At 38.9% G+C, this 57,671-nt stretch carries 61 protein-coding genes (1 of these 61 only partly in view); 55 read left to right on the top strand and 6 right to left on the bottom strand.

Features of this window, described 5'->3' with window-relative positions:
- From PGP85_RS13780 to PGP85_RS13730, 11 genes are all read left to right on the top strand, one after another.
- On the top strand, nt 1-53 hold the final stretch of the coding sequence (locus tag PGP85_RS13780; RefSeq protein ID WP_010740388.1) for an amino acid ABC transporter permease. Its footprint begins 637 nt before the window's first position; only the last 53 of its 690 coding nucleotides appear in the window; its start codon lies off the left edge, out of view; it ends in the stop codon at nt 51-53.
- Nucleotides 54-71: 18 nt separating this feature from the next.
- Nucleotides 72-806 (top strand): amino acid ABC transporter ATP-binding protein, encoded by a 735-nt coding sequence (locus tag PGP85_RS13775; protein WP_010740387.1) that lies wholly within the window; start codon nt 72-74, stop codon nt 804-806.
- A gap of 127 nt (nt 807-933) precedes the next feature.
- A complete protein-coding gene (locus PGP85_RS13770) occupies nt 934-1,458 on the top strand; it encodes a YqeG family HAD IIIA-type phosphatase (protein WP_010740386.1) in 525 nt (174 codons plus the stop codon).
- Nucleotides 1,459-2,568, top strand: a complete 1,110-nt coding sequence (gene yqeH, locus PGP85_RS13765) for a ribosome biogenesis GTPase YqeH (RefSeq protein WP_090402149.1) — start codon at nt 1,459-1,461, stop codon at nt 2,566-2,568. It abuts the gene before it with no gap.
- Nucleotides 2,569-2,603: 35 nt separating this feature from the next.
- Nucleotides 2,604-2,915 carry a ribosome assembly RNA-binding protein YhbY gene (gene yhbY, locus PGP85_RS13760; protein ID WP_010740384.1) on the top strand — a complete coding sequence of 104 codons (312 nt, stop codon included), beginning with the start codon at nt 2,604-2,606 and terminating at the stop codon, nt 2,913-2,915.
- A 74-nt stretch (nt 2,916-2,989) separates the two neighbouring features.
- Nucleotides 2,990-3,586, top strand: coding sequence for a nicotinate-nucleotide adenylyltransferase (locus PGP85_RS13755; RefSeq protein WP_270328187.1), 597 nt, complete (start codon nt 2,990-2,992; stop codon nt 3,584-3,586).
- The gene (yqeK, locus tag PGP85_RS13750; protein ID WP_010740382.1) at nt 3,576-4,172 is read left to right on the top strand and encodes a bis(5'-nucleosyl)-tetraphosphatase (symmetrical) YqeK; all 597 of its coding nucleotides are present in this window, start codon (nt 3,576-3,578) and stop codon (nt 4,170-4,172) included. Before PGP85_RS13755 ends, yqeK begins: the two co-directional genes overlap by 11 nt.
- 119 nt (nt 4,173-4,291) lie before the next feature.
- Nucleotides 4,292-4,648: a ribosome silencing factor gene (rsfS, locus tag PGP85_RS13745; RefSeq protein ID WP_279626087.1), complete on the top strand. Its 357-nt coding sequence runs from the start codon at nt 4,292-4,294 to the stop codon at nt 4,646-4,648.
- Nucleotides 4,648-5,376 (top strand): class I SAM-dependent DNA methyltransferase, encoded by a 729-nt coding sequence (locus tag PGP85_RS13740; RefSeq protein WP_270328048.1) that lies wholly within the window; start codon nt 4,648-4,650, stop codon nt 5,374-5,376. The genes rsfS and PGP85_RS13740 overlap by 1 nt, the downstream gene beginning before the upstream one ends.
- A gap of 48 nt (nt 5,377-5,424) precedes the next feature.
- Entirely contained in the window at nt 5,425-6,564 is a 1,140-nt protein-coding gene (locus PGP85_RS13735) for a nucleotidyltransferase (protein WP_270328046.1), read from the top strand.
- Between the two features lie 72 nt (nt 6,565-6,636).
- Nucleotides 6,637-7,356: a YebC/PmpR family DNA-binding transcriptional regulator gene (locus PGP85_RS13730; RefSeq protein ID WP_090402158.1), complete on the top strand. Its 720-nt coding sequence runs from the start codon at nt 6,637-6,639 to the stop codon at nt 7,354-7,356.
- A 140-nt stretch (nt 7,357-7,496) separates the two neighbouring features.
- Here the strand turns inward: PGP85_RS13730 and helD are convergent, their stop codons facing one another.
- The 3 genes from helD to PGP85_RS13715 form a co-directional block, all read right to left on the bottom strand.
- Nucleotides 7,497-9,779, bottom strand: coding sequence for an RNA polymerase recycling motor HelD (gene helD / locus PGP85_RS13725; RefSeq protein ID WP_010740377.1), 2,283 nt, complete (start codon nt 9,777-9,779; stop codon nt 7,497-7,499).
- 189 nt (nt 9,780-9,968) lie between these two features.
- Nucleotides 9,969-10,835: a VOC family protein gene (locus PGP85_RS13720; protein WP_010740376.1), complete on the bottom strand. Its 867-nt coding sequence runs from the start codon at nt 10,833-10,835 to the stop codon at nt 9,969-9,971.
- An 18-nt stretch (nt 10,836-10,853) separates the two neighbouring features.
- Nucleotides 10,854-11,264 (bottom strand): VOC family protein, encoded by a 411-nt coding sequence (locus PGP85_RS13715; RefSeq protein ID WP_010740375.1) that lies wholly within the window; start codon nt 11,262-11,264, stop codon nt 10,854-10,856.
- A gap of 144 nt (nt 11,265-11,408) precedes the next feature.
- On the opposite strand from PGP85_RS13715, the gene PGP85_RS13710 reads away from it, so the two are divergent.
- The 8 genes from PGP85_RS13710 (at nt 11,409) to PGP85_RS13675 (ending at nt 18,834) form a co-directional block, all read left to right on the top strand.
- Entirely contained in the window at nt 11,409-11,582 is a 174-nt protein-coding gene (locus PGP85_RS13710) for a KOW motif-containing protein (RefSeq protein WP_010740374.1), read from the top strand.
- 81 nt (nt 11,583-11,663) lie between these two features.
- Entirely contained in the window at nt 11,664-11,840 is a 177-nt protein-coding gene (locus PGP85_RS13705) for a 2-hydroxymuconate tautomerase (RefSeq protein WP_010740373.1), read from the top strand.
- Nucleotides 11,841-12,157: 317 nt separating this feature from the next.
- Nucleotides 12,158-14,095, top strand: coding sequence for a threonine--tRNA ligase (gene thrS / locus PGP85_RS13700; RefSeq protein WP_010740372.1), 1,938 nt, complete (start codon nt 12,158-12,160; stop codon nt 14,093-14,095).
- 368 nt (nt 14,096-14,463) lie between these two features.
- The gene (locus tag PGP85_RS13695; protein ID WP_010740371.1) at nt 14,464-16,587 is read left to right on the top strand and encodes a penicillin-binding transpeptidase domain-containing protein; all 2,124 of its coding nucleotides are present in this window, start codon (nt 14,464-14,466) and stop codon (nt 16,585-16,587) included.
- A gap of 171 nt (nt 16,588-16,758) precedes the next feature.
- Nucleotides 16,759-17,232, top strand: coding sequence for a glutathione peroxidase (locus tag PGP85_RS13690; RefSeq protein ID WP_010740370.1), 474 nt, complete (start codon nt 16,759-16,761; stop codon nt 17,230-17,232).
- A 124-nt stretch (nt 17,233-17,356) separates the two neighbouring features.
- A complete protein-coding gene (rpmG, locus tag PGP85_RS13685; RefSeq protein WP_010740369.1) occupies nt 17,357-17,506 on the top strand; it encodes a 50S ribosomal protein L33 in 150 nt (49 codons plus the stop codon).
- A gap of 189 nt (nt 17,507-17,695) precedes the next feature.
- Nucleotides 17,696-18,106, top strand: coding sequence for a hypothetical protein (locus PGP85_RS13680; RefSeq protein WP_270328042.1), 411 nt, complete (start codon nt 17,696-17,698; stop codon nt 18,104-18,106).
- Entirely contained in the window at nt 18,103-18,834 is a 732-nt protein-coding gene (locus tag PGP85_RS13675) for a DUF6681 family protein (RefSeq protein WP_090402170.1), read from the top strand. The genes PGP85_RS13680 and PGP85_RS13675 overlap by 4 nt, the downstream gene beginning before the upstream one ends.
- Nucleotides 18,835-18,892: 58 nt before the next feature.
- Here PGP85_RS13675 and PGP85_RS13670 read toward each other — a convergent pair whose 3' ends face one another.
- Nucleotides 18,893-19,819, bottom strand: coding sequence for an ABC transporter substrate-binding protein (locus tag PGP85_RS13670; RefSeq protein ID WP_270328040.1), 927 nt, complete (start codon nt 19,817-19,819; stop codon nt 18,893-18,895).
- 159 nt (nt 19,820-19,978) lie between these two features.
- Between PGP85_RS13670 and PGP85_RS13665 the strand changes: the two genes are divergently transcribed.
- The 12 genes from PGP85_RS13665 (at nt 19,979) to PGP85_RS13610 (ending at nt 30,227) form a co-directional block, all read left to right on the top strand.
- Nucleotides 19,979-20,767, top strand: coding sequence for an ABC transporter ATP-binding protein (locus PGP85_RS13665; protein WP_270328038.1), 789 nt, complete (start codon nt 19,979-19,981; stop codon nt 20,765-20,767).
- A 3-nt stretch (nt 20,768-20,770) separates the two neighbouring features.
- Nucleotides 20,771-21,754, top strand: coding sequence for a FecCD family ABC transporter permease (locus PGP85_RS13660; RefSeq protein ID WP_010740364.1), 984 nt, complete (start codon nt 20,771-20,773; stop codon nt 21,752-21,754).
- Nucleotides 21,751-22,731, top strand: coding sequence for a FecCD family ABC transporter permease (locus PGP85_RS13655; RefSeq protein ID WP_270328035.1), 981 nt, complete (start codon nt 21,751-21,753; stop codon nt 22,729-22,731). Before PGP85_RS13660 ends, PGP85_RS13655 begins: the two co-directional genes overlap by 4 nt.
- 30 nt (nt 22,732-22,761) lie before the next feature.
- Nucleotides 22,762-23,757: a GDSL-type esterase/lipase family protein gene (locus PGP85_RS13650; RefSeq protein ID WP_270328033.1), complete on the top strand. Its 996-nt coding sequence runs from the start codon at nt 22,762-22,764 to the stop codon at nt 23,755-23,757.
- 56 nt (nt 23,758-23,813) lie between these two features.
- A complete protein-coding gene (locus PGP85_RS13645; protein ID WP_010740361.1) occupies nt 23,814-24,350 on the top strand; it encodes a 5-formyltetrahydrofolate cyclo-ligase in 537 nt (178 codons plus the stop codon).
- A gap of 35 nt (nt 24,351-24,385) precedes the next feature.
- A complete protein-coding gene (locus tag PGP85_RS13640) occupies nt 24,386-25,054 on the top strand; it encodes a rhomboid family intramembrane serine protease (protein WP_090402183.1) in 669 nt (222 codons plus the stop codon).
- A 47-nt stretch (nt 25,055-25,101) separates the two neighbouring features.
- Nucleotides 25,102-25,635, top strand: a complete 534-nt coding sequence (locus PGP85_RS13635; RefSeq protein ID WP_010740359.1) for a DUF1697 domain-containing protein — start codon at nt 25,102-25,104, stop codon at nt 25,633-25,635.
- Between the two features lie 143 nt (nt 25,636-25,778).
- Nucleotides 25,779-25,985, top strand: a complete 207-nt coding sequence (locus tag PGP85_RS13630) for a YqgQ family protein (RefSeq protein ID WP_010740358.1) — start codon at nt 25,779-25,781, stop codon at nt 25,983-25,985.
- A gap of 1 nt (nt 25,986) precedes the next feature.
- Nucleotides 25,987-26,943 carry an ROK family glucokinase gene (locus PGP85_RS13625; protein WP_178982048.1) on the top strand — a complete coding sequence of 319 codons (957 nt, stop codon included), beginning with the start codon at nt 25,987-25,989 and terminating at the stop codon, nt 26,941-26,943.
- Between the two features lie 26 nt (nt 26,944-26,969).
- A complete protein-coding gene (locus PGP85_RS13620) occupies nt 26,970-27,371 on the top strand; it encodes a rhodanese-like domain-containing protein (RefSeq protein ID WP_270328029.1) in 402 nt (133 codons plus the stop codon).
- Between the two features lie 163 nt (nt 27,372-27,534).
- Nucleotides 27,535-28,347: a sugar-phosphatase gene (gene yidA / locus PGP85_RS13615; protein ID WP_270328028.1), complete on the top strand. Its 813-nt coding sequence runs from the start codon at nt 27,535-27,537 to the stop codon at nt 28,345-28,347.
- Between the two features lie 110 nt (nt 28,348-28,457).
- Nucleotides 28,458-30,227 (top strand): FAD/NAD(P)-binding protein, encoded by a 1,770-nt coding sequence (locus PGP85_RS13610; protein WP_270328026.1) that lies wholly within the window; start codon nt 28,458-28,460, stop codon nt 30,225-30,227.
- Between the two features lie 28 nt (nt 30,228-30,255).
- Here the strand turns inward: PGP85_RS13610 and PGP85_RS13605 are convergent, their stop codons facing one another.
- Nucleotides 30,256-30,423, bottom strand: coding sequence for a DUF3042 family protein (locus PGP85_RS13605; protein WP_010740353.1), 168 nt, complete (start codon nt 30,421-30,423; stop codon nt 30,256-30,258).
- Nucleotides 30,424-30,643: 220 nt separating this feature from the next.
- On the opposite strand from PGP85_RS13605, the gene galE reads away from it, so the two are divergent.
- From galE to argS, 11 genes are all read left to right on the top strand, one after another.
- Entirely contained in the window at nt 30,644-31,633 is a 990-nt protein-coding gene (gene galE / locus PGP85_RS13600; protein ID WP_010740352.1) for a UDP-glucose 4-epimerase GalE, read from the top strand.
- An 11-nt stretch (nt 31,634-31,644) separates the two neighbouring features.
- The gene (gene galT, locus PGP85_RS13595) at nt 31,645-33,126 is read left to right on the top strand and encodes a UDP-glucose--hexose-1-phosphate uridylyltransferase (protein WP_270328024.1); all 1,482 of its coding nucleotides are present in this window, start codon (nt 31,645-31,647) and stop codon (nt 33,124-33,126) included.
- A 12-nt stretch (nt 33,127-33,138) separates the two neighbouring features.
- Entirely contained in the window at nt 33,139-34,122 is a 984-nt protein-coding gene (locus PGP85_RS13590; RefSeq protein WP_270328021.1) for a LacI family DNA-binding transcriptional regulator, read from the top strand.
- A 134-nt stretch (nt 34,123-34,256) separates the two neighbouring features.
- Nucleotides 34,257-34,964, top strand: a complete 708-nt coding sequence (gene tsaB, locus PGP85_RS13585) for a tRNA (adenosine(37)-N6)-threonylcarbamoyltransferase complex dimerization subunit type 1 TsaB (protein ID WP_251866549.1) — start codon at nt 34,257-34,259, stop codon at nt 34,962-34,964.
- Nucleotides 34,948-35,496, top strand: coding sequence for a ribosomal protein S18-alanine N-acetyltransferase (gene rimI / locus PGP85_RS13580; protein ID WP_270328017.1), 549 nt, complete (start codon nt 34,948-34,950; stop codon nt 35,494-35,496). Before tsaB ends, rimI (PGP85_RS13580) begins: the two co-directional genes overlap by 17 nt.
- A gap of 1 nt (nt 35,497) precedes the next feature.
- Complete coding sequence (rimI, locus tag PGP85_RS13575; protein ID WP_034709427.1) at nt 35,498-35,923, top strand: ribosomal protein S18-alanine N-acetyltransferase; 426 nt, start codon at nt 35,498-35,500, stop codon at nt 35,921-35,923.
- Complete coding sequence (gene tsaD, locus PGP85_RS13570; RefSeq protein WP_270328014.1) at nt 35,916-36,938, top strand: tRNA (adenosine(37)-N6)-threonylcarbamoyltransferase complex transferase subunit TsaD; 1,023 nt, start codon at nt 35,916-35,918, stop codon at nt 36,936-36,938. Before rimI (PGP85_RS13575) ends, tsaD begins: the two co-directional genes overlap by 8 nt.
- A 34-nt stretch (nt 36,939-36,972) precedes the next feature.
- Complete coding sequence (locus tag PGP85_RS13565; RefSeq protein ID WP_270328012.1) at nt 36,973-37,416, top strand: DUF3788 family protein; 444 nt, start codon at nt 36,973-36,975, stop codon at nt 37,414-37,416.
- Between the two features lie 522 nt (nt 37,417-37,938).
- Nucleotides 37,939-39,285, top strand: a complete 1,347-nt coding sequence (locus PGP85_RS13560; protein WP_270328011.1) for a cation:dicarboxylate symporter family transporter — start codon at nt 37,939-37,941, stop codon at nt 39,283-39,285.
- A gap of 150 nt (nt 39,286-39,435) precedes the next feature.
- Nucleotides 39,436-40,449, top strand: coding sequence for an ornithine carbamoyltransferase (gene argF / locus PGP85_RS13555; protein ID WP_178982068.1), 1,014 nt, complete (start codon nt 39,436-39,438; stop codon nt 40,447-40,449).
- Nucleotides 40,450-40,844: 395 nt separating this feature from the next.
- Entirely contained in the window at nt 40,845-42,536 is a 1,692-nt protein-coding gene (argS, locus tag PGP85_RS13550; protein ID WP_270328007.1) for an arginine--tRNA ligase, read from the top strand.
- 35 nt (nt 42,537-42,571) lie between these two features.
- On the opposite strand, the gene PGP85_RS13545 is transcribed toward argS, so the two are convergent.
- Nucleotides 42,572-43,051, bottom strand: coding sequence for an arginine repressor (locus PGP85_RS13545; protein ID WP_178982072.1), 480 nt, complete (start codon nt 43,049-43,051; stop codon nt 42,572-42,574).
- Nucleotides 43,052-43,461: 410 nt separating this feature from the next.
- On the opposite strand from PGP85_RS13545, the gene rpsB reads away from it, so the two are divergent.
- From rpsB to PGP85_RS13480, 13 genes are all read left to right on the top strand, one after another.
- Nucleotides 43,462-44,259: a 30S ribosomal protein S2 gene (gene rpsB, locus PGP85_RS13540; protein ID WP_010740340.1), complete on the top strand. Its 798-nt coding sequence runs from the start codon at nt 43,462-43,464 to the stop codon at nt 44,257-44,259.
- Nucleotides 44,260-44,337: 78 nt separating this feature from the next.
- On the top strand, nt 44,338-45,222 hold the full coding sequence (gene tsf, locus PGP85_RS13535; RefSeq protein WP_010740339.1) for a translation elongation factor Ts: 885 nt from the start codon (nt 44,338-44,340) through the stop codon (nt 45,220-45,222).
- A gap of 127 nt (nt 45,223-45,349) precedes the next feature.
- Nucleotides 45,350-46,072: a UMP kinase gene (pyrH, locus tag PGP85_RS13530; RefSeq protein WP_010740338.1), complete on the top strand. Its 723-nt coding sequence runs from the start codon at nt 45,350-45,352 to the stop codon at nt 46,070-46,072.
- Between the two features lies 1 nt (nt 46,073).
- Complete coding sequence (frr, locus tag PGP85_RS13525) at nt 46,074-46,631, top strand: ribosome recycling factor (RefSeq protein WP_010740337.1); 558 nt, start codon at nt 46,074-46,076, stop codon at nt 46,629-46,631.
- Between the two features lie 334 nt (nt 46,632-46,965).
- A complete protein-coding gene (locus PGP85_RS13520) occupies nt 46,966-47,766 on the top strand; it encodes an isoprenyl transferase (RefSeq protein ID WP_010740336.1) in 801 nt (266 codons plus the stop codon).
- The gene (locus tag PGP85_RS13515) at nt 47,763-48,557 is read left to right on the top strand and encodes a phosphatidate cytidylyltransferase (protein ID WP_270328000.1); all 795 of its coding nucleotides are present in this window, start codon (nt 47,763-47,765) and stop codon (nt 48,555-48,557) included. Before PGP85_RS13520 ends, PGP85_RS13515 begins: the two co-directional genes overlap by 4 nt.
- A 223-nt stretch (nt 48,558-48,780) precedes the next feature.
- Nucleotides 48,781-50,049 carry an RIP metalloprotease RseP gene (gene rseP, locus PGP85_RS13510; protein ID WP_090402220.1) on the top strand — a complete coding sequence of 423 codons (1,269 nt, stop codon included), beginning with the start codon at nt 48,781-48,783 and terminating at the stop codon, nt 50,047-50,049.
- A gap of 98 nt (nt 50,050-50,147) precedes the next feature.
- The gene (locus PGP85_RS13505; protein WP_010740333.1) at nt 50,148-54,491 is read left to right on the top strand and encodes a PolC-type DNA polymerase III; all 4,344 of its coding nucleotides are present in this window, start codon (nt 50,148-50,150) and stop codon (nt 54,489-54,491) included.
- 166 nt (nt 54,492-54,657) lie between these two features.
- Complete coding sequence (gene rimP, locus PGP85_RS13500; protein ID WP_270327996.1) at nt 54,658-55,131, top strand: ribosome maturation factor RimP; 474 nt, start codon at nt 54,658-54,660, stop codon at nt 55,129-55,131.
- Between the two features lie 60 nt (nt 55,132-55,191).
- Entirely contained in the window at nt 55,192-56,358 is a 1,167-nt protein-coding gene (nusA, locus tag PGP85_RS13495; RefSeq protein WP_270327993.1) for a transcription termination factor NusA, read from the top strand.
- A 19-nt stretch (nt 56,359-56,377) separates the two neighbouring features.
- The gene (gene rnpM / locus PGP85_RS13490; protein ID WP_010740330.1) at nt 56,378-56,674 is read left to right on the top strand and encodes an RNase P modulator RnpM; all 297 of its coding nucleotides are present in this window, start codon (nt 56,378-56,380) and stop codon (nt 56,672-56,674) included.
- Nucleotides 56,667-56,969: a L7Ae/L30e/S12e/Gadd45 family ribosomal protein gene (locus tag PGP85_RS13485; protein WP_034709432.1), complete on the top strand. Its 303-nt coding sequence runs from the start codon at nt 56,667-56,669 to the stop codon at nt 56,967-56,969. The genes rnpM and PGP85_RS13485 overlap by 8 nt, the downstream gene beginning before the upstream one ends.
- A 12-nt stretch (nt 56,970-56,981) precedes the next feature.
- Nucleotides 56,982-57,671: translation initiation factor IF-2 N-terminal domain-containing protein (locus tag PGP85_RS13480; RefSeq protein WP_270327990.1), on the top strand; the 690-nt coding region annotated here is incomplete at its 3' end.

Genomic DNA, 57,671 nt, shown 5'->3' with positions numbered 1-57,671 from the left:
CGCGTCTGCTTAACTTATGGGAGAAAAAACTCGGAAAAGGCTATCAAAGATAAGAATAGAGGTGGGAAATAATGACAGAAGCATTGATTCAAATTGAACACTTAAATAAAAAATTTGGTGATAACGAAGTCCTGAAGGATATATCTGCTGAAATTACTCCTGGGGAAGTAGTTGTAATTATTGGACCTTCGGGCTCAGGAAAAAGTACCTTTTTACGCTGTGTGAATCTTTTAGAGGTGCCGACCTCCGGCATAATCAAGTTTGAAGGTACAGATATTACAGATAAAAAGAACGACATTTTTAAAACAAGAGAAAAAATGGGAATGGTTTTTCAACAATTTAATTTATTCCCTAATATGACTGTTTTGGATAACATCACTTTATCGCCAATTAAGGTAAAAGGGATGTCAAAACCTGAAGCGGAAAAAATTGCAAAAGAGCTATTAGAAAAAGTGGGTTTATCTGAAAAAGCCGATGCATATCCACATTCTTTATCAGGAGGACAACAGCAACGTATCGCGATAGCTCGTGCATTAGCGATGCAGCCTGATGTTATGCTGTTTGATGAACCAACATCAGCACTTGATCCTGAAATGGTCGGAGACGTGCTGCAAGTTATGCAGCAACTAGCTAAAGAGGGTATGACCATGATGATTGTGACGCACGAGATGGGATTTGCAAAAGAGGTTGGAGATCGTGTAATCTTCATGGATGGTGGAGTAATCGTTGAAGAAGGAACACCTGAAGAGGTATTCGACCATACACAAAATTCTCGAACCATTGATTTTTTATCAAAAGTATTATAAAAGTAATGAGACTAGGCAGAGAAAGCCTAGTCTTTTTTTAAACCTTTGTAGTCAAATGTAGAGTTTTCAGAAAAATTGCGTTATAATCAGGTTTTGTAGAAGTATAAAAAAAGTTATAGGAGTTGCCATGCTAGATAAATTCAAACCAACGTGGATGGTCGAAGCCATTTATCAAATAACCCCGGAACAATTGAAGGCTCATGGATTCAAAGCGGTCCTTACGGATTTAGATAATACGTTAATCGCTTGGAACAATCCAAATGGCACGAAAGAGCTGATAGATTGGTTAAAAATGATGGATAAGGCAGGAATCCCTGTAGTCGTCGTTTCAAATAATAAGGCCAGTCGAGTAGCTAAAGCGCTAGAGAGTTTTCAATTAGACTTTGTCTCGCGGGCGATGAAACCTTTCTCAGTAGGAATCAAAAACGCGCAGCAGCAATTAGGTGTTTCAAAAGATGAAATCGTCATGATTGGCGACCAAGTAATGACCGATATTCGCGGCGCAAGTGCGGCTGGTATTAGAAGTATTCTTGTGCGTCCAATCCTTGATACCGATGGTTGGAATACGCGGATCAATCGTTTCTTTGAACGTCGTGTCATGCATATTTTGTTGCAAAAAGATCCTGAGATGAAATGGAAGAGTGAATTATAAATGGAAGAAGAATTATTTTGTATTGGTTGTGGCGCAAAGATTCAAACCGAACATCCAAATGAATTGGGTTATACTCCGCAATCAGCTTTAGAAAAGGGCTTAGCAAATGGCGAAGTTTATTGTCAACGCTGCTTCCGCCTACGTCATTATAATGAGATTCAAGATGTTTCATTAACAGACGATGATTTCTTACGCTTATTGAATGAGTTAGGAAAAGCTGATGCTCTAATTGTGAATGTGGTCGATATTTTCGACTTTAATGGTTCTTTGATCCCTGGGCTGCATCGTTTTGTTGGCGACAATCCAGTTCTATTAGTGGGTAACAAAGTTGATCTATTGCCAAAATCACTAAAAAGAGGCAAACTAACCCAATGGATGCGAGAACGCGCCCATGAAGAAGGCTTACGTCCAGTCGATATTTTATTGACTAGTGCAAGAAAGTCGAACGAAATGGCTGAATTATTAGAAAAAATCGAAGAGTATCGCAATGGCCGCGATGTTTATGTCGTGGGTGTAACTAATGTTGGTAAGTCAACACTGATTAATCAAATTATCAAACAAACTGCTGGTGTGCAGGATTTAATTACAACTTCACAGTTTCCAGGTACGACTTTAGATAAAATCGAAATTCCATTGGATGATGGACAGTTTCTTTTTGATACACCAGGGATTATTCATCGCCATCAAATGGCTCATTACCTTGGAAAGAAAGATTTAAAAATCATTGCACCGCATAAAGAGATCAAACCCAAGACTTATCAGCTGAATGCTGGACAAACCTTGTTCTTGGGCGGACTGGCTCGTTTTGATTTTATTCAAGGGGATCGGGCGCCATTTGTGACTTATGTTTCGAATGATATTGATCCTCATCGTACAAAGCTTGAGAAGGCCGATGAGTTTTATCAAAAACATGTAGGTGGTTTGCTACAACCGCCGCGACCAGATGAAGTGGCAGATTTCCCAGACTTGGCACGCTTTGAGTTTTCAATCAAAGAAAAAACGGATATTGTTTTCGCTGGGTTGGGCTGGGTTACTGTGACAAAACCGGCTGTTGTTGCCGGTTGGGCACCAAAAGGGGTCGATGTTTTGACTCGTAAAGCACTAATCTAAAAAGAGAGATCCATATAAGGATAAGGGGAGCATTAATGGAATTAAGAGGAAAGCAAAAACGTTTCTTGCGCAGTCAGGCGCATCATTTACAACCGATTTTCCAAATCGGGAAGAATGGGATCAATGACGCGGTAATCATTCAGATTGCTGAAGCATTGGAAAAAAGAGAATTAATCAAAGTAAATTTATTGCAAAATACTGATGAGATTGCTGAAGATGTCGCTCATGTGTTAGAGGCGAAGGTCAATTGTGAGATCGTTCAAATCATTGGCCGGGTTTTGGTTTTATACAAGGCTTCCAGCAAAGAAAAGTATCAAAAAATATCGAAAGAAGTTCAAAGCATATAAGCTTCTTTCAATCAAAAAATGAGGAGGAATAACTTTTGTACCAAGATGTCTTAACAATTCCAAAAGTCAAACCGATGACAGATACTACGATGCCTAAAAAGCAGGTTGGACTGTTAGGTGGGAATTTTAATCCGATTCACCACGCACACTTAATGATTGCGGAACAGGTCGGCCAAAAAATGGGATTTGATGAAGTGCATCTGTTGCCGAGTTATTTACCACCTCATGTAGATGAGAAAAAAACCATTGACAGTAAGCACCGATTGGCGATGGTTCAGCGGGCGATTGAGGACAATTCTTTTTTGTCAGTCGATACAAGAGAGCTCACTCGTAAAGGAAAAAGTTTTACAGTCGATACAATGTTGGAAATGACTGCAGAAAATCCTGATACGGAATATTACTTTATTATTGGCGGCGATGAAGTAGCCTATCTACCCAAATGGCATAGAATTGATGAGCTAGTTTGTCTCGTTAACTTTGTTGGAGTAAAACGCGCAGGTTATGCTACAGAAAGCTCTTATCCGATTATTTGGGTAGACGTCCCTGAAATTCAGTTATCGTCTTCTTACATTCGGCAACAAGTCAAACAAGGTTGTTCAATTCGCTATCTTGTACCAGATCGGGTGCGAGAGTATATCACGGAAGAAGGATTGTATCTTAATGAATTATAGTGACAATTATTCAGCGATGAATCGCGAAGCGTTGATGCAAGCTGTTCAAATGCGAATGAGTGAGCGGCGTTTCACGCATGTGCTCGGTGTTGAAGAAACAGCGGTTGCCTTGGCTGAGCGTTTTGGTGAGTCACCTGAAAAAGCAAGTATTGCTGCCTTGACCCATGATTATGCAAAGGAACGTTCTGATGAAGAATTTCAATTGGCGATTGAGCAAGGTGACTACGAAGATAAAAAAGAGCTGATAAAATTTGGCAATGCCATTTGGCACGGATTAGTCGGAGCTGATTTTGTTGCTCGCGAGTTGGGTATCACCGATGAAGCAATTTTAAATGCTATTCGATTGCATACCACAGGTGCGGCTGAGATGTCGTTGTTGGATAAAATCATTTACGTAGCAGATTATATTGAACCGGGCAGAGATTTCCCTGGTGTTGAAGATGCGCGTGTAATTGCTTTTAGCGATTTAAATCAGGCTGTTGCTTTTGAAACGAAGCATACGCTGACCCATTTGATCGAGGCTGAAAAACCAGTTTATCCAAAAACGATTGAGACGTATAATCGTTGGGTTGCTGGCATGAAGTAAAAAAAGCACTGTCTCTATTTGTTGAAGTTTTTGATTGAATCAATCTTTTTAAGATATAATCTAGACATCAAAAGATTTTTAGAAAATGTTATACGTTCATATGAATAAGGAGGAGAATTATCATAGATAGTAAAAAAATGTTAGAAATAGCCGTCAAGGCAGCCGATTCGAAAAGAGCGGTTGATATCGTGGCATTGAATGTCTCGCAAGTCTCATTATTGGCGGATTATTTCATGATTTGTTCAGCAAATTCTGATCGTCAAATCAATGCGATTGTTGACGAGATCATGGATAAGGAAGAAGAAGCGCAAGTCAAAGTTAAACGTGTGGAAGGTAAAGACGGCGGAAAATGGGTCTTGATCGACTTAGGCGATTTGATCGTCCATGTTTTTAGTACTTCTGAACGCGAATTTTATAATTTAGAAAAATTATGGTCGGATGCACCACTTGAGAACATTGAGGCTTGGATAGACTAATGGCTTATGAAACATTTGCCTTTGTCTACGACGAAGTAATGGATGATACTTTATATCAGCAGTGGATGGATTTTACATTAAATCATCTGCCAAAGAAGACAAATCAAATTTTGGAACTAGCTTGTGGGACTGGAGCATTGGCTGTAGAGTTTGCTAAAGCAGGTTTTGAGGTGACAGGGTTAGATTTATCGGAAGAAATGCTGACGCTAGCTAATGATCGTGCGCTTGAAGAAGAGGTCTCGATTAATTGGCTTGCCGGAGATATGCTGGATCTTACAGATATCGGCACGTATCAAGCCGTAACTTGTTTTTCTGACTCACTATGTTATATGCAGAATGCTGCACAGGTTCAGCAAGTTTTTGAAGGTGTTTACCAGTTATTAGAAGAGTCAGGGACATTCATTTTTGATGTTCATTCGACCTATCAAATAGACAAAGTTTTTCCAGACTATAGTTTTCACGATCAAACGGAAGATTTCGCTTTTCTTTGGGATAGTTATCCCGGTGAATCAGTACATAGTATTGAACACTTTTTAACTTTTTTTGTCAAAAAAGAGGGCGAAATTTTTGAGCGGTTTGATGAACTTCATAAAGAACGAACGTATTCGTTGGAAACCTATAAAAAATTGCTGATGCAGTCTGGTTTCAAAGTTGAGGTTTTTGCAGACTTCGTTGATGAAGTGCCTCATGAAACAAGTAAACGTTGGTTTTTTGTTTGTAAGAAATAACCGAGAGCGATCTCGGTTTTTTTAATGCTGATAGAAAGGAGCGATTGGATGCGAAGTTGCGGCATTGTCGTGGAATATAATCCATTTCATAACGGTCACCGTTATCATGCGCAAAAGGCACGTGAGTTGAGCAATGCAGATGTAGTTGTGGCAGTTATGAGCGGTAATTTTCTACAACGAGGAGAACCAGCAATTATTGATAAGTGGGCACGAGCTAAGGCGGCTTTGGAAAATGGTGTGGACCTTGTCGTAGAATTGCCATTTGCTTGGGCAGTGCAATCTGCGGATTATTTTGCCAAAGGAAGCATCGCACTATTACAAGCATTGAAATGTGATGCGCTGTGCTTTGGCACTGAGAGCGAGAACTCATTTGATTATGCTGATTATGGCAGTTTTTTTGTTAAGGAAAAGGAATCGATTGATAAACTTTTTCATGAATTGCCAATTGGTTGGAGTTACCCAGAAAAAATGGCTGAAGTTGTTTCACAATTGTACCCAAATGCACAAAATTTTCCTCCCAATCATATTTTAGGGTTAAGTTATGCGAAAGAAAATGCCCTATACGAAGATCCAATGGAAATTTTTCCGTTACTCAGAAAAGATCAGGGTTATCATGATGAATCGCTGATTGTTGATCGATTTGCCAGTGCGACTGGAATTCGTCAAGCGGTTTTTGCTGATGAGGATGTTTCCGCTTTTGTTCCCCAAACGACATTAAAAGAATTAAAAGATACGCAGATTTCATGGGCCGCATTTTGGCCGTATTTGAATTATCAATTACGGGCTAATTCTTTGACCAGTCTTCGGGGGATTTATCAAATGAAAGAAGGCCTGGAGCACCGCTTGGTGGAAAAAGAGGCCGACAATTTTACAGAGTTCATGCAGCTTATCAGTACTAAACGCTATACGCAACCGCGATTGCAACGTCTGTTGACGTATGTTCTACTACAGGTAAAGGAAGCAGAAATAAAGGCTGAACAAGCAAATTCGATGCTTCATATTCTGGGGTTCACAGAAAAGGGGCAAGCCTACTTGAATAAAAAGAAAAAGCTGTTTACTTTACCTGTCGCCGCAAAAATCGGGCAAAAGGAGAAAGAAAAGCATTTCTTAACCTATCGTGCGGATCAGGTCTATCAATTGGCTCATCCTCGAGAGCAGACAATTGGACGTTTTCCAATTCGCATATAAAAAATACTTTGCAAAGTACAAGCGAGTCGTTATAATGAGAAAGTATGAAATTAACGAAAGAGAAGTGAAAACATGGGACGTAAATGGGCGAATATCGTAGCTAAGAAGACTGCGAAAGATGCAAATAATAGTAAAATATACGCTAAATTTGGAATTGAGATTTATGCGGCAGCAAAATCAGGTGATCCTGATCCGCATGCCAACCAAAAGCTGCGTTTCGTTATTGAACGTGCAAAAACGTATAATGTTCCAAAGCATATTATTGATCGAGCAATTGAAAAGGCTAAAGGCTCTGGCGATGAAACTTTCCAAGAGCTGCGTTATGAAGGATTTGGTCCAAATGGTTCAATGGTGATCGTGGATGCTTTGACGAATAACGTAAACCGGACAGCTTCAGATGTTCGGGCTGCTTTTGGTAAAAACGGCGGAAACATGGGTGTTTCTGGCGCGGTTGCTTATATGTTCGATAATACGGCACTATTTGGTTTTGCTGGTGAAGATGTTGATGACGTTTTAGAATACTTGATGGACAAAGATATTGACGTACGAGATGTAGTTGATGAAGACGGTCAAATCATCGTTTATGGCGAACCCGAAGACTTCAATGCGATTCAAGAAGCGTTGAAAGAAAAAGGCATTACAGAATTTTCTGTTGCTGAAATGCAGATGATTCCGCAAAATGAAGTGGAATTAACCGGAGAAGACTTAGAAAAGTTCGAAAAAATGATTGATGTTTTGGATGAACTGGAAGATGTTCAACAAGTTTATCACAATGTTGAAATAGACGAATAATTTAGTAAGGTCAGAAAGAATCATTTTTGAAGTATCTTTAATGGATAATTATCGCTATGAAGACCGATTTCTTTCTAAATAAGTATTATATCTAATAGTTAATCAAAAAGTCGAAATCCCACTAAGGATTTCGACTTTTTTTAATCTAACGTTGTCTGAACATAGAGACTTTCAGGAATAGTTTCCAATAAAGGACTTCGATTACCAATAACTAATAGGTTTAGTTCATGCATCGCGCGGGTGCACACGGTATAAAGAATTAATTTGTCTTGTTCACTGTGATAATTTTCAGGTGAAATGTTCCAAGCGAAAACACGGTCAAATTCTAATCCTTTGGCCAAATAGGTTGGAATGATGATCAGACTCTTTTTCATGAAGTCTTCCTCATCTGTCAATAATTGCACTTGGTCCCTTTGACTAGGTGTCAATTGATCATAAAGTGCCTGACATTCTTCGACGGTTTTAGCGATAATAGCTGTCCGCCAGTATTTAGCCATCTCGGCAGTTTCTTCGATCTGGTGAATGAGCCCTTCAATCATTTGGCTCGATTCATTTGTATAATAAACTTTTGGCAGGTCACCAACTCGGGCAGTCAGCTCAACACGATTTTCTTGAGTCAGGAATTGGTTGGCAAAGTTAGTGATCTCTTCTGTTGAACGATAGCTGGTCGTCAACTCGAAATGAGTTAATGCCTGATCAGGAAAAATTTGTTCCAAAGAATGAACCATACTCTCATTGCCGAAGACCTTCTGGTTTAAGTCGCCGCAAAGCGTATAGGTTGCTTTGGGATATAAATGACGCAACAATGCTACTTGTGCTGGTGAGAAGTCTTGCATCTCATCGATAAAAATGAAACGAGCTTTTTGTTTAACATCTAGCGGATGAATAGATTTCATTAAAAGAAACATCAAAGTACCATCTTCTAGGCTGATATCCTTCCGCTTAAAATCATTCAATAATTCTTCAAGCATCAGTTTCCAATTTTGATCGGTTAGCTGGTAGTGTGACAACAATTGATTCGGTACATTTTGTAAAAAATGCAGGTATTGTTTAGCGTAATTAACGAAACCAAATCGATTGATTTGTCTGCGAATAGGGCGTAATTTTTTACGAACGACCTTTTGTGCCATTTGACGACGCAAACGACGTTCGGCTTTTTCTGAATCTTCCATATCAGGATTGTTGATAAACAGAGCATCGACTAACTCATCGGCTGCCTTTTTAACCCAATCTTTTTTCATTTCGTCCTTTTCTAATCCGCCTAATTTCTTTAAAAGTTTTGTTTGCAATAACTGCATTCGTTGATACATTGGCAGTTCAGGGTTGGCCTCTTGATACCAATTCCGAATTTGTTTCTTCGAAATTAATACATCCTGTTTCAATTTGAGATCACGGAACAACGGACCTAAATCGGCGATTCGGTCGACATATTTATACAATTCTTGTACGATTGCATAACTGCTTTTTGCTCGCAATACCCGGTCGTCTTGTCCAGAAAGAAAGACTTCTTCGTGGCTGTCTTCGGTGTGAATCTGATAAGAAGGCAATAGGGCACTTAAAAAAGTTTTGAACGTTTCCGTGGGTATCCCGCTTTCACCTAGCGAAGGTAAAACAGTTGAGATGTAATCTGAAAAAATGTGGTTAGGAGAAAATAGCAGAACTTGCTCGTTGTCTAACCATTTCCGATTGTGATACAGCAGGTAGGCAACACGCTGCAGCAACGCGGAAGTTTTTCCGCTGCCGGCAATTCCTTCCACTACTAAAACTTTACTTTTTGTATCACGGATGATCTCATTTTGTGAACGTTGGATTGTTGCTACGATGTTCTTCATATGATTTGAAGAAGCTTCGTCTAAAATTTCCAATAGAAAATCATCATTGATAGCCTCGGATGTATCTACCATTGACAGCATTTGTCCTTCTCGAATCTTAAATTGACGTTTTAGTAATAATTCGATAGGAATAATGGCGTCATGGGCTTCATATTGTGTTTGTCCTAAGGTGCCTTCGTAATAGAGATTGGCAATTGGTGCCCGCCAGTCAATTACGACCGTTTCTTCATGCGTGTCTCGTAATGATGCGATTCCTAGATAAAGCGTTTCTGCTTCTTGATCTTCTTTAAAATCAATCCTCGCAAAATAAGGATTTTCTTTCATAAGCCGCAAAGCTTTTTGGCGCTTTTCCTGCGAGGCAAATGTTTGATAGCGTAAAAGCAAATCAGCCTCATGTTGTCGTGTATCTGCCATCGTCTCCGCTAAAGCTTCGAAAGAACCACCTTGAACTCTTTGTCCGGCGTTTTCTCGCATATCGGTATCAAATTTTGATTTGGTTTCTTTTTTTTGACTGTCCAAAAAAGCAATTTCCTGTTGGATCAATGCGCTTGTCTGTTGGACGTGCTCTTGTTCGTATTCTCTCGCGTTCATTGAGCATCCCCCTTTGTTTTCCATCAACTGTTTATAACAGCATAATAGTATAGCATACAAAGAAGGGGAGAAGCAAAAAGCTGAATTTAAGGGGAATTTACTTACCAGGCTGCTCGAATTGACGCTAGTATAAAGTAGTACATACACGCGTCAAAAAAGGAACAGAGTCAACTCTGTTCCATAAATAGTTTATATCAGGCCATCATGGGCTCGTTGAATCTGAGCAAGATCAATTTTTTTCATTTTATACATTTCCTGAGTTGCACGTTGAGCCTTTTTTGTATCAGGATCGGTGGTCATCTGGAGCAGTTCCTTATTAACCGTTTGCCAGTAAACACCATAACGATCCTCCATCCAGCCGCAAGGCCACTCTTTTCCGTCAGCGGTGATAGCCTCCCAAACCTGATCAATATCTGCTTGATCCTTGAGGTAGAAGTAGAAGGAATTTCCCATTGTAAAATCAAAATCGTGTTTTTCTGGACTATCCATTATGATCAGATCGTGACCGCGAAGTTGGAAACCTGCCGCACGTAAGCGATCGTCTTTCCCCTTAATTACAAAATTCTGCTTTCCTCCGAAAGCGTTGATCCATTCGTCCATTGCAGCTTGAGCCATGCCGTAGTTTTCATTTGCAAACATGATGCAGGGAACAATCGTTTGTAAGCTTTCACCTAAGCGAACTTGCCAAGAAAAACCAAAACGATCGTTTGTCCAACCAAATTTTCCTAATTCCGGATAGTCTGTTAACGGCATCAATGTTTCACCACCTGCATTCAATTGCTCCCAAACACGGTTAAGTTGCTCTTCATTCTCACAATTTACGACATAAGAAATCGCAGGTGTAGGTGTGAAAGTGTCCCCTCCATTTAGTAAAAGAAATTCACAACCAGCCAATTCCAAAGTGATTGTTAGCAAATCCCCAATTTTTCCATGCTCATCCGTAATAAAGTAGGTTTCATTTTCTTTTTTACTATCTTCGAAAATTTCTAAATAAAAGTCAGCCGCTTCGGCCAAGTGACCATTAAACCAGAGACAACAGCCAAATTGCTGTTCCATGATTCGTTCATCCTCTCATTAATAAAGATTGATGTGCCAGTTTACGCCATATTGATCTTTGACCATACCGTATAAGTCTGCCCAAAAAGTCTTTTCAAGTGGAAGCAGTATAGTTCCGTTCGTCGCTAATTGCTGAAAAATATTTGAAGCTTCATCTGCAGTTTTCGCATTAAAAACCAGCGCGACATTATTCCCAACAACTATTGGCGGTGCCATGCCTTCCGGACTATCAGAAATCATAACATTCGTGTCATTAATTTTCAGGTTAGAGTTCATCACTAAATTTTTAATATTTTCGTCAACAGGATGTTCTTCGTCGTGAGGCATCTGTCCAAAGGTCATAATTTGGGCAGGCTCAGTCTTGAATACAGTTTCGTAAAAGGCAATTGCTTCTGTCGCTTGATCGCTAAAATGTAAATAAATATCCATTAGTTTTCCTCCGTTCTGATGCTCTTACTTTACCATGAAGAAAGGGCTATCAATAACATTTTGACTCGCAGAAGTGATTATCTTTGACGTATTTAGAGGAACTAATTATGCTTAGGGTAAGTTTTGGGAACGGAGGGACAATGAATGGAGAAATTTAAACTGGGCGAGAGCGTAACCGTACATACGGGACCTTTCAAAGGGATTTATGGGATAATTGTTTCTTTTGATAAGAAACGAGAAAAATATTTAGTCCGCTTCAATGGTCAGCAGCAACTCTATTTTTCGCCAGATGAAATTATTTTATGGTCAGAAAAATAGTAGATTAGTTTTACCTTCATTTTATTGTGAATTATGATAAAATGAAGCGACAAAAATATAGAATTAAAGGAGCGATTGACAATGCCGTTCGTACACATTGAGTTAGTCGAAGGAAGAACAGAAGAGCAATTAACAAAAATGGTAGAAGAGGTAACTAAGGCAGTTTCAAGTACTGTTGGAGCACCAAAAGAGAATATTCATGTTATCATCAATGAGATGCAAAAAGGGAAATATGCACAAGGCGGCAAGTGGAAATAATAAATTATATTATACTTGCATTTCAAATCAATAAGTGTTTATAATAGCCTTGTAATTGATTGATGAAGAAAGACACCTGAACTTGAAGGCTGTTTACCAGAGAGGAAAAGCAAGGCTGAGACTTTTCCAAACAAGCGCAAGTGATGACCACTTTCAGAGACTTCTGCGTAAATGCGGAGGCGGACAGCGCCGTTATCGCTTGTGAGGGGCAGAAATTCTGCTCAAAGATTAGGTGGAACCACGTTTATTCGTCCTAGTACCGTATGCGGTACTAGGACTTTTTTTATCAATCAAAACTAATAAGGGGGAACTACAGGATGGTAAAAATTTCATTTCCAGATGGATCAACAAAAGAGTTTGATAATGGTGTTACAGGCTTAGAAATCGCAAAAAGTATCTCTAGTTCATTAGCCAAAAAAGCACTGGCTGTCGTGGTAAACGGCGAGCTAGAAGATTTAGATCGTGCAATCGAAGAAGATGCGGAATTAAGAATTGTAACTGAACAAGATGAAGAAGCTTTGCCGCTTGTTCGTCATTCAAGTGCACACTTGATGGCACAAGCCATCCGCCGCTTATTTCCAAATATGCATTTTGGTGTAGGACCAGCGATCGAGTCAGGATTCTACTATGATACAGATAATGGTGAAAACCAAATCAGTGAAGAAGATTTTCCAGCAATCGAAAAAGAAATGAAAAAAATCATCAAAGAAAACTTGCCGATTGAACGCAAAGTCATGAGTCGTCAAGAAGCATTGGATTTCTTCAGCTACGATCCTTATAAAGTCGAATTGATTTCTGACCTTCCAGAAGATGAAGTGATCACTGCTTATACTCAAGGTGAGTTCACTGATCTATGTCGTGGGCCTCACGTTCCATCAACTGGCAAAATCAAAATTGTTAAATTATTATCAGTAGCTGGAGCCTATTGGCGTGGAAACTCTGATAACAAAATGATGCAGCGAGTTTACGGAACAGCTTTCTTCAATCAAGCAGATTTAGATCATTTCTTGAAAATGCGTGAAGAAGCGAAAGAACGTGACCATCGTAAATTAGGTAAAGAATTAGATTTATTCATGGTATCGCCAGAAGTTGGTTCAGGACTTCCTTTCTGGTTGCCAAAAGGTGCAACAATCCGTCGTGTAATCGAACGTTATATTGTTGATAAAGAAATTTCAATGGGCTATGAACATGTATATACTCCAGTATTAGCTGACACTAGCTTATATAAAACTTCTGGACACTGGGATCATTATAAAGAAGACATGTTCCCAATCATGGACATGGGTGATGGCGAAGAATCATTAGTTTTACGTCCGATGAACTGCCCACACCACATGATGATTTATAAAAATCATATTCATTCATACCGTGAACTGCCAATTCGCTTAGCTGAACTTGGAATGGATCATCGTTATGAAAAATCTGGTGCTTTATCAGGATTGCAACGGGTTCGTGAAATGACAATGAATGACGCGCATATCTTTGTTCGTCCAGATCAAATCAAAGAAGAATTCCGTCGTACTTTAGACTTGATTTTGGAAGTTTATAAGGACTTTGGTTTCGAAGATTATCGTTTCCGTTTAAGTTACCGTGATCCAGAAAATACTGAGAAATACTTCGATGACGACGAAATGTGGGAAACTTCTCAAGGTCTCCTAAAAGAAGTTATGGATGAATCAGGTTTTGATTACTTTGAGGCTGATGGTGAAGCTGCTTTCTATGGTCCAAAATTAGACGTTCAAGTATTGACTGCCATTGGAACAGAAGAAACGTTATCTACTATTCAATTTGATTTCTTATTACCAGAACGTTTTGATCTGACTTATGTCGGCGAAGATGGTAAAGATCATCGCCCAGTCGTTGTTCACCGCAGTGTTGTTTCAACAATGGAACGATTTACTGCTTACTTGATTGAACAATATAAAGGTGCATTTCCAACTTGGTTAGCGCCAGAGCAAGTAGCGATCTTACCAGTATCACCAGAACATCATGGCGATTATGCGTATGAAGTGAAAGATCGTTTGGTTCGTGAAGGGGTCCGTGTTGAGGTAGATGATCGTAATGAAAAACTTGGTTACAAAATCCGCCAAGCACAAACTCAAAAAATTCCTTACCTATTAGTAATTGGAGATAAGGAAGTCGAAAGTGCTTCAGTCAATGTTCGCCGTTATGGTAGCGAAGAACAAGAAGCTCAAGATTTGAATATGTTTGTCGATGCTATCAAGGATGATATCGAAAACTTAAGTCGTAACTAAGAAAAATCCGGTGAGGTTCGCTCACCGGATTTTTTTGTCAATCAGACGCCCAATTCATTTGTGGAAAACTTTTTAAAGAAAATGCGTAATACCTTGTTTTCAAATTTCTAAAGTTTTCCACAATGAAATGTAAAATAGAATGTTTCACGGAATAGAATCTTTTCGTTAGATACGAATCCATATTTTACGCAAAAAAATCAAATGGTCCAAAAAAATATTGTTTAACTGTGAAACACTTTGGCTTTTGATCTATAAAAAGACTTTAAAGTTTTTAAACTATGTTAAAGGAACTACGATTAATCCTTTTGAAAAAACACTTTTTCGGCTACAATAAGACAAGTAACTGTCAAAGTGGAAGGAACAGATGAATGAAATTAACGAATCCATTAAAGAAATTCTTTGAAAAACTGAAACTCGCGGATGAATCCGGCCGCAATCAAAATAGAAGCCACATTCCATTTCGGCTAAACTTTTTGTTTTTTGTCATCTTTGCTCTTTTCGTCATCCTAGTCACTCGATTGGGGTATTTGCAAATTGTTGAAGGCGACAAGATGAAAGCGGAAATGAAGGCTTCGACGACGATCACTGTAAAGGAAAATGCACCTCGTGGTGTGATTTATGATGCAAAAGGCACTGCTTTAGTCAAAAATGTTTCTAATGCCGCAATCACCTTTACCCGCGGTAATAGTATGGAAGCTTCAGACATTCTTAAATTAGCCAATGAGCTCAACAAATTGATTGATGTACCAGCGGATGAGAATTTGAGTGATCGCGATAAAAAGGATTATTGGTTAGCTGATAAGGATCATCTGAAAGAAGCCGAAGATCGGTTATCCTTTAAAGAAAAAAATCTCGACAATACGAATGAATATCAAAAATTGGTCGATAAAGTCAAAGACAGCGAAATTCAGCTTAACGAAGATCAGTTAAAGGTTGCCACAATCTTTAAACGGATGAATGCCGCTTCAGCGCTAAGCACGGTCTTTGTTAAAAACGAGGGCGTGTCTGATGAAGAATTAGCTGTTGTTGCTGAACGGGCCTCAGAATTACCAGGTGTATCTACAGGAATTGATTGGGATCGCTCATATAATGATGCACTCGATGGTTCATTAAAGAGTATTTTGGGGACAATCACCACTGAAAAAGAAGGATTACCTGCCGAAGAAGCAGATGCCTTGTTGAAAAAAGGATACGCACGTAATGACCGTGTCGGTAAGAGTTATTTAGAGAAACAGTATGAAGATCAGCTTCAAGGTAAAAAAGGAGAATATAAAGTTACCTTAAATCAAAATGGAAACATCGAGAAACAAAAAGAAGTTAAAAAAGGCGAGAAGGGATCAAATATCGTCCTGACTATTAACTCGGATTTCCAGAAAAAGGTTGAAGATATTTTACGGAAACACTATCAGGGATTAGTTGACAGCGGTGTTGCCAAGTATTCACCAGGTGCTTATGCCGTTGCGATGAACCCGAATACGGGTGAAGTATATGCCATGACCGGTTTTACGCATGATCCGAATAGTAAAACGCTAGAAGAAAATTCGTTAGGAACGATTACCAGTGCATTTGTTCCGGGCTCTGTTGTCAAAGGCGGAACGGTGACTGCGGGATATCAGACAGGAGCCATCAGCGGAAATGATACGTTGATCGATCAACCGATAAAACTATCTGGAACAGCACTTAAAGGCTCTATCTATAATAAAGTATTAGGGAATCAGATTCCATTGAATACTGTTAAAGCACTGGAATGGTCTTCAAATGCCTACATGATGCAGATCGTCTTACGTATGTTAGGGGTTCAATACCAGCAGAATATGTCATTGCCGGATAGTGCATCTTCAAAAGAAATGTATGATAAATTACGAAATGCTTTTGCGGCGTATGGGATGGGTGTGAAAACCGGGATTGATCTGCCAAATGAATTTTCAGGATATATCAATGATCAATTTGGAACGGATAACGCACCAGGCGGAGGGAATTTACTGGATCTCTCCTTTGGTCAATACGATACTTATACACCTATGCAGCTTGCTCAATATGCAGCAACAGTAGCGAATGGGGGAACAAGAATTTCTCCTCATGTAGTCAAAGGAATCTACAACAATAATGATAGCGGCGGCTTAGGAACGATCCAACAGGAAATTACTGGTAAAAAACTGGGTCAAGTCAATATTACCGCAGATCAAATGGGTATTATCAAAGAAGGGTTCTATCAAGCAGTTCACGGGAGCGATGCGTACACAACGGCACGTGATTTGGCTTCAGCCAAACTAAATCCGGCTGCTAAAACTGGTACGGCTGAAACAGTACCAGAAAGCAATCCGAATGTTAACACGATCAACAGCAATATTGTAGCCTATGCACCCTATGATAAACCGCAAGTGGCGATCAGTGTTATGCTTCCGAACTTAGATGAAGAACACGATGATACTAATAAGGCCATAGCAAAAGACATAATAGATGCATTTGCTGACACGTATGGCGTACAATAAAGGCTGAGGAGCATTGCTCCTTGGCTTTTTTTGAGGAGTTCTGTTTCCCACTTAGCAGCTTATACTCTAAGTAAGAAGCAGCTAGGATAAAAAAGGATTGTACAGAATATACTATGCGGTATGAAAGCCGCGCTCATTTTTTAGCATTACTATGATTAAGGAGTGGAAGATATGACAGTATACAATTTTGAAGTAAAAGAAACCGATGGAACTGAAAAGTCTTTAGCGGATTATCAGGGGAAAGTTCTTCTGATCGTCAACACAGCGACTGGTTGCGGTTTTACACCACAATATGAGGGGTTACAGCACTTGTATGATCAGTATAAAGACCAAGGATTTGAAATTCTTGATTTTCCATGTAATCAGTTTGGAAATCAAGCACCAGGCTCGAATGCAGAGGTTGCTGAATTTTGCCAGTTAAAATATCACACAACGTTTCAAACCTTTGGTAAGATCGATGTTAACGGTGAAAATGAAGATCCGCTATACAGCTATTTGAAGAGTGCGCAAGGTGGTTTACTTAACAAAGCGATCAAGTGGAATTTCACGAAATTTTTAGTCGATCGCGAAGGAAACGTGATAAAACGCTATGCATCCCAAACAAAACCTGAAGACATTGCAGCGGATATTGAAGCACAGCTTTAAAAACGTCAAGTAGATTTACTTAACAAAATTCGCAAAAAGACTAGTCAAGGAAATAAAAACATGATATGATATCAAAGTCTGAGAATTATCTTGGAAAACTGATTTTAATTAGGGAGGGAAAATCATGCGCGTAAATATCACTTTAGAGTGTACTTCTTGTAAAGAACGTAACTACCTAACAAACAAAAATAAACGTAACAACCCTGATCGCTTGGAAAAAATGAAATATTGTCCACGCGAACGTAAAGTTACTTTGCACAAAGAAGTAAAATAATGGCACTTATAAGTCAGCAATCTAAAATGATTGCTGACTTTTTTTGTTCTTCTCTATATTAATAATCAAAAAAATGTGCGATGTTTTTTTGGAAATCTACATAAAATCTTCATAGATTCCTAAACAAAAGCTAACCTTCCAGTGATAAAACTAAGTATTAAAGAAAACTTTTTAGAAAGGAAGGATCACATGCGTAAAGTTCCACCGATTTTGAAACCAATTGCTCTTTTGACATTGTCAATTTTGATCGCAACGACTTCAGGGATCTTAAATAATTCCAGTTATCGTCAAGTTAAGGCAACAACACCTACGACAGAATCTACGAGCGCACAAACGACCGATTCTTCTCGTCATTCAAATAGCGTTATCAGCGAAACAAGTACGACAGAGGAATCAACACCCAATCAAGATGCCAATGCAGGAAATACAATAGAAGAAGATTCTACGGCGGCTAATAATAATGCAGTTCAAAGCACACAGGCACCGTCTAGCAGTACCTCCGTGAGTCCGCAGACATCATCGGAAGAGTATCAGACCACGCCGACACAACAACAACCAGCTAATGAACAAGTTAATCCAGAAACGAGTGATGATCAATGACCCTATTGTTAGATATTATTAATGGAATAAATAAGTTTCTAGGTTTTTTGGACATTAGTCCTAAGTATTCGAATCGCGGATACACTTTGCTGAGTGCCATACCGACAATCTATATTTTGCGGATTATTTATGGACTGTGGCTTAATCAAAATTATCTTCAATTAGTGCTTTATAGTTTGGTCTTCATCGGATTGGTCTATTTCTTTGTGCTGAACTTTTTCTATTACTTTTTGGATAAAAATCTAAAGGGAGATGTTACGCAGCTTTTTGTTAAGTATCTTCCGGATGATGCTTTCAACATTCAAAATGAAAAATCTATAAAAGCAAAAAAGGTTTTTGAGCAGGCTAAAGAAGTCCCAGTTGATTTCAACGAAGACTATCAACTAAAATTAGTAGAAAATATTCAAGCGTTAATTGATGGGCAAGAAATTACAACTCGCGATTTAACGCGAGAAGAAGGTTTCTTGATTGAGGAAAATACGTTGTACCCTTATTATTATGTCAAAGAAACTGCACCAGAGACATATCTGCTGCAGATTGGTAGAAATTATCGTGACTTGGAAACAATTGGAACGATTCATCAAGTGGAACCATTAAGACCAGTCGGTTTGTTCATTGTCGGAGGAGACTTCGTTAAGGATGGGGTTCGTTATCATGAACCTTATCGTTTAAAATTTTTGGCTAAGACGGAAGAAGCTGCAACGCGAACTCGTCGCAGTAAAAAATAAATGCCGTCTGATCGAGAGCTTCTTTGAATGGAAGCTGTCTCGATCAGAACGGCATTTTTTATTTTAAGACGGTCTGAATGCTTTCTACCATTTTGGTATAGGCAATTGGGCCGTTATATAACCAGCTAGATTCACCATCGAACTCAAATAATTGATTGTTTTTAACTGCTGGAATATTGCTCCATAATGGATCTTTAAACATTGCGGCTCCGGAATCACTATTAACTAGGAAGATATAGTCCGCATCCAATTGAGACAAACTTTCTAGTGAGACTTGTGAAAAGTCTGCCGTTGCTTTTTTACTAATATCTTTAGTTAATTTAGGTACTTCAAAACCTAGTTCTTGGTAAAGCAATTGACCACTAGAACGATTATCTGCCACCATGAATGCTGAATTATTTGTTACCCATAAAACGACCGCGGATTTTCCTTCAATTTTATCTTTCAGGTCTGTTTTCGTTTTTTTGACTAATTGATCATAGTCTTTTTCAACTTCTTTTGCCTTATCTTCTTTAGCTAGAACTTTTCCGATATCCTCTAGTTGATCACGCCAAGTAACATTGTCACCATTTTTTACAACATAAGTTGGTGCAATTTTGGCATACTCTTTATATTTTCCACCTTCAAGTGAACCATTCGAACCGATTAATAATAGGTCGGGCTCAAATTTCAAGACATCTTCGTAAGGCAGATCGTAATTGATAGTTGGAATGCCCTTCAGTTTGTCTTGTAAGTAATTCTGAATTTTTCCTTCACCAACCGTCCATTGGGCGACCGGTTTTTCATCTAAAGCGACTAGATAGTCTTCAAGATATGAAGCAATGATCCTTTTGGGCTTATTGGGAATTTCGACTTTATGATCTTGTGCATCAGTCAACGTTCGTACATCATTTTTTGTATCTTTACTTTCACTGCCTTGCCCACAAGCAGCTAAGCTAAATAGCGCCAACAGAGAAACGGTTCCTAAAACTATTTTTTTGAACATAAAAAAACTCCTTCAAGGTTAATTGAGAAATGTTCTCAATTGATATTATTACCGAAAGCACAAGGGGTGTCAACAGTGAGTTTTCTTTAATAGATAGTTGACGATGATGAAAAAGAAGGTCATAATTGAGAACGATTATCAGAGAAGTGAGGAAGGTCTATGACAAAATTAAAAACAACTGATCTTTCGATTGGCTATAATAAAAAAATTGTTGTAAATGACATTACAGTAGAAATTCCCAATGGACAAATTACTAGTTTGATCGGTCCGAACGGCAGTGGAAAATCGACTTTTTTAAAAGCTTTGGCGCGGATTCTGGATCCTGCTAAAGGTGAGGTTTTTATCGATGGTGAAAACGTTCAACGCTTAGATACTAAAACAGTCGCGCGAAAAATTGCTTCGTTGTCACAGACAAGCAGTCAAATCAATGGACTGACTGTCGAAGAAATTGTTTCCTATGGCCGATTTCCTTATCAAAAGGGTTTTTCTGGATTAAAAGAGCAAGATCATCAATTAATCAATTGGGCCTTGGAAGCTACGAATCTGCAAAAGTTAAAAGAACGGACATTGACCACTTTGTCAGGCGGCCAGCAGCAGCGTGTTTGGATCGCCATGGCGTTAGCGCAAGATACGGATATTTTGATTTTGGATGAACCAATAACTTTTTTAGATCCTGCTCATCAATTAGAGATCTTAGAATTGTTGCAAGAAATCAATCAGCAAGGAAAAACGATTTTAATGACGATTCATGATCTGAATCATGCTTCGCGTTTTTCCGATTATTTACTCGGGATGAAAAAGGGTGAATTAATTTTTCAGGGCACGCCCAAAGAAATTTTTACTGCGGATAAATTGTTAAATCTTTTTGATATCCAAGCGACATTTGCCACTCTGCCTAATAGTGATAAACCATTAGTTATTGCTTATGATTTAGTAAAGGAGCACTAGAAGATGACTAAACGAAAATATTTCTTTCCAGTCGTTTTCATATTGCTCATCGCGGCAATGTTCTTATCTTTGCGTTATGGAGCGGTTACCAGTAAATGGACCGATGTTTCGCAGGCGCTGCTAAATTTTGATCCGAATAACCAGGGCGAACAATTGGTTCGTTATTTACGTCTGCCGCGAATGATAGGTGCGGTTTTAGTTGGTGCAGGCTTTGCGATATCCGGGGCTTTAATACAAGGGATCACTTCTAATCCGATTGCTGATTCCGGTTTGCTGGGAATAAATTCAGGAGCAGGCCTTGGCTTGGCTTTGGTTTTTGCTATCAGTTCAAATCCTTCGCCGACTGCCGGTGTCATAGGTTCATTTCTTGGAGCTTCGGTTTCGATTCTTTTGATTTATTTGGTTTCAAGTAGAGTTTCATTCGGGCTGTCACCAGTGCGAATTGTTCTGCTTGGCGCGGCATTGAGCTCTTTTTTTGCAGCAATTAGTCAGAGCATCAGCCTGTTATTTGATTTAAACCAAGACATGACTTTTTGGTTTGTCGGAGGCACGGCGAATCTTTCGTGGAATCAATTGCAAACGATTTTTCCGTTGATTCTAATTGGAGTTCTAGGAGCCTGCTTGATTAGTCCACAGGTTACGTTACTGAGCATGGGAGATGAAACGGCGATCTCGTTGGGGAAAAAACCGAATCGAATTCGTCAGTTAAGTATGCTTTTTGTTCTACTATTAGCCGGAAGTTCGGTAGCTTTAGTTGGAACCATTAGTTTTATCGGATTGATTGTTCCTCATGTAGTTCGTTTTTTTATTGGTCACGATTATCGTTACGTGATTCCGGCCTCAGGTCTGTTTGGTGCTCTGTTTTTTGTTTTGGCGGATATTGCGTCACGTTTGATAGCTCCTCCTTTGGAAACACCGACCGGGGTAATTGTGACGATCATTGGGGTACCATTTTTACTTTTACAAATTAGAAAGGGAAGCTTATGAGAAAAAGAATAGGTTGGCTTACTTTGCTTCTTCTACTGATTTTTGGTATTTTCCTTAGTCTGACAGTTGGAACGATTCCTTTAGGGTTAAATGATCTACTGCATGTTTTTCAACGAACTGCTAGTACTAGTCAACAATTGATCGTTTTTGACTTTCGTTTCCCACGGCTGCTTGTTTCAATATTAGCGGGTATGGGGTTGGCGGTATCGGGCTATTTGTTTCAAACGATTACTCACAATGATTTGGCTGATCCTGGGATTTTGGGAATCAATGCCGGCGCAGGATTAACTGTTTTGATTTATTTGGGTTTTTTTGCCACCGGGGAAAGCAGCTGGTTTTTGCCACTAATCGCTTGTGCAGGCAGTTTTATTGCCACTGGATTGGTCTATTATTTTGGCCGCCAATCGAAACGAATTACACCTAATCGTTTATTATTAGCCGGAGTTGCAGTGAACGCTGGGATTTCGGCGTTAACCCTCATTGGGACGATGCGTGTCTCTAAAGACAATTATCAGTTCGTGACTTCATGGCTTGCAGGCACGATTTGGGGAACCACTCGTCAGCATGTCCTGTTGCTGCTTCCTTGGATTATTTGCTTATTGCCATTGGTTTTATTGAGAGGGCGTTCATTGGAAGTGTTGGAGCTAGGCGATGAGGTAGCCGTTGGATTAGGTGTTAAGCTAAAACGAACGCAGCTGTTCTTTTTAGTTTGTGCCGTTTGCCTTGCAGCGGCAAGTGTCGCAATTGCTGGGAGCATCAGTTTTATCGGGCTAATTGCTCCGCATATCGCCCGCCAATTAACAGGCAGAAAAAATAATCAAACATTAGTAATGACCGCTTTGATCGGCGGGCTTCTATTATTATTTAGTGACATTTTGGCCAGAGTCATTTTGCCTAGTGGTGAAATGGCAGCCGGAATCATTGTTTCATTGATTGGAGCCCCTTATTTTATTTTACGATTGCTGAAAAGAAGCTAAAAATTAATTGTTTATGTGAGGAGAAATCTAATGAGCTGGACAACTATCTGGAGTCATGCGCAACGTGGAATCGCTCGCTATAGTTCAAGTAAAGGAACAGTTCAATTGACGATGCGGCGAATTGATTCCGTTGAAAAAATCCGTTTGGTTTTTGCTAATGAATATGGCAATCAAACGCAGCAAATTCAAAATTTGACCATTAAAACAAATGAAAATCAGCAAACTATTTCTGATTTTTCAATTGTTTCTAGCGAGATTTTTAAAACACCGTCTATTTCGATTGATCCTACGGCAAAAAAATGGCACATTTCTTTTCAAGTATCATCGATCGAAAGTGGTTTTTCATACAATGATGCCGATTTTTTTCCTGAAGCTAGAACGCTTGATTTTTGCTCTGGATTAATTGCGATCGAAGCAGAAGTCGCTGGAGAGTGTGTGATCGCTTTAGGAGATTCCTTAACTGAAGGGGCAACTTGGACTGCGCCATTACAAAGAACATTACGTAAACAAAAGATCTACTTGGTCAATCAAGGAATCAATGGCAGCTGTTTGTTAAAGGCTAGTAGCGATGTCTCAACAAATGAATCACGGAACTTTTTTTATGGCTTTGATAGTTTGAAGCGATTAGAATTTTGTTTGACTAGTCACAGCAATGTCAGCAAAGTCATTTTGTTTCTTGGTGTCAACGATTTGATTAATGGCGGACTAACTTTAGAGAGCTTTCAAAAGATGATCCAAAAGTTGATTGAACTTTGCAAGAGACACGATATTACTTATCAACTATGCACTTTGACTCCTTGCTTAGGGTATCCAGGGATGAATCAAGCAAAAGAAGCTTTGCGAAAAGAAATAAATCATTGGTTAACTGAGAACTATGATGAATTATGGGACTTTTCCGCGATCGTTGAAGAAGAAGCGGGACGATTGAATCCATCATTCGATAGTGAGGACCATTTACATTTTAATGCGGCAGGCGGAATGGCGATTGCTCGTCGAATTTCTAGTGATTTTGTTAAAGGGGAGTAATCCCCTTTTTATTTTGTTTCGATTTTGTTAGTATTTCTAGATAAGAAGGTGAATGAATGGAGAAAGAAAAACTTCGGCAGTTGGCGATTACCCGGTTGCAAAAAATTGCGGATAACGAGAATAGACAGGACCAAGTTGATTGTATCCTTGAAAAATTTTTTGAAAGTGAAATTTGGAAAGAAGCGACCAGCATTGGCGTAACAATGGCGACTCAATTTGAGTTTCCAACTTCTTCGTTGATTCAGCGGGCTTTTAAAACGGGGAAAAAAATAGCCGTTCCTAAATCATTGCCTAAAGGTAAGATGGTTTTTCACTGGGTTGACTCAGATACGGCATATTATACGACAAAATTTGGCGTTGAAGAGCCTGAGATTGAGAAAGTCGCAAGCCCTGATGAACTAGATTTATTGATTGTTCCTGGGTTAGTATTTAATCGATCAGGTTATCGTATTGGTTTTGGTGGAGGATATTATGACCGCTATTTAGCTAATTATAAAGGGAAAACCTGCAGTTTTGTTTTCGCTGAGCAGCTAATGGAAGATTGGCAGATAGAAGAATTTGATCAACCGATACAGCAATTATTTTTTTATTAGTAAAAGAGTAACCGAAGAATGAGAGAGGTAGATATATGAGAAAAGATAAACCTTATGTAATGTATGTTCTTTTTGCAATTAATACGATTGTTTTTTTGATGCAATATTTACTGCCAGGATTATCAATTGAGAATCAACTAGGCATGTTCTCGCCATCAGTTATTTGGCAACACCAGTATTGGCGGTTCATAACACCTATGTTTATCCATTTTGGATTGATGCATTTTGCCTTAAATGGTGTCGTTCTTTATTATATGGGGCAACAATGTGAAGCAATTTTTGGGCATTGGCGTTTTGCAGTAATCTATTTGTTAAGCGGCGTGATGGGAAATTTTGCGAGTTTCGCCTTCAACTCACCGACAACACTGTCTGGCGGGGCGAGTACAGCGATCTTCGGGTTATTCGGAGCCTTTTTAGTAGTTGGATTGCATTATCGTGACAATGGAGCGATCCAAGCGTTGACACGTCAATTTGCTTTGTTCATTTTAATGAATCTAGTCTTTGGATTATTCGATTCAACGATTGATATCTGGGGACATCTAGGAGGCATTATTGGTGGGGCATTATCCGGTTGGGCAGTAGCAGTACCTCATTCACAAGATCGGTTTTCTACTCGAGCAAGGGTTACTACTGTTCTGTTTTTCATTTTTGCCATTGTTCTCTTTGTCTTCTTCGGGTTAAGAAAATTTAGTATGTATCAATAATCGCGGACAGAGCTGTCCGCTTTTTTTACGAGTATAGGAGTGAAGATATGCGATATTTAGCGTTATTTCGTGGGATTAATGTCGGCGGAAGAAATATTGTTAAAATGAAAGAGCTAAAAGAACTTTTTTTAGAATTAGGATTTTCCGATGTTCGCAGCTACATTCAAAGCGGGAACCTCCTCTTTTCTAGTGATCAAGCGATAAGTGAATTTTCAGAGACTGTTACAGCTGCTTTTACAGAACGTTTTGGTTTTTCTGTGCCGATTATCTATCGAACGAAAGATGAACTATTTTCTTTGATTGAAAATTTGCCGTTTACAGCCGAGGAGATTCTTGAAGCAGAGATGGAAGAGACTAATGTCGAACATTTATATGTTTATTTTTCGTCAAGCGAAATGGTACCTCAGGAGCTTTCAGAAATTGGTGAGCGAGCAATTGTGAAGTCGAAGGATATTTATTATCTTACAGACAGAAGCATTAGATTTTCCAAGCTAACGCCTAAACTGAATAAACTAACTGATGAATTGACTGCGCGCAACTGGAAAACGGTAATAAAGCTAGCGGCATTATTAAAAGAATAGTCTTATTCAATTTGCGAGTGTCGAGTGAATGCTATAAAATGTAGAGTGGATTAAATGACTAGTTTTTAAAAAATAAACTAGGAAATAAAAATTGGGCTATAAAAAAGGTTTTTTTTTCTGTATAATACTGAGGATGTGGTTTGATGGAAAGTTTATATGATGTACAACAGCTGCTGAAACGATTTGGTATTTATGTTTACGTTGGAAAACGGATTTATGATATCGAATTGATGCAGATCGAATTGAAAAATTTATATGAGAGTCGTGTAATTGACCGCGATACTTATTTGCAGGGTTGGGGCATTTTAAAACGAGAACATCACATTGAAGAAAGTCGAGAAGGTGACTAGAGTGGATAAAAAATTATTAGGAATTGACTTAGGTGGTACGACTGTCAAATTTGCCATTTTAACAGAGGCTGGTGAAGTTCAGCAAAAGTGGAGTATCGAAACAAATATTTTAGATGATGGTTCGCATATTGTTCCGGATATTATTGAATCAATTAATCATCATTTGTCATTATATGGGATGAAACCTGAACAATTTATTGGAATTGGCATGGGGACTCCAGGGAGTGTCGATATTGAAGCGGGAACGGTTATCGGTGCATACAATCTGAACTGGACAACTTTGCAACAAGTCAAGAGCGAGATCGAAAAAGGCACGAATATTAAATTTACGATCGACAACGATGCGAATGTAGCAGCCTTAGGCGAACGTTGGAAGGGTGCTGGAGAAAATGAACCAGACGTGATTTTTATGACTCTAGGTACTGGTGTTGGCGGTGGTATTGTGATGAATGGCCAATTGCTTCACGGCATCGCTGGTTGTGCCGGTGAAGTCGGACATGTGACGGTTGATCCAAATGGGTTTGAATGTACTTGCGGAAAACGCGGCTGTCTAGAAACAGTGGCTAGTGCGACGGGTGTAGTAAGAGTTGCCCGCCAACTGGCAGAGGAATATGCTGGCGGATCAAAACTAAAAGCTCGTTTGGATAATGGTGAAGATATTACTAGTAAAGATGTTTTTGAATTGGCGGAAGATGAAGGCGATGATTTGGCTCTAATGGTCGTTGATAAAGTAACCTTCTATTTAGGATTGGCTTGCGGAAACCTTGGAAATACCTTGAATCCATCAACGATTGTCATCGGCGGCGGTGTCTCAGCAGCGGGGGAATTTTTACGTAGCCGGATAGAAAAATATTTCAAAGAATTTACTTTCCCACAAGTGCGTGAAAGCACAAAAATCAAATTAGCGGAGTTAGGTAATGAAGCAGGCGTGATCGGCGCAGCTTCATTGGCAAAATAGATTAAAGGTAAGCGAGGAATCAAGTTATGTCAATTTGGTGGAAAATTAATATTGTATTAATCTCAGTAATCGTTTTATTTGGTTTGTATGAATTAGTAGTTCGAATCATGATGAGGCGAGCTGCAAAAATTATTACCCAAGAAGAATTTCAGGCAGGAATGCGGAAGGCACAAATTATTGATGTTCGTGAACGGGATGAGTTCAATGCAAAACATATTTTAGGAGCACGTAGTTTTCCATTTAGTATGTTAAAAGAATCTTACAGCTCTATACGCAAGGATCAACCAGTTTATATTTATGATCATAATAAAGCAGTCAGTGCTCGTGCAGCAAATCTGCTGCGCAAAAAGGGTTATAAAGACTTGTTTATCCTTAAAGGCGGAATGCAGGAATGGACCGGTAAAGTGAAGCAGAAAAAAATCGATTAGTTTTAAACAGCTAGATAGTTGTCTAGCTGTTTTTCTATGGTCATGACCATTTTAAATTAAAGGATAAATGGCTTGTTTACTGAAATCGATAGTTGTTGCTTGGATTGACGAAGAAATGGATTACGCTTATCATGAAATTTGAAAACTTTTACAGGAGGAATCTATGAGTATAAAATTAGTTGCCATCGATTTGGATGGAACATTGTTGAATGATCATCACGAAATCAATCAACCAGTGGTCGATTGTATTAAAGCGGCTCGCAAGGCGGGGATTTATGTAGTTCTTTCCACTGGACGCCCGTTGTCAGGAACAAAAGCACAATTGGACGTATTAGGGTTAAACAATAATGATGATTATATTATCACGTACAATGGAGCTTTAGTATTGAACACTAAGACTTGGGATATTGTGGCAGAACACAGCTTAACGCGAGAAAATTATCTGGAGATCGATCATATGGCACGATTGCTAGATGTTCATTTGCATATTGCGGATAAAAAGGCGATGTATACAGCAAATCGCGATATCAGCCCATATACAATTTTAGAATCCTATTTAGTTAATATGCCGCTATTTTATCGGACACCTGAGGAAATCGCGGAGAATGTATTAGCTGTTAAGATGATGATGATCGATGATCCCGAAATTCTCAGTGAGGCGTTTAAAAAAATTCCAGCAGAGTATTTTGAAAAATATACAATTGTCCGCAGTACACCATTTTTCCTTGAAGTACTAAATTCGAACTCCAGTAAAGGACTGGCTTTAAAAGAATTGAGTGAACATTTAGGAATTCAACAATCTGAGGTTATGGCGATTGGCGATGCGGAAAATGATTTATCTATGATTGATTTTGCCGGTACTGGTATCGCAATGGGAAACGCTAGTGAAGCAGTTAAGGCTGCTGCTGACTATACTGTCGCAACCAACTTGGAAGACGGTGTGAAGGAAGCTTTTGATCGTTGGGTCATAAAATAAGGGTAGGCAAGCTTCTGATGAATAAATTCATCAGAAGCTTTTTTTTATTGCTTATTCTCGAAATATTCTCTACTCTAAAAGAGATGAATCTATAAAAATGAGGAATGTGTATGAAAAAAATTGCGATTATCGGGGCTGGTCCATATGGTTTGATTGCATTGGATCGCCTAATCAAACAGGCATCTAAGAATGAAAAAATTGAATTATTGCTCTTTGATCCTGATGGGCCAGGCGGAAATATTTGGCGTGAAAATCAAAATGATCAGGTTATCATGAATACAGTAATGCAGCATGTGACCTTATTTTCTGAGGATGAAGGCCCGAATTTAGCCGAGTGGAATCAGACAGAGGCAAAAAAATACTTAACCTCTTTCAAACATGGAAAAGAATTTTTATCAGAGCTGAAGCTGGATAAAAATGATTACTGTCAGCGGCGCTATTATGGAGTTTATCAACGCTGGTTTTATGAGGAAATAACCAGAAGGCTACCAAAAAATATCACGGTCAATTTAATCAAAGAGAGAGTAAGTGATTTAACTCTGGTAGAAGAGACTATTCTAGTTCAATCATCACAATCTTTTTTAGTGACCGATGTGATTTTAGCGACAGGTCATTCCACGAACCTTTTAAGCAAAGAGGAAACCAAAAATCAGCTGTTTGCTGAGAAACATGATCTCTTTTATCAAGGACCAGGAAATCCATCGGATACACGTCTAGATCATTTGAAGGAAGGAGAAACAGTGATTCTTCGTGGACTAGGGCTGAGTTTTTTTGACTATATCGCACTATTTGTTGCCAAATGGGGTGGTAGGTTCAGTGAAGAAAAAAATTGTCTGGTTTATGAGCCTTCTGGAAAAGAGCAGCGTTTAGTTGTAGGCTCAGGCAGAGGACTGCCTTACCACGCACGTCCAAACAATCAAAAAGAACCTGGAGAAGAAGCTCAACCGCAAATATTGACAGAAGGGTTCATGGGAGAGTTTCAGGGAAATGCAGAAGAGCTGTTTGACTTATTAAGAAAAGAAGCTGAGTTGGTGTATTACCAAAAGAAACTAGCAGAGTCAGAGATTGATTTAGATGAATTTTTACGGCTCTATCGTGAACGTGATCGGGAGGAAGTCTTAAATACGTTTCGAGTTCCTAGCGAGGATCGTTTGGACTGGACAAAACTTTTTGATCCCGCAAAAGAAGTCAGCTCACAAGATTTTCCTGATTTTATTCAAACGTACTTGAAGAAGGATATTGCTGAGGCAGAGCTGGGCAATCAAATAGGAGCAATAGCTGCGGCGATTGACACATATAAAGAACTGCAAGCACCTTTTAATTATATGTTGGATCAGGGCAACTTTACACCGAAAGAGTATTATGAAGATTTCTTCGGTACGTTTAATCGGAGTTATAGTTTTTTGACGATCGGAGCACCTGTGATTCGACAAAAACAATTGTTAGCTTTAACGAAAGCGGGAATCGTTGAATTTTTGGCGCTAGAGATGGTAGTAGAAAGATCAGAAGACAGTTTTTTGACGTACAGCAAAAAGAATACTTCTCGTATATTCAAAGGAGAAAATCTGATAGAAGCACGCTTGCCAGCAACTAGTCTGAAACGTACGAAAAATAAGGTACTGATCAATATGCGAGAAAAAGGCTATCTAACCTCTCACAGTGTGACTTTTGAAGGTAAGGAACATCCAACGGGAGCTATCAAAGTTGTTCGAAAGACTCATCAATTAATAGATAAAAACGGGGATGTGCTGTCAAATATTTATTGTTATGGCATTCCCTTAGAAGGGCTAGATTGGTTAAATGCTGCTTCGCCACGTCCCAAAAGTAATGACCGGTTATTTTATTTAGCGAATCAAATCGTTCAAAATATTTATAGATAGAAAAAAGAAAGCCAGTTGGCTTTCTTTTTTATCTAGAGATTCTTTTTCTGCGAGCTTTTTTACGATTTTCATCGATTTTTGATTCTTTTTCTTCAATTGGGTCAATAACTTTCTTTTTCACGCCCATTACTACGCCTGCAACTACCGCTGCGGCAGCTAAAGTACCAGTAAAGAATCCGGAAGCAAATTTACGCATTGTTCCATCACTCCTTTCTCAGATGTAAGGAATGTATTTTTTCACTGAAAAATACATTTGCTTTATAACTAGAGTGGCTTTAATTATTAATATATCTCTATTATGAAGCAAAAACTAAAAAATGAAAAGTTAAACGAATGGAAAATGACCTTGCAATTATTTAGTAAACAAACTATAATTTGTTTACTAAATAAAAATGAAAATGACAGGAGTAGATCAAATGGCAATTTTAGTTCTAGGTGGAGCAGGATACATTGGTTCTCATACGGTCGATAAGCTGGTTTCACAAAATTATGATGTAATCGTAGTGGATAATTTATTAACGGGTCACCGCGAGGCCGTTCATTCTAAAGCAAAGTTTTATGAAGGTGATTGTCGCGATAAAGCATTTATGACAGAGGTCTTTACAAAAGAATCAATTGACGGTGTCGTTCATTTTGCAGCGAGTTCATTAGTCGGCGAATCCGTAGAAAAACCGTTAAAGTATTTCAACAATAATGTCGTTGGTATGGAATGCCTGCTAGAAGTCATGGAACAGTTCGACGTGAAAAATATTGTCTTCTCTTCGACAGCGGCGACTTATGGTGAACCAGGTGTTTCCCCAATTACGGAAGAAGTGGCGACTAATCCAACTAACCCTTATGGCGAAAGCAAATTAATGATGGAAAAAATGATGAAATGGTGCGACAACGCCTACGGTATGCGTTACGTGGCTTTACGCTATTTTAATGTTGCTGGCGCAAAATCTGATGCAAGTATCGGTGAGGATCATGATCCTGAAACACATTTAGTGCCAATCATTTTGCAAGTAGCTTTGGGACAAAGAGATCATTTGACTATTTTCGGTGATGATTATGATACGCCAGACGGTACATGTATACGAGATTATGTTCAGGTTGAGGATTTAGCCGCAGCGCATATTCTTGCCTTGGAATACTTGAAAGCTGGCAATCCAAGCAATTTCTTTAATCTAGGTTCTAATAATGGGTACTCGGTGAAAGAAATGTTAGATGCAGCACGTGAAGTAACGGGTAAAGAGATTGCGGCTGAAATCGGACCGCGTCGTGCGGGTGATCCAAGTCGTTTAGTCGCTTCAAGTGATAAAGTGAAAGAAACGTTAGGCTGGAATCCTGAATACACGGATATCAAAGCAATCATTGAAACAGCGTGGAACTGGCATGTCAGCCACCCGCATGGATATGAAGATTAGGAGGAAAAAACGTGTCAGTCAGTCAAACAGTCAGAGACTTTATTACGTTAGCCATCCAATCGGGCGGTTGGATGGAAATGGATCGCTTATATTTAGAAAATCGGGTCATTGCTATGATCGGAGAGGATTCCTTATCAAAGGCTGAAATTCGCATTGTTTCGCAGAACGCTGTGGAACTGGTGGATCGGCTTTTGGTTCAAGCAGAAAAGAATGGAATAATTACTGATTTACAGGCAGAAAAAGACATGTTAGAAGCTCAATTGATGGATTTGATGACAGCTCCACCATCAGTGGTAAATGCTTATTTTGCTCAGTACTACTCTAAAGATCCCGTTCAAGCAACGGATTATTTCTTTAAATTAAGCAAAGACAATGATTATATCAAGACACGCGAGATCGCACGGAATATTATTTTTCCTGCTGAAACTGAGTACGGTGAACTGGAGATCACGATCAATCTATCGAAGCCAGAGAAAGATCCAAAGCAAATCGCGGCAGAACGTCAGGCAGTGAAATTAGATTATCCCGAATGTATGCTGTGTATGGAAAATGAAGGGTATAAAGGTCGATTGAACTATCCTGCACGAACCAATCATCGAATTATTCGAATGAATCTTGATGGAGAAAGCTGGGGCTTTCAGTATTCTCCCTATGCTTATTATAATGAACATTGTATTATTCTGTCGGAAGAACATCGTCCTATGAAGATTACAAAAGCTACTTTTCAACGTTTATTAAAAATTACAGAAGTTCTGCCGCATTATTTTGTCGGATCAAATGCAGATTTACCGATTGTGGGCGGTTCAATTCTTTCTCATGATCACTACCAAGGCGGCCGCCATACATTTCCAATGGCTGTAGCCGAAATGGAACGAACTTTTGAGTTAAAGGATTATCCAAGTATTAAAGCTGGTATCGTAAAATGGCCAATGTCAGTGATTCGATTGCAAGGGAAGAATCAAAAAGAATTAATCGAGGCCTCCAATAGGATCTTTGAAAAGTGGCAAGCTTATTCAGATGAATCCTTGCAAATCGTTGCTCAGACAGAAGATGGTGCATTGCATCATACAATCACTCCAATTGCTCGTCGAAAAGGAGATCTTTTTGAAATGGACCTTGTTTTACGTGATAATAATGTCTCGAAAGAGTTCCCTGATGGCATTTTCCATCCGCATCCGGATGTGCAACATATCAAAAAGGAAAATATCGGCTTGATTGAGGTAATGGGATTAGCGGTCTTGCCTCCACGTCTGGAAGCAGAATTAAAAGAGGTTGAAAATTATTTGTTGGATCAAGAAAATCAGGTTGCTGACTATCATATAGAGTGGGCAGATCATTTAAAATCGAATAATCAGCTTACTCGTGAGAATGTCACTCAAGTTGTGCAAAAAGCAGTAGGAGCTGTTTTTGCTCGTGTGTTGGAAGACGCAGGGGTTTTTAAGCGGGATGTTGAAGGACAAGAAGGCTTTACGCGTTTTATCAAAACTTTGTAGGAAGGGGCAGCGATGGCAACTATTCGGGATATTGCAAAATTAGCAGGGGTTTCTCCTGCCACGGTTTCTCGCGTGTTAAATTATGATCAAGAATTATCCGTCGCCCAAGAAACAAAGCAGCGCATTTTTGAAGTGGCGGAGGACTTGAATTATACCAAACACAAACGTGCGAATAAAATAGGAAAAGCTGTGATACGACTGGTTCAATGGTATGACGAAGCTGAAGAATTAGCCGATCTCTATTATTTATCTATACGTTTAGGAATCGAAAAAAAGGCGGAGGAGTTAAATATTCAGATTCGGCGAGAGGCTTTGAATGAACTGTCCGATATTCAAGTCAACGGTACAATCGCTTTGGGAAAGTTTGATGCAGAGCAGATTCGTCAGTTGAAACAAACTGATGAGAATTTATTGCTCGTTGATTTTGATGGAATGAATATGGGATTAAATTCTTTGGTGGTAGATTTTGATCAGAGTGTGAATCTTGTAATTGATCACTTTATCCGACAAGGGTATCAAAAAATCGGGATTCTATCAGGTGAAGAAAAAACTAAGCATAACTTACAGCCTATCGAAGACCCGAGACTCATGGCTTTTAAACACAAGATGAAACAACTCAATCTATATCGTCCAGAGTTCACTTTGACAGCTGCTTTTTCCATGGAGACAGGAAAAACGGCAATGGCAGAATTTTTGTCTAGTACAGAAGAATTACCCAATGCATTGTTTGCATCGAGTGACGCACTTGCTGTCGGTGCTATGCAGGCGATTCAAGCTGCTGGTCTGCGAATTCCAGAAGATATTTCTGTTATTGGATTCAATGATGTTAGTGTAGCAAAATATGTATCACCGGCATTATCAACCATCAAAGTCGAAACCGAATGGATGGGAGAATTAGCAGTTTCAACGATTCTAGACCTAGCCAAGGAGTTTTCACCAGTACCAAGAAAAATTATGCTGGGAACGAAACTGATTCAGCGTGAATCGACAAAATAATTTTGAGCAGTGTGCTTTGCTGCTCTTTTTTGTGCTATCAATTAAGGAAAGCAGAAATTCTTAACACTTAGTAGGAAAGCAAATATAGTTTGTGTTAAAATATTGCTATCTTAAATGCGAGGAAATGAACTTTTATGAAATTATTAGCGATGGATACATCCAATCAAACATTAGCCGTGGCTGTCCTAGAAGACGAAAAAGTGTTGGCTCATTTTCAATTGAACCGAAAAATGAATCACAGTTTGAGCTTAATGCCGGCAATTGAATCTGTGATGGAAGCAAGTGGACTGAAACCAGCGGATTTGGATCGAATCGTCGTAGCGGAAGGGCCGGGATCTTACACAGGAATTCGAATCGCAGTAACCACTGCGAAAACATTGGCAGAGACGTTGAAAATCGAATTGACCGCAGTCTCTAGTTTGGCCGTCATTGCAGGAAATGCTCGTACAGCTAAATTAATTGTTCCGTTGATGGATGCACGTCGAAACAATGTGTATGCCGGAATTTATCGTTGGGAAAACCAACAGTTGGTAAATGTCTCAGCGGATCAGCATATCGCCTTCCCTGATTTATTAGATCAGATTAAGGAACCTGCCTTGTTTATTGGCGAAACAAGTAAGTTCAAAGAACAAATAGAATCAGCATTATCAGATGCTGAGGTGTCAGAAGCAGATGAATTAAATTTACCTAACGGGATCATTTTAGGGAAGTTAGGATTTCTCGCAAAGCCAATCGAAAATATTCATGGATTGGTTCCAGAGTATTTAAAACGAGTGGAGGCAGAAGAAAAATGGCTGGAGACGCATCAACCAGAGGACGATAACTATGTTGAAAAAATTTAGCGGTTTAGTGAAGACGATCCTGTATGGGAAACAATACCCATTCAGTGCGAAGTATGTAAACTTAAGTGATCAAGAATATCTATTGAGAAAAATCATTGATCAGGATATCAAGGAGTTGATTGCACTGGAACGTGATGTTTACTTTGGTGAGACTCCCTGGACGAAAAGTGCGTTTCTTTCAGAAATTCATTCACCTATCCCTCATTTGTATATTTGCATCGTAACCCCAAAAGAAGAAATTGCTGGTTTTATCGGCAGCCGTCTGATTGGCAATGATACGCATATTACTAATATTGCGGTGAGGACTACTTTCCAAAATCGCGGGATAGGCAAGCTATTGATTGACGAAGTAGAAAAATTCGCTATAATGAACGATTGTGAAACGCTCTCCCTGGAAGTAAGGCTCAGCAATACTGATGCCCAACGTTTATATCGAAGGTTAGGATTCTCTGCTCGAAATATTCGCAAGAACTACTATACTGAGAATAATGAAGATGCTTTGGACATGATCAAACGTTTGGAAGTGAAATAAGTTGGAAGATTTAGCAAAGAAATTCTGGGAGATCACTCAAATGGCGTACGCTCATGAGTCTCCATGGACTGTGGCTCAATTTGCTAGCGATATGAAGCAGTCTCATAGTCACTATTTCACTCAAGAGTCAGAAATTGTAGCTTTTTTAGGATTCCATCAGGTTTGCGACGAAATAGAAATTACTAATATTGCGACCAAAATCAAGGGTCGAGGTCACGGTAGAGAGCTAATGAAACGCCTGATTGAACATGCAGAATTTCAGGAAATAGCGAGTATCTTTTTAGAAGTACGTGCTTCGAACCAAGAGGCGCGTCTTTTTTATGAAAAGTTCGGTTTTCAGGAAATTGGACTGCGGAAAAATTATTATCAGTCCCCTCAAGAAGATGCGGTACTGATGTCTTTGAAAGTAGGAAAAACAGATGAATGAAACAGAACTTATTTTGGCAATTGAAAGTAGCTGTGACGAAACTAGTGTTGCGGTAATCGAAAATGGTGAAAAAATTTTATCTAATATTGTTGCTTCACAGATAAAAAGTCATAAGCGTTTTGGCGGCGTTGTACCTGAGGTGGCTAGTCGGCATCATGTTGAACAAATTACGATTTGCATCGAAGAAGCATTGAATGAAGCAAATGTTACTGCTAAGGATCTTCGAGCAGTGGCAGTAACTTATGGACCAGGTCTGGTTGGCGCGTTGTTGATCGGGCTGAGTGCAGCGAAAGCTTTTGCTTGGGCAAATGGTTTGCCGCTACTGCCAATCAATCATATGGCAGGTCATATTTATGCGGCTCGTTTAGTAGAACCTTTAGAATTCCCACTGATGGCATTACTTGTTAGCGGTGGTCATACGGAATTAGTCTATATGAAAGAAAACGGTTCGTTTGAGATAATTGGTGAGACTCGCGATGATGCAGCTGGTGAAGCATATGATAAAGTCGGTCGTGTATTAGGATTAAATTATCCTAGTGGAAAAGAAATTGATGAGCTAGCTCATCAGGGATCAGATACGTATAACTTTCCTCGTGCGATGATGAAAGAGGATAATTTTGATTTCAGCTTTAGTGGGTTAAAAAGTGCGTTCATCAATTTGACTCATAATGCGGAACAACGTGGCGAGGTATTAGATCACAATAATTTAGCAGCAAGTTTTCAAGCAAGTGTCATTGATGTGTTAATTGCAAAGACGATTAGGGCATGTAAAACTTATCCAGTTAAACAGTTGATTGTAGCTGGTGGGGTAGCAGCTAATCAAGGATTGCGAAAAAAAATGTCTAGTACAATTGAATCAGAATTGCCTGAAGTGAAACTGATTGTTCCACCATTGCGCTTATGTGGAGACAATGCGGCGATGATTGGTGCTGCCGCGCATGTTGAGTTGCAAAAACACCACTTTGCTGGAATGAGTTTGAATGCGAATCCAAGTTTAGCTTTTCAACATATCTAGCCCCTTGCTATACTATGTTGAAGGAGGCGATATGATGGATACAAATTGGCAAGAAAAATTTTCAATAGACAATCAGCCGACACTAGAACAGATGAAGAAGTTTGGCGCTGACACATATTTTGAAAGACTATTAGATTATTTGTCTGAGGAGTACCAACCTAAATTTTCTATTGAATACTCAAAAGAAAAAGGAAAGTTCGGCGGTTGGCACTTAAAGGCTAAAAGATATGGTGGAAATTTTGGCACAATTTATCTTCGAGAGGATTCTGTGAGAATGATGGTCGTTGTGTCGGATCTTTTTGAAGAAGAATTATCGGAAAATATTCCTTTGATGTCCGAACAAGTACAAAAAACATTTAATGAAAGCAAACCTATTATGGGGGGATATTGGTTTGTCGTCGATGTTGACTCTGAGCAGGCTTTTGAAGACCTCCAATATCTGATAGCTCTACGTGTTCGGAAATTAAGAAAAAAATGAAATAATTATCCAAACGGCTAAACCTTAGCCGTTTTTTTCTGTGCAGAAAAAGTAAAATCACAAACTTTCATTTTTAGAGATTAAAGCAAAAAGAGAGCAAATATTCCCTTAGTAAAGGGATTGTTAAAAATTATTTAGGTCTTTTTATAAGCTCAAAAATGAAAAGAGGTAATTTTTTTAATATCGATATATAAAAAAAGGTTGTGCATTTTCGTGAAAAATCTCTTATCTTAATTGAGTAACAATCGTTATAATTTTATACTATTTTTTGCAAGTGAAAGATAGCAAAACGGAGGTGAAGGAATATGAACTTACATCGAAATTGACTTTGATCAAAAATGGAACTTAGAGTTTCTAAGGGAGTAAATTCATGTTCTTTACAAAAAGCCATCGTTGTCAATGTGAAATCAATCACTTGCGGAACAAAAATGAAATCGCTTAATTGACGAATGCTTTATCTTTTGGAGACTCAGATTGAAAGATCGGTGATCTTTAATAAACAATTTGAAATGGAGTGATTGGGTGTTATTAGCAGTATCTTTTCTTATCGTGTTAGGTTGTTTGTATGGTTTGATCTATTTAAAACAAAAAAAATGGTCCTTCTCTAAACGTGTCGTAACGGCTTTGGCTATCGGAATTATTTTAGGTTTGATCTTCAGTCAAGTGCTGTCAAAATCAGACGGTGTCATTCTATCTGATTGGATCGGGATTATCGGTAGTGTTTATGTAAAATTATTACAAATGATTGCTGTTCCTTTAATTCTAGTTTGTGTTTTATTAGCGTTTACTAAGATTGAAATCAAAACAAATGTCTTGAAAGTTGGAATGTCGATCATTGGCACGCTAATCGTAACCGCTGGTGTCGCAGGAATTGTCGGTATTATAACTGGTTACTTCTCAAATATCGACGGAGACTCTTTTAATATTTCGCAAACAGCGTTGCATTCAGCAAATGAGATTCAGCAAAGTTATGTTTCTGGCGGGGAACAAACATTGACGATGCCGCAAAAAATTATTGCGATTTTCCCATCGAATCCATTCTTTGATCTGACCGGTCAAAGGCCGAGCGCTACTTTAGGAGTAGTCATCTTTGCATTCTTTTTAGGAATTGCCTATTTAAAAATCAAGGATAAGAAAGTCAAAGAGGCTCAATTATTTAAGGATTTTCTTGATAGTGCTTATGAAATTATCATGTCTGTAGTTCGTCTATTTATTTCTTATGCACCTTATGCTGTATTAACGATTATGACCGCAACCATTATTAATAATGATGTAACGGCAGTTTTAAAATTAGCTAAATTCTTCGCGGTTTCCTATATTGGAATGTTGATCATGTTTTTAATTCAATTGTTGATTTTAGCAATTTGTGGATTGCCACCAGTTCGATATTTAGCAAAGGCCTTTCCGGTTCTTTCTTTTGCATTCATTACTGCGTCGAGTGCCGGATCAATGCCGATGAATATTGAAATGCAGGACGAATTGAATATTCCGCGAGGAGTGTCAAGTTTGGCTGCTTCTTTTGCGACATCCATGGGAATGAATGGTTGTGCGGGGGTGTATCCAGGAATCATTATCGCCATTGTTGCTATGACACAAAATATAAATCCTCTATCTCCGCAATTTTTACTTTACGCTGGATTCATTATTGCAATGACATCTTTCGGTATTGCAGGGACTGGCGGAGGCGGTACGGTCGCTACGATCATTTCTCTATCAGCTTTAGGATTGCCAGTTGGATTGGTAGGAGTCTTTATTGCAGTGGAACCATTAATTGATATGGGGCGTACCGCAATTAATCTAAATGGCGGTGTAGTAGCCAGTGCGGTTACATGCAAGCTAAACAGGATTAAATTATCACAAGTGAAATAACTTGATTACTTCCTCAAAACTTTTTGAGGAAGTTTTTTATCTAAACAATTATAGAATGAGGTTGAAAATTTCTCTTTATTCAGTTATTATGAATAAAAATGAATTATTAACGCTATATGCGAATTAATATTCAAAAACGGAGGAATTATTATGACGAATGTCTTTCAAGGGAAAAGCTTTTTAAAAGAAATCGACTTTACTAAAGATGAATTACTTTACCTAATTGATTTTGCAGCGCATCTGAAAATGCTGAAACAACAAAATATCTCGCATAAATATTTAGCTGGAAAGAATATTGCATTATTATTTGAAAAAACATCGACTCGTACGCGCGCGGCCTTCACTACGGCAGCCTATGATCTAGGTGCTCATCCTGAGTATTTAGGCAAAAACGATATTCAACTAGGAAAAAAAGAATCTGTCGAAGATACTGCGAAGGTTTTAGGCAGCATGTTTGATGGTATTGAGTATCGTGGCTTTTCGCAAAAAGCTGTTGAGGCTTTATCTGAACACTCAGGTGTGCCGGTTTGGAATGGCTTGACCGATGAATGGCATCCGACACAAATGCTTGCCGACTTTTTAACAATTAAGGAACACTTTGGAAAATTAGAAGGATTAACTTTGGCTTATGTGGGTGACGGACGAAATAATGTGGCTAATTCTCTATTGATTACTAGCGCGATTTTAGGTGTAAACATTTCGATTGTGACTCCGGAAAAACTATTCCCAGAACAAGATTTGATTGCTATGGCTGAAAAATATGCCGAAGATTCAAACGCAAAAGTTTTGGTCACAGATGATATTGCCCAAGGTGTTGTACAGGCAGATATTATTTATACTGATGTATGGGTGTCAATGGGAGAGGAAGATGCCTTTAAAGAACGGATTGATTTATTGCTGCCATATCAAGTTAATCAAGAATTAATGGCAAAAACACAAAAGAACGAAACGATTTTCCTACATTGTTTGCCAGCCTTCCATGACCTTGAAACAGAAGTAGCCGAGGAAATCAAAGAAAAATATGGTTTATCAGAAATGGAGGTCACTGACGAAGTCTTTCGTGGGGAGAATGCATTGCAATTCCAACAGGCTGAAAATCGTATGCATACAATTAAAGCGGTGATGGCTGCGACATTAGGCAATCTATTCATTCCTAAAGCATAAAAAAAGCTATCTTGACTAGTCAGATGAAGAAATTTCTGTTAGTATAAATGCCAGATAATTATTTCATCGATGAAAAAGAGAAGTCTATGGTCTGTTTTGCAGCGAGTTCGGGCAGGTGAGAGCCGGATAAACAAAAATAGAGGGCGCACTTTTGAGGTGAATCGGCAGCTACCGTTATAGTCTGAGTTGGTCGTTTACGACAATAAGAGTGGTACCGCGGGAATTCTCGTCTCTGATGTTATTATACATCAGAGACTTTTTTTTGCGAGTTCTGCTTTAAATTTTCAAATTATTAATTGAACCGTAGGCGAGATAGAAATCAGACTCGTTTTTCTGGTATTTAAAGATGATTTCTGTATTAGGAGTCAGCCGTACAATAAAAGGAGGAATTTTGGATGAATAATAAAGAAATCGTTGCACAAGCTGTTTTTGAAGTGGTCAAGGATAACCTTACGTTGCCGGAAGTGGAGCGTTTGTTAGAAAATCCTAAGTCAGTGGATCATGGAGATGTTGCATTTCCAGCCTTTTCCTTGGCAAAAGTGTTCCGTAAAGCGCCACAGCAAATCGCCGCAGAGTTAGCTGAAAAAATCAATCCAGAAACATTTGAAAAAATCGAAGTTGTTGGACCCTATTTGAACTTTTTTATGAAAAAAGAAGTCATTTCAAGTATGGTCTTAAAGCAAATTGCAAAAGAAGAAAAGCATTTTGGCGACAGCAATATTGGAAATGAAGGTAATGTTACTATTGATATGTCTTCGCCAAACATTGCCAAACCAATTTCAATGGGACATTTGCGTTCAACGGTAATTGGTAATTCAATTAGTTTGATTTTGAGTAAAATTGGCTACAATCCGATTAAGATTAATCATTTGGGTGACTGGGGAACACAATTTGGTAAATTGATCGTTGCCTATAAAAAATGGGGCTCTGAGGAAAAAGTTAAGGCCGAACCGATTACTGAACTATTACGTCTATATGTAGAATTTCATGAAAAGGCTGAGGAAGAGCCTGAATTAAATGATGAAGCGAGGGCTTGGTTCAAACGCCTAGAAGAAAATGATGAAGAGGCTTTAAATTTGTGGAAATGGTTCCGCAGTGAATCATTGAAAGAATTCAGCAAAATTTATGGTATGTTAGAAATTGACTTTGATTCATACAATGGTGAGGCTTTCTACAATGACAAGATGGATGAAGTTGTAACAATGTTAGAAGAAAAGCACTTGCTGCAAACGAATGAAGGCGCTGAAATTGTTGACCTTGAAAAATATGATTTGAATCCAGCATTGATCAAAAAATCTGATGGTGCGACCCTATACATCACTCGTGATTTAGCCGCAGCACTTTATCGTAAACGGGAGTATAACTTTGTTAAATCATTGTATGTTGTAGGAAACGAACAAAGCGGACATTTCAAACAATTAAAAGCGGTCCTTAAAGAAATGGACTTTGATTGGTCAGACGAAATGGTTCATATTCCTTTTGGGTTGATTACGAAAGATGGTAAGAAATTATCTACACGTAAAGGAAAAATCGTTTTACTAGAAGAGGTTTTAAACGAAGCAAAAGAGTCTGCGTTAGCGCAAATCCAAGAGAAAAATCCTGATTTACCGAACAGAGAAGAAGTTGCTCATCAAGTTGGTGTCGGTGCGGTCATCTTCCATGATCTAAAAAATGATCGTTTGAATAACTTTGATTTCAATTTGGAAGAGGTTGTTCGCTTTGAAGGGGAAACAGGCCCATACGTTCAATATACTCACGCTCGTGCTATGAGTATCTTAGAAAAAGCTGGGTTTACAGTAGATGCAGAAACGGTTTATGCATTGAACGATTCTGATAGCTGGGAGATTATCAAATTGTTGCAAAGCTATCCGGAAGTTGTGATGCAAGCGGCAGATCAATATGAACCATCTGTTATTGCGAAACATTCAATTAGATTGGCTCAAGCGTTTAACAAGTATTACGCACATACGAAAATTTTGGTTGATGATGAACAAAAAGAGGCGCGGCTTGCGCTGGTTCACGCAGTAACAGTAATTTTAAAAGAAGATTTGCGCTTATTAGGTGTTCATGCACCAAATAAAATGTAAACAAAAAACCGGAGAAGATATTCTCCGGTTTTTTTCTAATTAAAAATGGATGTACTGGTTGGATCTTGTAAGAAGGTGGCAACTTGCGCCGCGTCTTCGGGTGCTCTCGAGATAATGATGATAGTATCAAAACTCGCCATCGTAGCAACAATTAACTCGCTTGAAAGGTCATCTAAAACAGAGGCTAGTAAGTGCGCATTATCTGGTAAGGTACTAACAATGGTCATAAACTGTACTGTGTCGACTTTCACGATTACTTCGTTAGTCATGCGGATTAGACGTTTGATATCATCATCTTCGGTAGGCGCTTGATGATCCTGAAAAAGTTCAAAGCGTGGTTTGCCGGTATCGTCAATAGTTTTGACAATTTTCAAATCACGAATATCTCGCGAAATGGTCGCTTGTGTGGCGGAAACATGAAATTGTTGTAGATAATCCATTAATTCATTTTGATTTCGGATCGGGTTTTCCGAAATAATTTGTTTAATTAGTTCGTGACGGTCCTTTTTTCGCATAAAAAATCTCCTTAATCGATAGTAATAAATTAAATTTTTAATCAAAAATTTAATTTGATCTTCATGCCATAAATCATTTTAAGGGACAATTCTAAAATTTTTTTATTGAGAGGTATGTCCTAACCGATTCTGCCAAAGACAGAACCAGCATACTAAATGATAATTATGCACTCAGTATAGCAGAAAAAGTTTTTTTAAACAGTATTCCTTGATAAATATTAATCATACATAGTATAAATAAAAAAGATTGATTTATCAAAAAGACTCTTGTATAATTACTAATTGTGTGTGGGCGACTATACACATAAAATCCACATCTTGGCTTGATTTGTAAGGCGGTGCTGCTTGTCAGTTCCTTGCAAAGAAGAGAGCAGGAGAGGAAAACAAAAAACCAATTGGAGGAAACACAAATGTCAGTATTGTCTATGAAACAATTACTAGAAGCCGGCGTACACTTTGGTCACCAAACTCGTCGCTGGAACCCAAAAATGAAGAAATACATCTTCACAGAAAGAAACGGAATCTACATCATTGACTTGCAAAAAACAGTCAAATTGGTAGATGCAGCTTACGACTATATGAAAGATGTTGCTGAAGATGGCGGCGTTGCGTTGTTCGTAGGTACTAAAAAACAAGCTCAAGATGCAATTAAAGAAGAAGCTATCCGCGCTGGTCAATATTATGTGAACCATCGTTGGTTAGGTGGAACTTTAACTAACTGGGATACAATCCAAAAACGTATTTCTCGTTTGAAACAAATCAATGCTATGGAACAAGACGGTACTTTCGAAGTATTGCCTAAAAAAGAAGTTGTTGGTTTGAACAAAGAACGTGAACGTTTAGAAAAATTCTTAGGCGGTATTGCTGATATGCCTCGCATCCCAGATGTTATGTATATTGTTGATCCTCGTAAAGAACGTATTGCTGTTCAAGAAGCTCAAAAACTTAACATCCCAATCGTTGCTATGGTTGATACAAACTGCGATCCAGATGAAATTGATGTGGTTATCCCGTCAAATGACGATGCTATTCGTGCTGTGAAATTAATCACTGCAAAAATGGCTGATGCTTTCATCGAAGGTAATCAAGGAGAAGATCAAGTAGCAGAAGCAGACTTCGTAGCTGAAGATGGCGGACAAGCAACTTCAATCGAAGAAATCGTTGATGTAGTAGAAGGTAAAAATGCTTCTACTGAATCAGCTGAATAATTTCGCAGCATATGCTGCTTCAAAGTAAATAAAATCCTTTGAAGCAGCTTTTTTAGAAAAAATAAGGAGGCCTTTAAAATGGCAGACGTAACAGCTAAAATGGTAAAAGAACTACGCGATATGACAGGCGTAGGTATGATGGATGCTAAACGAGCATTGGTAGAAGTAGAAGGCGAAATGGAAAAGGCTGTTGATCTTTTACGTGAAAAAGGTATGGCTAAAGCTGCTAAGAAAAATGACCGGATCGCTGCTGAAGGTTTAGCTTCAGTTGCAGTCAACGGAAATACTGCGGCAATCGTAGAAGTGAACTCTGAAACAGATTTCGTTTCTAAAAATGAAATGTTCCAAAACCTAGTAAAAGAGATCGCTGAATTAGTTGCCGAAAACAAACCAGCAGACATGGATGCTGCGATGCAATTAAAAACTGCTAAAGGTGAAACTTTAGAAGCTGCATTAATCGAAGCGACACAAGTTATCGGTGAAAAAATCAATTTCCGCCGTTTTGAAATTGTTGAAAAAGAAGATAACGCAGCATTTGGCGGATACCTGCACATGGGTGGACGTATTGCCGTATTAGCTTTATTAAATGGCACAACTGATGAATCAGTTGCAAAAGACGTTGCAATGCACGTTGCTGCAATCAACCCTCGTTATGTAAACGAAAGTCAAATTCCTGAATCAGAATTAGAACATGAAAAGTCAGTTCTAACTGAACAAGCATTGAATGAAGGCAAACCAGCTAATATCGTTGAAAAAATGGTTATTGGTCGTTTAAATAAATTCAAAGCAGAAATCGCTTTGGTTGATCAGCCTTTCGTCAAAGATCCTGATATGACTGTTGAAAAATATGTATCTTCTAAAGGTGCTACAGTTGCAAGCTTCGTTCGTTTCGAAGTCGGCGAAGGTATCGAAAAACGTGAAGATAACTTTGTTGAAGAAGTTATGAGCCAAATTAAAAAATAATTCTGCTTTTTAGCAGTCGGGAACGCACGAGCATGTGCGCTCCCTTTTTTTAAGCAAATTCAATTTTGACTCGCTTCAAAGACAGAGTATGATAAAATATCAATAGAGTGACAGTGGAGGTATTGTGATGAATGAACCAAAGTATAAACGTGTAGTATTGAAGCTTAGTGGGGAAGCCTTGGCAGGCGATGAAAAGTTTGGTATTAACCCGCCAGTGATCCAAGAAATTGTTGAAGAAATCAAAGAAGTACATGATTTAGGGATCGAGATGGCAATCATCGTTGGCGGTGGAAACATCTGGCGCGGACAAATCGGTGCTCAAATGGGAATGGAACGTGCACAAGCAGATTATATGGGCATGTTAGCTACTGTAATGAATGCACTAGCTTTACAGGATGCGTTGGAAAATATCGATGTGCCAACACGCGTTCAAACATCAATCGAAATGCGTCAAATCGCTGAACCATATATTCGTCGGAAAGCAGAACGCCACCTTGAAAAAGGACGTATTGTGATTTTTGCAGGTGGAACTGGGAATCCTTACTTCTCAACGGATACGACAGCGGCATTGAGAGCGGCAGAAGTGAATGCGGATGTTATTTTGATGGCGAAAAACAATGTTGATGGTGTTTATTCGGCTGATCCAAAACTTGATGAAAATGCAGTGAAGTATGAAGAACTGACTCATTTAGATGTGATTGCTAAAGGATTACAAGTCATGGATTCAACGGCAAGCTCATTGAGTATGGACAATGATATTCCACTTGTTGTCTTTAACTTGAATGAAACAGGAAATATTAAACGTGTTGTACTTGGTGAAAATATCGGGACAACTGTAAGGGGGAAATAACATGGCAGATGTAGTAATGAATGAAGCAAAAGACAAGATGAAGAAGGCCCAAGAAGCTTTACAACGTCAATTAGGTCAAATTCGTGCAGGTCGTGCGAACGCAAGCCTACTTGATCGTATCACTGTTGACTACTACGGTGTACCTACGCCGGTTAATCAAATGGCATCAATCACAATACCAGAAGCACGTGTATTAATGGTTACACCGTTTGATAAAAATATGATTGGTGACGTTGAGAAAGCAATCATGGCTAGTGATATTGGGTTGAACCCAGCGAATGATGGAAATGTAATTCGTCTTGTAATTCCTCAATTAACAGAGGAAAGACGTAAAGAATTGGCTAAAGAAGTGAAAAAAGAATCTGAAGGTGCTAAGGTTGCTGTTCGTAACATTCGACGCGATGCAATGGACGATTACAAGAAGCAACAAAAAAATGGCGATTTGACAGAAGATGATTTACGCGATCTTGAAAAAGATATTCAAGCGTTAACAGATGATAATATCAAAGCCCTTGATCAAATTGTTGCTGAAAAAGAAAAAGAATTACTAGAAGTTTAATTTACTACTCAAGCCTGAAGAGTATTCTTCGGGCTTTTTTCTTTTTTTCTCAACCTGATAGAAGAAGCGTATATTATAAAGAATTCCAACAAATACTTAATTTTTACACAGCTCTTAAATCATGGATGTTTCGATAAGGTTGTCTGGATAATAAGGTCATGACTAAGAGTTTACGGCATAAAGAGAGAGTTTTCTGAAAAAATAATCGATTAAAAAAAATTGAAAAAGCCTAAAGGTCTTTAATTTTCGTAGGAATAACTGCATTTTATTGTTATAATGGCAGATGACTTTTCAAAAGTATTTTCATTTTGTATTTTAATAGAGGAGGGAAAACATGGTATTGCGATTTTTTCCACAAAAACAAAAATATACACCGGAAGAAACGTCCTTCGTTTTTGATCCTGAAGGTGCTGTCCCAAAACATATTGCAATCATTATGGATGGTAATGGACGGTGGGCACAGAATCGCCGCCTGCCAAGAATAGCAGGCCATAAAGAGGGCATGGAAACGGTCAAAAAGATTACGAAACATGCGAATCGTTTAGGCGTAAAGGTACTAACCTTGTATGCATTCTCGACAGAAAATTGGAAGCGTCCGGAAGAAGAAGTGAACTTTTTGATGCAATTGCCGGTGGATTTTTTTGACACCTTTGTTCCGGAATTAATTGAGGAAAATGTACAGGTTCATGTAATGGGATACGAAGAATATTTGCCTACTCATACGCAGGATGCAGTGAAACGTGCAATCGAGCAAACAGCGCAAAATGACGGCTTAGTTTTAAATTTTGCTTTGAACTACGGCAGCCGTGCTGAGATCATTACGGCGATCCAACAAATGGCTGAGGAAGTTAAGAATGACGAATTGGCTGTCGAAGGAATTACGGATGATGTTGTAGGGGAGCATTTAATGACGGGATTTTTACCAAAGGAATTACGCGACCCCGAATTAGTTGTTCGCACAAGCGGAGAAGAGCGTATCAGCAATTTCTTGCTATGGCAGCTAGCATATAGCGAATTATATTTTACTAAAGCATTGTGGCCTGACTTTGACGGTGAACATTTGGAAACGGCGATCGCTTCTTTCCAACAGCGGAACAGGCGCTTTGGCGGCTTGAAAAAGGAGGATAAAAAATGAGACAGCGAGTCATTACTGCGGTCGTCGCATTAGTGATCTTTATTCCAATTTTGTATATTGGCGGGATTGCGGTAGAATTAGCGGCGGCCGTTTTAGCGGGAATTGGTGTATATGAATTATTCCGTATGAAGGGACTTGCAATTCTGAGTTTTGAGGGTGTATTGTCAATCATAGGAGCAGTATTTTTGGTTTTACCTGCAGAAAGATGGATGCCCTTCTTAAGCGGGAATAACAGTAATTTTCTATTATTTTATTTAACAGTAATGATTATTCTAGGATTTTCTGTTATTTCAAAAAATACGTATACTATAGACGAGGCTGGTTTTCCGGTTGTGGCGAGTCTTTATGTTGGTGTTGGTTTTCAAAATTTAGTAACTGCACGAGCTGACGGTCTAGCAATATTGCTTTTTGCTTTCTTTATCGTTTGGGCGACAGATATCGGAGCTTACATGGTTGGCCGGAAAATCGGCAAACACAAGTTATGGCCAGATATCTCACCGAATAAGACTATCGAAGGGGCGATTGGCGGAATCGTCAGTTCAGTGGTTGTTGCGGTAGTATTTTTCTTAGTCCAACCGCAAGTTTTTCAGCACAATTTAGTGACGATGATTATTTTTACAATTATTTTCTCGATTGTTGGTCAATTTGGCGATTTGGTTGAATCTGCGATTAAGCGTCATTATGGTGTAAAGGATTCTGGCAATATCTTACCAGGACATGGAGGTATCTTGGATCGCTTTGACAGTATGCTGTTCGTCTTTCCAATGATGCACCTATTAGGAGTGTTTTAAAAAGAGCGGAATCGCTCTTTTTTTGTAAGTTGAACGAGTGCCTTTATTAATTAGGTTCTGATAGCTAAAAAGTAATCTAATCAGCAATTAACAAAAGTTGAAAAGAGAGATTTGAAGTTATTCGGAGCTTTTTTTAAATTTTCTATGAAAAGAACGAGAAAAGGATATATTTTTTTGATACTGTGATAAACTAACTCTAAGAATTAGTGAAGGTAGGGAAATTATGCGTACGATTATTACGTTTTTAATCGTTTTTGGTGTCCTTGTTATTGTTCATGAGTTCGGACATTTTTTCTTTGCAAAACGTTCAGGAATTTTAGTTCGAGAATTTTCAATCGGCATGGGGCCAAAACTTATTGCTCATATGGGAAAAGATGGTACGACCTATACATTACGCTTATTGCCAATCGGCGGGTATGTTCGAATGGCTGGTTTAGAGGATGAAGAGACTGAACTTAGTCCAGGATTGCCATTATCGGTTGAATTGACTTCTGATGATGAAGTACGGCGAATCAATGTAAGTAAAAAAATTCAATTGCCTAATAGTATACCGATGGAGTTGATCTCTGCTGATCTAGTCGACGATTTGATTATCAGAGGATACGTAAATGGTGATGAGAGTCAGGAAATCACTTACAAGGTAAAACATGACGCTACAGTGATTGAGGAGAATGGCACGGAAGTTCGAATTGCGCCACGGGATGTGCAATTTCAGTCTGCGAAGTTAGGCTCACGCATTTTAACCAACTTTGCCGGTCCGATGAACAACTTTATTTTGACAGTCATATTATTTATTGCACTGGCCTTTTTACAGGGTGGAGTTGCGGATTACAATACGAATCAAATTGGAACGGTTCAGGCAGACAGTCCGGCTGCTGCTGCTGGGCTAAAGGATCATGATGCGATTCTTTCAGTTGATGGTAAAAAAATCTCTTCCTGGGATGACTTAACGAGTACAGTTACGAAAAAACCAGGTGAAGATTTAAAAATGGTCATCGAACAAAACGGAAAAGAGAAAACGGTCCAATTGACCCCGAAAAGTGTCAAGAGCAATGGTGAAAAGGTTGGGCAAATTGGTGTAACCCCGTACATGAAGACTGGTTTTGGTGATAAGATCGTTGGGGGAGTAACTCAATCATGGGATATGGTTAAAAGAATTTTTGGTGCCTTAGGTTCCCTTTTCACTGGATTTAGTCTAGATAAGCTTGGTGGACCTGTTATGATGTATCAAATGTCTGCGGAAGCATCGCGTGCAGGAATCAAGACAGTCATTTATTTGATGGCACTCTTATCAGTTAACTTAGGCATCGTCAATTTACTACCGATTCCAGCATTTGATGGCGGAAAAATTTTATTGAATCTGATTGAAGGGATTCGTGGGAAACCGTTAGACCCAGATAAAGAGGGTATGATTACCATGATTGGTTTTGGGTTTATCATGCTTCTGATGATTTTAGTCACATGGAACGATATTCAACGCTTCTTTTTTTAAATGAAAGGATCGAAATTTTTTCGATCCTTTTTCTAATGCAATCATAAAAAAAAACAGGTATACTGGAACATACTTGAAAAAGTGAAGGAGATGTCATTTTGTCTAAAAATCGTGAGCTATTCGAAAATTTATTACGACAAATTGAATTGCCCGAGACAGAGCAACAGCATTTAATGATTCAAACTTCTGAGATTAAAGAAGTTGTTGTTCATGAAAAATCTCGTGTATGGGAATTTTTTATTCAAACCCCTAAAATTTTACCAGCAAATTTGTTTAACTCATTTCATCAAAAGTTGCAACTTGCCTTTCAATCGATTGCAAAGGTGAAACTACATATCATACCAGAAGACGGTCAATTTGAAGAAGAACTATTGCAGAACTATTGGCAGTTGGCCTTGAATGAACAAGACTGTGATACGCCATTAGTGAAACAAGTATTAAGCAAGACTTTACCGTTAATTCAAGGAAAACGGATTGTCCTATTGATTGATAATGAGACAGTCATTCCATTTTTGAGGCAACAATATTTACCCTTAATAGAAGAAAACTTAGTTTCTTATGGTTTCCCGCATCTGCGAATTGATCCTGAAGTTGATAAGGAACAAGCTGATAAAAAGCTGCAAGAGTTCGAAGTTCGAAAACAAGAACAGGCTCAAGCGATGCAGGAGCAAGCTGCGGCTAGCTTAGCTCAATACGAATCAAAGAAAAAAGAGAAGAAGGAAAGTGCTGGTCATTTCGATGGACCAGTTCAAATGGGCCGCAATATACCTGCGGATGAAGCAATTACACCGATGGGAAATATTATCGAAGAAGAACGCAGGATCACGATCGAAGGGTTTATCTTTGATAAAGAAGTACGTGAACTGCGATCAAAACGTAAAATCCTGATTATTAAAATGACGGATTACACTTCATCTTTTGTAGTAAAGAAATTTTCTAATGGTGAAAAAGATGAGCAAATATTTGATGCGATCGCCAATAATAGTTGGATTCGTGTACGCGGAAGTGTACAAGAAGATACCTTCATGCGAGATCTGGTTATGAATGCACAGGACATTCAAGAAGTGAAGCATCCGGAACGGCAAGATACGGCGAAAGAAAAACGGTCCGAATTACATTTGCACACCAATATGAGTACTATGGATGCTATCAGCAGTGCTAGTGATTTAGTGGCTCAAGCAGGTAAATGGGGACACAAAGCGATTGCGATTACAGATCATGGCGGTGCGCAGTCATTCCCTGATGCTCATGCGGCAGGGAAAAAAGCCGGCGTCAAAATTTTATATGGAGTTGAAGCGAATGTTGTTTCTGATGGTGTACCTATCGCTTACAACAGTGCTCATGAATCTCTAACTGATTCGACATATGTTGTTTTTGACGTGGAGACCACTGGGCTGTCAGCGGTTTATGATACAATCATTGAATTGGCCGCGGTCAAGATGCACAAAGGAAATGTCATCGATACTTTTGAAGAATTTATTGATCCGGGACATCCTTTATCTGAGACGACCATTAATTTAACTGGTATTACTGATGAAATGGTTCGAGGATCAAAACCTGAAAAAGAAGTCATGGAATTATTTGAAAAATTTTGTGAAGACACAATTTTAGTCGCTCATAATGCGACTTTTGATATCGGGTTTATCAACACTACGTATGTCCGTCATGGTATGCCGGAAACACCTAACCCGGTAATTGATACACTGGAATTGGCACGTTTCTTATATCCAGAGTATAAGCGTTTTGGACTAGGAGTCTTGACGAAAAAGTTTGGTATCAATTTGGAACAACATCACCGAGCAGTTTATGATGCGGAAGCTACGGGACATCTCGCGTGGATTTTTGTTAAGGAAGCAATTGAGAAACACGACATGAACTATCACGATCAACTAAATGATCACGTGGGTGAAGGAGATTCATATAAACGTGCACGACCATTTCATGTCACAATTTTAGCGAAGAATCAGGATGGTCTAAAAGATTTATTCAAACTGATTTCGATGTCGAATATCGAATATTTCGAACGTGTGCCGAGGATTCCCCGCTCACAACTAAATAAATTGCGTGAAAACCTTTTGGTCGGTTCTGCTTGCTCACAAGGTGAGATCTTTGAAGCAATGATGCAAAAAGGGGTCGAAGAGGCGAAAAATCGTGCAGCCTTTTATGATTATATTGAAGTCATGCCCAAAGCTGTTTATGCCCCCTTGATCGAACAAGAGCTAGTAAAAAATGAATCGGATTTAGAAGATATCCTGCGAAACCTGATTCAGATTGGAAAAGATCTGGATAAAACAGTGGTCGCTACTGGAGATGTGCATTACCTGAACAAGGAGGATGCTATTTATCGGAAGATTCTAGTTAGTTCAATGGGAGGAGCCAACCCATTAAATCGCCATAGCTTACCTGATGTTCATTTCCGGACAACGGATGAAATGTTGCAGGCCTTTAGTTTCTTAGGTCCTGAGTTGGCAAAAGAAATTGTTGTGTATGGACCAGACAAGATTGTCGAAACTTGTGAAGAAATCATTCCAGTCAAGGATGCTTTATACACACCTAAAATTCCAGGTTCGGAAGAAGAAATCAAAGACTTAAGTTATAACCGTGCACGTGAATTATATGGGGATCCATTACCAGATATTATCGAAAAACGCTTGGAAAAAGAATTAACCTCGATTATCGGTAACGGATTTTCGGTTATCTATTTGATCTCACAAAAGCTAGTGCATAAAAGTAATGCCGATGGCTATTTAGTGGGTTCTCGTGGTTCAGTTGGCTCAAGTTTTGTGGCAACGATGACTGGGATTACCGAAGTAAATCCATTGCCGCCGCATTATTATTGCCCTGAGTGTCAATATTCGGAGTTCTTTGAAGATGGTTCCTATGGTTCTGGTTTTGATATGCCGGAAAAAGCTTGTCCTAAATGTGGTGCACGTCTGAATAAAGATGGACACGATATTCCATTTGAAACGTTCTTAGGGTTCCATGGAGACAAGGTCCCCGATATCGATTTGAATTTCTCCGGTGATTATCAAGCGGAGGCCCATAATTATACGAAAGTTCTATTTGGTGAAGATTACGTTTATCGTGCTGGAACGATTGGTACGGTTGCTGATAAGACAGCGTATGGATTTGTAAAGGGTTATGAGCGAGATCATAATCTGCATTTCCGCAATGCTGAAATTGACCGTTTGGCAAAAGGTGCGACGGGTGTGAAACGAACAACCGGACAGCATCCGGGTGGGATTATCGTTATTCCAGACTATATGGATGTATATGATTTTACACCGATCCAATACCCAGCTGATGATCAAAATTCTGAATGGAAAACAACTCACTTTGATTTCCACTCAATCCATGACAATGTGCTGAAACTAGATATTCTTGGACACGATGATCCGACCGTAATTCGTATGCTGCAAGAATTATCGGGGGTCGACCCAAAAACAATACCTACAGATGATCCAGAAGTAATGAAAATTTTTGCCGGTCCGCAGGTTCTTGGTGTTGAGGCTGACCAAATTTATTCTAAAACCGGTACATTAGGAATTCCTGAGTTTGGTACACGTTTTGTTCGTGGTATGTTGGAAGAAACGGGCCCAACGACTTTTGCCGAATTATTGCAAATTTCTGGTTTGTCTCATGGTACGGATGTGTGGTTAGGAAATGCTGAAGAATTAATCAGTCGTGGCGAAGCAAACCTAGCTGAAGTTATCGGTTGTCGGGATGACATCATGGTTTACTTGATTCATGCGGGGCTCGATAGTGGTATGGCTTTTAAAATTATGGAGACGGTTCGTAAAGGGCAGTGGAATAAAATAGATGATGAATTGCGCGAAACCTATTTATCAGCTATGAAGGAAAATAATGTACCAGATTGGTATATCGATTCTTGTTCAAAAATCAAGTATATGTTCCCGAAAGCCCATGCGGCAGCGTATGTGTTGATGGCGTTACGGGTAGCTTACTTTAAAGTTTATTTCCCAATCCTGTATTACTGTGCCTATTTCTCTGTTCGGGCGGATGATTTTGATTTAGTCGCAATGGCAAAAGGAAAAGATGCAGTAAAAGCTGCAATGAAAGCCATCACTGACAAAGGAATGGATGCTTCAACGAAAGAAAAAAATCAATTGACCGTCTTAGAATTATGTAATGAAATGTTGGAACGTGATTTCCATTTTGGAATGATCGACTTGTACAAATCGGATGCACAAGATTTTGTAATTGATGGTGATACTTTGATTGCGCCATTCCGTGCCGTTCCAGGACTTGGACTGAACGTAGCAAAACAAATTGTTGAAGCAAGAAAAAATGGCATTTTCTTATCAAAAGAAGATTTGGCTTCACGCGGAAAAGTTTCGAAGACATTGATCGAGTATATGGATACTCATGGTGTCTTGAAAGACTTGCCAGATGAAAATCAACTTTCATTATTTGATATGTAAAGAAAATGATAAATTCAGCTTTAAAATGAAAGAGAATTCCACCATGAAAATACCAAGGTTGAATTTTCAGTAGAATTGTGCTACTATAACAAAGTAATCAAAGACTGATGGTGAGTGAGCGGATTTTTCGCTCACTCTTTTTAATGGAATAAAGGAGGCCGACAGTTTGAGCAGTGTAGTCGAAACAGTGACTGACTTAGTAACACCAATTTTAGATGAACAAAATTTTGATTTAGTCGAAGTTGAATTTGTCAAAGAGGGAAAAAGCTGGTTTTTAAGAGTATATATTGATAAAGATGGCGGCATTGATATTGAAGAATGTGCGTTCGTTAGCGAAAAACTTAGCGATAAATTGGATTCGATTGATCCAGATCCGATTCCACAGGCGTATTTTCTTGAGGTTTCTTCACCTGGAGCCGAACGCCCATTGAAAAAGGAAGAAGATTACCAAAAAGCGATGAATCAATACATCAATATTTCTTTATACCAGAATGTCGATGGTGAAAAACAATACCAAGGCTTTTTAAAAGAAGTAACGGAAAATGAGTTGACATTGACTGTAAAAATCAAAACACGCACTAAAGATATAGTCTTTGATCGGAAAAATATCGCGAAGGCACGCTTTGCGATCGAGTTTTAATTTATTGCTCACCCTTATTTAGAAAATGTTTTTTTAGTACGAGCTAGGAGGAAAGTCAAAATGAGTAAAGAAATGCTGAATGCGCTGGATACTCTAGAAGCAGAAAAAGGTGTTTCGAAAGAAATCGTGATTGATGCGTTGGAGGCTGCTTTGGTCTCTGCCTATAAGCGTCATTATGGTCAATCACAAAATGTTGAAGTTGAATTCAACGAAAAGAAAGGTGACATTCATGTCTATGCTGTCAAAGAAGTGACAGAAGAGGTAATGGATTCACAATTAGAAGTTTCTTTAAAAGATGCAATGAAAATCAATCCAGCGTATGAAATCGGCGATACAATTCGTTTCGAAGTTACGCCAAAAGATTTCGGCCGAATCGCAGCTCAAACAGCGAAGCAAGTTATCTTGCAGCGTGTACGCGAAGCAGAACGCAGCATCATCTATAATGAATATAGTGCCTATGAAAAAGATATTATGCAAGGTGTAGTCGAACGTCAAGACAATCGTTATATCTATGTCAACCTAGGCAAAATTGAAGCAGTTCTTTCTAAACAAGATCAAATACCCAACGAACATTATAAACCACATGATCGTATTAAGGTTTATGTATCTCGCGTAGAGAATACGTCAAAAGGACCTCAAGTTTTCGTAAGCCGCAGTCATCCAGATTTATTACGCCGCTTATTTGAACAAGAAATTCCTGAAGTTTATGATGGTATTGTCGAAATCGTAAGTATCGCTCGCGAAGCTGGAGATCGTGCAAAAGTAGCGGTTCGTTCAACTGACCCTAATATTGATCCAGTGGGGACATGTGTCGGACCTAAAGGACAACGTGTCCAAGCCATCGTTAATGAACTAAAAGGCGAAAATATGGACATTGTTGAATGGAATGAAGATCCAGCAGTATTCATCGCGAACTCTTTAAATCCAGCTCAAGTTGAAGATGTTATCTTCGATATTGATAATCCAAAAGTTTGTACCGTAGTTGTACCTGATTACCAATTGTCATTAGCTATCGGTAAGCGCGGACAAAACGCTCGTCTTGCGGCTAAATTAACGACCCACAAGATCGATATCAAATCTGAATCGGATATGGAAGAGTTCTATGCAAATTATGATGAAACAGAAGTTGAAGAGATCGATCCAGCAGCAGACGAAGAAGTGGAAGAAACAACTGTAGAAATGACAGAGGATGTTGAAAATAACACTTCTGAACAAAATGAAGAATAAGCAAATGGGAGGACAGCAAATGAAAAAAAGAAAAGTTCCTTTGCGTAAATCGGTTGTTTCCGGTGAAATGTTCCCAAAAAAAGAATTGATTCGCATCGCTAAGTCAAAAGAAGGAGAAGTTTCGATTGATCCTTCAGGAAAAAAACCAGGACGCGGAGCATATGTTGCGTTAGAACCTGCTGAAGTTGAAGAAGCATGGAAAAAACGTATTCTAGACCGCACGCTGGGTACTGATTTAAGTGATGATTTTTATCAAGAACTACTTGATTATGTGAAGCACCAAAAAGCCAGAAAAGAGCTCTTTGGCAATGAATAAACAGAAGGCCTTGAACATGTTAGGCCTTGCAATGCGTGCAGGCAAACTGATCACAGGGGAAGAAATGACGATCAACGAGATTCGCAGAAATAAGGTGAAACTCGTGATTGTTACTACTGATGCGAGTGAAAACACTCAAAAAAAGGTATCAGACAAAAGCAAATATTATCAAGCGACATGTTTTGTCGAATTTACTCAAGGAGAAATTTTAGGTGCAATTGGTAAACCGCGAAAAGTTATCGGGGTTTTAGACCAAGGGTTCGCCAACAAAATTATGACGTTAATAACAGGTTAGGAAGGTGATTGCATGGGAAAAAAAAGAGTATACGAATTTGCCAAAGAAGTGGATCAATCAAGTAAGGATGTTGTAGAGAAAGCACATACTTTAGGTATTGATGTAAAAAATCATATGGGTTCATTATCTGGGGATGACGAATCAAAATTGAAACAAGCTTTTTCGAGCAAGCCTGAACAAACTACTCAAGCAAAACCATCAGCTAACCAGCACGAAAAACCAAAATTCCATGGAAAGAGCTCGAAGAACAACCCAAATTTCCAGAATAGAAAAGGAAATAAAGACTTGACACAAAATAATAGACAGAATAACTCAGCGAACGCAAACCGTTCAAACCAAGGACAACGTCCAACTCAAAGCAATACGAATAATACGCAAAACCAAGGCCAACGACCAGCGCAAAGCAATACAAATAATGCGCAACGCCAAAATCAAGGTCAACGACCAGCGCAAAGCATTACAAACAATGCGCAGCGTCAAAACCAAGGGCAACGACCAACACAAAGCAATACAAATAATGCACAACGTCAAAACCAAGGCCAACGACCAAATACACAAGGCAATACGAATAATGCGCAACGTCAAAATCAAGGCCAACGTCCGAATACACAAGGCAATGCGAATAATGCACAACGCCAAAACCAAGGCCAACGACCAAATACACAAGGCAATGCGAATAATGCGCAACGTCAAAATCAAGGC

The organism is Enterococcus malodoratus (assembly GCF_027659535.1).
Taxonomy (GTDB): Bacteria; Bacillota; Bacilli; order Lactobacillales; family Enterococcaceae; genus Enterococcus_A; species Enterococcus_A malodoratus.
Note: the sequence above shows the minus strand (reverse complement) of the source record. Positions and strands in the feature narration are given on the sequence as shown.

Bases quoted from the DNA above. Each gene is read 5' to 3' on its own strand.
- argS (WP_270328007.1), top strand. From the start codon at position 40,845: ATGAATAATAAAGAAATCGTTGCACAAGCTGTTTTTGAAGTGGTCAAG.
- PGP85_RS13690 (WP_010740370.1), top strand. From the start codon at position 16,759: ATGACAGTATACAATTTTGAAGTAAAAGAAACCGATGGAACTGAAAAG.
- yhbY (WP_010740384.1), top strand. From the start codon at position 2,604: ATGGAATTAAGAGGAAAGCAAAAACGTTTCTTGCGCAGTCAGGCGCAT.
- PGP85_RS13620 (WP_270328029.1), top strand. From the start codon at position 26,970: ATGTCAATTTGGTGGAAAATTAATATTGTATTAATCTCAGTAATCGTT.
- rpsB (WP_010740340.1), top strand. From the start codon at position 43,462: ATGTCAGTATTGTCTATGAAACAATTACTAGAAGCCGGCGTACACTTT.
- helD (WP_010740377.1), bottom strand. From the start codon at position 9,779: ATGAACGCGAGAGAATACGAACAAGAGCACGTCCAACAGACAAGCGCA.
- PGP85_RS13610 (WP_270328026.1), top strand. From the start codon at position 28,458: ATGAAAAAAATTGCGATTATCGGGGCTGGTCCATATGGTTTGATTGCA.
- PGP85_RS13635 (WP_010740359.1), top strand. From the start codon at position 25,102: ATGCGATATTTAGCGTTATTTCGTGGGATTAATGTCGGCGGAAGAAAT.
- PGP85_RS13675 (WP_090402170.1), top strand. From the start codon at position 18,103: ATGACCCTATTGTTAGATATTATTAATGGAATAAATAAGTTTCTAGGT.
- argF (WP_178982068.1), top strand. From the start codon at position 39,436: ATGACGAATGTCTTTCAAGGGAAAAGCTTTTTAAAAGAAATCGACTTT.
- yidA (WP_270328028.1), top strand. From the start codon at position 27,535: ATGAGTATAAAATTAGTTGCCATCGATTTGGATGGAACATTGTTGAAT.
- galE (WP_010740352.1), top strand. From the start codon at position 30,644: ATGGCAATTTTAGTTCTAGGTGGAGCAGGATACATTGGTTCTCATACG.
- PGP85_RS13735 (WP_270328046.1), top strand. From the start codon at position 5,425: ATGCGAAGTTGCGGCATTGTCGTGGAATATAATCCATTTCATAACGGT.
- PGP85_RS13665 (WP_270328038.1), top strand. From the start codon at position 19,979: ATGACAAAATTAAAAACAACTGATCTTTCGATTGGCTATAATAAAAAA.
- PGP85_RS13695 (WP_010740371.1), top strand. From the start codon at position 14,464: ATGAAATTAACGAATCCATTAAAGAAATTCTTTGAAAAACTGAAACTC.
- PGP85_RS13590 (WP_270328021.1), top strand. From the start codon at position 33,139: ATGGCAACTATTCGGGATATTGCAAAATTAGCAGGGGTTTCTCCTGCC.
- PGP85_RS13650 (WP_270328033.1), top strand. From the start codon at position 22,762: ATGAGCTGGACAACTATCTGGAGTCATGCGCAACGTGGAATCGCTCGC.
- PGP85_RS13775 (WP_010740387.1), top strand. From the start codon at position 72: ATGACAGAAGCATTGATTCAAATTGAACACTTAAATAAAAAATTTGGT.
- nusA (WP_270327993.1), top strand. From the start codon at position 55,192: ATGAGTAAAGAAATGCTGAATGCGCTGGATACTCTAGAAGCAGAAAAA.
- PGP85_RS13630 (WP_010740358.1), top strand. From the start codon at position 25,779: ATGGAAAGTTTATATGATGTACAACAGCTGCTGAAACGATTTGGTATT.
- PGP85_RS13640 (WP_090402183.1), top strand. From the start codon at position 24,386: ATGAGAAAAGATAAACCTTATGTAATGTATGTTCTTTTTGCAATTAAT.
- tsaB (WP_251866549.1), top strand. From the start codon at position 34,257: ATGAAATTATTAGCGATGGATACATCCAATCAAACATTAGCCGTGGCT.
- rpmG (WP_010740369.1), top strand. From the start codon at position 17,357: ATGCGCGTAAATATCACTTTAGAGTGTACTTCTTGTAAAGAACGTAAC.
- PGP85_RS13515 (WP_270328000.1), top strand. From the start codon at position 47,763: ATGAGACAGCGAGTCATTACTGCGGTCGTCGCATTAGTGATCTTTATT.
- PGP85_RS13770 (WP_010740386.1), top strand. From the start codon at position 934: ATGCTAGATAAATTCAAACCAACGTGGATGGTCGAAGCCATTTATCAA.
- yqeH (WP_090402149.1), top strand. From the start codon at position 1,459: ATGGAAGAAGAATTATTTTGTATTGGTTGTGGCGCAAAGATTCAAACC.
- PGP85_RS13660 (WP_010740364.1), top strand. From the start codon at position 20,771: ATGACTAAACGAAAATATTTCTTTCCAGTCGTTTTCATATTGCTCATC.
- thrS (WP_010740372.1), top strand. From the start codon at position 12,158: ATGGTAAAAATTTCATTTCCAGATGGATCAACAAAAGAGTTTGATAAT.
- PGP85_RS13655 (WP_270328035.1), top strand. From the start codon at position 21,751: ATGAGAAAAAGAATAGGTTGGCTTACTTTGCTTCTTCTACTGATTTTT.
- frr (WP_010740337.1), top strand. From the start codon at position 46,074: ATGGCAGATGTAGTAATGAATGAAGCAAAAGACAAGATGAAGAAGGCC.
- PGP85_RS13520 (WP_010740336.1), top strand. From the start codon at position 46,966: ATGGTATTGCGATTTTTTCCACAAAAACAAAAATATACACCGGAAGAA.
- PGP85_RS13705 (WP_010740373.1), top strand. From the start codon at position 11,664: ATGCCGTTCGTACACATTGAGTTAGTCGAAGGAAGAACAGAAGAGCAA.
- tsaD (WP_270328014.1), top strand. From the start codon at position 35,916: ATGAATGAAACAGAACTTATTTTGGCAATTGAAAGTAGCTGTGACGAA.
- rnpM (WP_010740330.1), top strand. From the start codon at position 56,378: ATGAAAAAAAGAAAAGTTCCTTTGCGTAAATCGGTTGTTTCCGGTGAA.
- PGP85_RS13730 (WP_090402158.1), top strand. From the start codon at position 6,637: ATGGGACGTAAATGGGCGAATATCGTAGCTAAGAAGACTGCGAAAGAT.
- rseP (WP_090402220.1), top strand. From the start codon at position 48,781: ATGCGTACGATTATTACGTTTTTAATCGTTTTTGGTGTCCTTGTTATT.
- PGP85_RS13715 (WP_010740375.1), bottom strand. From the start codon at position 11,264: ATGGATATTTATTTACATTTTAGCGATCAAGCGACAGAAGCAATTGCC.
- PGP85_RS13645 (WP_010740361.1), top strand. From the start codon at position 23,814: ATGGAGAAAGAAAAACTTCGGCAGTTGGCGATTACCCGGTTGCAAAAA.
- PGP85_RS13565 (WP_270328012.1), top strand. From the start codon at position 36,973: ATGGATACAAATTGGCAAGAAAAATTTTCAATAGACAATCAGCCGACA.
- yqeK (WP_010740382.1), top strand. From the start codon at position 3,576: ATGAATTATAGTGACAATTATTCAGCGATGAATCGCGAAGCGTTGATG.
- PGP85_RS13755 (WP_270328187.1), top strand. From the start codon at position 2,990: ATGACAGATACTACGATGCCTAAAAAGCAGGTTGGACTGTTAGGTGGG.
- PGP85_RS13545 (WP_178982072.1), bottom strand. From the start codon at position 43,051: ATGCGAAAAAAGGACCGTCACGAACTAATTAAACAAATTATTTCGGAA.
- PGP85_RS13605 (WP_010740353.1), bottom strand. From the start codon at position 30,423: ATGCGTAAATTTGCTTCCGGATTCTTTACTGGTACTTTAGCTGCCGCA.
- PGP85_RS13740 (WP_270328048.1), top strand. From the start codon at position 4,648: ATGGCTTATGAAACATTTGCCTTTGTCTACGACGAAGTAATGGATGAT.
- tsf (WP_010740339.1), top strand. From the start codon at position 44,338: ATGGCAGACGTAACAGCTAAAATGGTAAAAGAACTACGCGATATGACA.
- PGP85_RS13485 (WP_034709432.1), top strand. From the start codon at position 56,667: ATGAATAAACAGAAGGCCTTGAACATGTTAGGCCTTGCAATGCGTGCA.
- PGP85_RS13720 (WP_010740376.1), bottom strand. From the start codon at position 10,835: ATGGAACAGCAATTTGGCTGTTGTCTCTGGTTTAATGGTCACTTGGCC.
- PGP85_RS13710 (WP_010740374.1), top strand. From the start codon at position 11,409: ATGGAGAAATTTAAACTGGGCGAGAGCGTAACCGTACATACGGGACCT.
- PGP85_RS13680 (WP_270328042.1), top strand. From the start codon at position 17,696: ATGCGTAAAGTTCCACCGATTTTGAAACCAATTGCTCTTTTGACATTG.
- rimI (WP_270328017.1), top strand. From the start codon at position 34,948: ATGTTGAAAAAATTTAGCGGTTTAGTGAAGACGATCCTGTATGGGAAA.
- PGP85_RS13670 (WP_270328040.1), bottom strand. From the start codon at position 19,819: ATGTTCAAAAAAATAGTTTTAGGAACCGTTTCTCTGTTGGCGCTATTT.
- pyrH (WP_010740338.1), top strand. From the start codon at position 45,350: ATGAATGAACCAAAGTATAAACGTGTAGTATTGAAGCTTAGTGGGGAA.